Genomic DNA, 57,671 nt, shown 5'->3' with positions numbered 1-57,671 from the left:
AAGGTCATCGACGACGACCTGCTCGAAGAGATCGAGACCCGCCTGCTGACCGCCGACGTCGGCGTCGAGGCCACCTCGGTGATCGTGCAGAGCCTCACCCAGAAGGTCGCACGCAAGCAGCTGGCCGATGCCGATGCCCTGTACAAGTCGCTGCAGGGCGAGCTGACCGACCTGCTCAAGCCGGTCGAACAGCCGCTGAAGGTGCATGCCGCGAACAAGCCGTTCGTGATCCTGGTGGTCGGCGTCAACGGCGCCGGCAAGACCACCACCATCGGCAAGCTGGCGAAAAAGCTCCAGCTCGAAGGCAAGAAGGTCATGCTGGCCGCCGGCGATACCTTCCGTGCTGCCGCGGTGGAGCAGCTGCAGGTATGGGGCGAGCGCAACCAGATCCCGGTGATCGCCCAGCACACCGGCGCCGACTCCGCTTCGGTGATCTTCGACGCGGTGCAGGCGGCCAAGGCGCGCAACATCGACGTGCTGATCGCCGACACCGCCGGTCGCCTGCACACCAAAGACAACCTGATGGAAGAGCTGAAGAAGGTTCGCCGCGTGATCGGCAAGCTGGACGCCGACGCGCCGCACGAGGTGCTGCTGGTGCTGGACGCCGGCACCGGGCAGAACGCCATCAACCAGGCCAAGCACTTCAACCAGAGCGTGGAGCTCACCGGCCTGGCGCTGACCAAGCTCGACGGCACCGCCAAGGGCGGGGTGATCTTCGCCCTGGCCAAGCAGTTCGGCCTGCCGATCCGCTACATTGGTGTGGGCGAAGGCATCGATGACCTGCGCACCTTCGAAGCCGAGCCCTTCGTACAAGCCTTGTTTGCCGAGCGGGAGCCTTCATGATCCGATTCGAACAGGTCGCCAAGCGTTACCCTAACGGTCACGTTGGCCTGCATGAATTGAGTTTTCGGGTGCGTCGGGGCGAGTTCCTGTTCGTCACCGGCCATTCCGGCGCGGGCAAGAGCACCTTGCTGCGCCTGCTGCTGGCCATGGAGCGTCCGACCAGCGGCAAGCTGCTGCTGGCCGGCCAGGACCTGGGTCAGATCAGCAACGCGCAGATCCCGTTCCTGCGTCGCCAGATCGGCGTGGTGTTCCAGAACCACCAGCTGCTGTTCGACCGTACCGTGTTCAACAACGTCGCCCTGCCGCTGCAGATCCTGGGCCTGTCCAAGGTCGAGGTGGCCAAGCGTGTGGACGCGGCGCTGGAGCGTGTGGCCCTGTCGGACAAGGCCCAGCTGTTCCCCGGCGACCTGTCCACCGGCCAGCAGCAACGGGTGGGCATTGCGCGTGCCATCGTGCACCGTCCGGCCCTGTTGCTGGCGGATGAACCCACCGGCAACCTCGACCCGCGCCTGGCGGCCGAGATCATGGGTGTTTTCGAAGATATCAACCGCCTGGGCACCAGCGTGCTGATCGCCAGCCACGACCTGGCGCTGATCGCGCGCATGCGCCATCGCATGCTGACCCTGCAGCGCGGCCGCTTGATCGGCGATGGGGAGGCCGGGCAATGAGTGCAACACGTAGTCCCAAGGTGTCCGAGCGGGTGGCCCCTGCGGCAGCCGAGCCAAGCCCTCAGAAACAGAAAAAGCGCCGTGATGATGACGATGACGGCCCGGATTTCAGCACGCTGCTGCACGCCTGGCTGGAAAGCCATCGCTCCAGCCTGCTCGACAGCCTGCGTCGCCTGGGCAAGCAGCCGATCGGCAGCTTCTTCACCTGCCTGGTGATGGCCGTGGCCCTGAGCCTGCCGATGGGGTTGTCGCTGCTGCTGAGCAATGTCGAGCGCCTGGGCGGCTCGTGGCAGCGTGCAGCGCAGATTTCGCTGTACCTCAAACTTGACGCCAGCGTGAGCGAAGGCGAAGCCCTGCGTACCCAGATCAAGGGCATGCCGGGGGTGGCCGATGCCGAGTATGTCAGCCGTGAACAGGCCCTCGACGAGTTCCAGCAGCAGTCCGGGCTGGGCGAGGCCTTGCGCGAGCTGCCGGAGAACCCCTTGCCTGGCGTGGTCGTGGTGACCCCGGCCGAAGTCGACAAGCCAGCGCTGGAGGCCCTGCGCCAACGCCTGGCCGAACTGCCCAAGGTGGAGCTGGCCCAGCTCGACCTGGTGTGGGTGGAGCGGCTGGCGGCGATCCTCAAGCTGGGTGATCGCTTTGTCTTCGGCCTGACCGTGCTGCTGGTGTCGGCGCTGCTGCTGGTCATCGGCAACACCATTCGCCTGCATATCGAGAACCGCCGTACCGAAATCGAGGTCATCAAGCTGGTGGGCGGTACCGATGCCTACGTGCGCCGGCCGTTCCTGTACATGGGCGCGTTGTATGGCCTGGGGGCAGGCGTACTGTCCTGGGGGGTGCTGGCGTTCGGCCTCAACTGGCTGGATGACGCGGTCGTCGGGCTATCGGGTCTGTACGGCAGCGATTTCTCGCTGGCCGGGGTGCCGCCTGCCGATGGTCTGTCGCTCTTGCTTGGGGCGGTGCTGTTAGGGTATATCGGTGCTTGGATTGCGGTCGCTCGGCATCTGCGTGAGCTTGCACCGCGATAGTGTCTTCCAGCCGTCATTGACTATCGTGTATTTCGGGAACTTGTTTCGCGGTTCCCGGTCAATGGTGGCAGTGCCTGATGGCACAATTCAGTGAGTCGGAGGTTTTTTCGTATGACCACTTCGTTGCAACCTGCCTATGCCTTGGTCCCGGGTGCGAACCTGGAGGCCTATGTGCACACGGTCAACAGCATTCCATTGCTGACGCCCGAGCAGGAGCGTGAACTGGCCGAGAGTCTCTACTATGAGCAGGATCTGGGGGCGGCTCGGCAGATGGTGCTCGCCCACCTGCGTTTTGTCGTACATATCGCGCGTAGCTATTCGGGCTACGGGCTGGCCCAGGCCGACCTGATTCAGGAAGGCAACGTTGGCCTGATGAAAGCGGTCAAGCGTTTCAACCCCGAGATGGGTGTGCGCCTGGTGTCCTTTGCCGTGCACTGGATCAAGGCCGAAATTCACGAATTCATCCTGCGCAACTGGCGCATCGTCAAGGTCGCGACCACCAAGGCGCAGCGCAAGCTGTTCTTCAACCTGCGCAGCCAGAAGAAGCGTCTGGCCTGGCTGAACAACGATGAAGTGCATCGTGTGGCCGAAAGCCTGGGTGTGGAGCCGCGTGAAGTGCGCGAGATGGAAAGCCGCCTGACCGGTCAGGACATGGCCTTCGACCCGGCCAGCGAGGCGGACGACGACAGCGCGTTCCAGTCGCCGGCCAACTACCTCGAAGACCACCGTTACGACCCGGCACGTCAGCTGGAGGATGCGGACTGGAGCGACAGCTCCTCGAACAACCTGCACGAGGCGCTGCAAGGCCTGGACGACCGTAGCCGCGACATCCTGTACCAGCGCTGGCTGGCCGAAGAGAAGGCCACGCTGCATGACCTGGCGGCCAAGTACAGCGTGTCGGCCGAGCGTATCCGGCAGCTGGAGAAGAATGCGATGAACAAGGTCAAAGCCCTGATCGCTGCCTGATCTGCGGGACCCTGAGGGCCCCTTCACCGGCAAGGCCGGCTCCTACAACAATCCCTGTAGGAGCCGGCCTTGCCGGTGAAGGGGCCCTCTTTGTTTCAGTTGGCCCAGGGCGCCTTGCGCGGCTCATCCAGTTGCACCAGGTAGCCGCTGCCGCCCAGCTGGCTCATCTGCTGACGGATCCACGCCGCCCGTCGCGCCACATAGCTGCTGGGCCGGCTTGCGCTCCAGTTGCGCGGGCTGGGCAGCACCGCCGCCAGAAGGCTGGCCTGCTGGCGCGTCAGCTTGCTCGCATCGGTACCGAAGTGATGGCGCGCCGCTGCCTGGGCGCCGAACACGCCGTCATCCCACTCGGCGCTGTTGAGGTACACCTCCAGAATGCGCTCCTTGGACCACAGCAGCTCGATCAGTGCGGTAAACCATGCCTCCAGCCCTTTGCGCAGCCAACTGCGGCCGGCCCACAGGAACTGGTTCTTGGCCACCTGCTGACTCAGTGTGCTGGCGCCGCGAAGCGTGCCGCCACGCTCGTTGTGTGCCAGTGCGGCCTGGATGGCATTGAAGTCGAAACCCCAGTGCCCGGCGAACTTCTGGTCCTCGCCGGCAATCACCGCCACCTTCAGTTCATCGGAAATCTCGCCCCATGGGCGCCAGTCGCGTTGCAGGTCGATGGGCTGGCCGTCGACCCACGATTCCACCTTGCGCTCGACCATCAGCATGGTGCCCGGCGGCGGTACCCAGCGAAACAGCAGCACCAGCAACACGCTGGCAACGGCGAACCAGAGCAGGGCGCGGGTGAGGCGGCGGATCAGGGATGAAAGCATAGAGATGGCTTGGCCGAACCGAATGAGCGGGCCATTATACAGACCCTGTGCCCCCAAGGAGTCTTGCGCATGCTTCGCAGCTTTCTGTTGCTCGCCGCCTTTTTCGGCTTTACCGGCGTGGCCCTCGGTGCCTTCGCCGCCCATGGCCTCAAGGGCCGCCTGAGCCAGGAGTACCTGGCGATCTTCCATACCGGCGTCACCTACCAGCTGGTGCACGCCCTGGCCCTGCTGGGCGTGGCAGTGCTCTGGGCGCACCTGCCCGGGCGACTCACGGCCTGGGCCGGTGGTCTGTTCTGCCTGGGCATCGTGCTGTTTTCCGGTAGCCTGTACCTGTTGACCCTGAGTGGCATCGGCAAGCTCGGCATCATCACCCCTTTTGGCGGCCTGGCCTTCCTCGGCGGCTGGCTGTGCCTGGGCCTGGCGGCCTGGCGCCTGGGTTGACCCGCGGGTCCGGATCGAGACGAATGGCGCCGCTTGGCCTTGGGTTCAGCCCCGGATAGGGGCTAGAATGCGGGCCCCTAAAAACAATGGCGGCCGTGCGCATGCGCATTCAACTGAACGGTGAACCTTTCGAATTGCCCGACGGCGAAAGCGTCGCGGCCCTGCTAACCCGGCTCGACCTCGCAGGTCGCCGGGTGGCGGTGGAGCTGAACCTGGACATCGTGCCGCGCAGCCAGCACGACGCCACCGCCCTGCGCGAAGGCGACCAGGTCGAGGTGGTTCACGCCATCGGCGGCGGCTAGGCCCACGCGCTTCACCTGCAAGTCCCTCAACCTTCAAGAGGATTACCGATGAGCAATGTTCGTAGCGACAAGCCCTTCACGCTGGCCGGTCGTACCTTCCAGTCGCGCCTGCTGGTCGGTACCGGCAAGTACCGCGACATGGAAGAAACCCGCCTGGCCATCGAGGCCTCGGGTGCCGAGATCGTCACCGTCGCCGTGCGCCGCACCAACCTGGGCCAGAACCCGGGCGAGCCGAACCTGCTCGACGTGCTGCCACCGGACCGCTACACCATCCTGCCGAACACTGCCGGCTGCTACGACGCGGTCGAGGCCGTGCGCACCTGCCGCCTGGCCCGCGAACTGCTCGACGGGCACAACCTGGTCAAGCTCGAAGTGCTGGCCGACCAGAAGACGCTGTTCCCCAACGTGATCGAAACCATCAAGGCCGCCGAAGTGCTGGTCAAGGACGGTTTCGACGTGATGGTCTACACCAGCGACGACCCGATCATCGCGCGTCAGCTGGCCGAAATCGGCTGCATCGCGGTCATGCCGCTGGCAGGCCTGATCGGTACGGGCCTGGGCATCTGCAACCCGTACAACCTGCGCATCATTCTCGAGGAATCGAAAGTGCCGGTGCTGGTCGATGCCGGTGTGGGTACCGCGTCGGACGCCACCATTGCCATGGAAATGGGCTGCGAGGCAGTGCTGATGAACTCCGCCATCGCCCATGCCGAACAACCGGTGATGATGGCCGAAGCCATGAAGCACGCCATCGTGGCGGGCCGCCTGGCCTACCTGGCCGGCCGCATGCCGAAAAAACTCTATGCCAGCGCCTCGTCGCCGCTGGATGGTCTGATCAAGTAAGAGCCCCTGATGACTGAATCGCAAGAATCGCCGATCACCGCCGAAGGCGAAGAACGCCAACACCGCCGCATCAAGAGTTTCGTGATGCGTGCCGGGCGCATGACCGAAGGCCAGCAGCGCGGCCTGGACCAGGGCGCGCCGCTGTTCGTGCTGCCACTGGCCGACAGCCCGGTGGATTACGACCAGGTGTTCGGCCGTTCGGCGCCGCGCACCCTGGAGATCGGCTTCGGCATGGGCCATTCCCTGCTGGAGATGGCTGCCGCCGCGCCCGAGCAGGACTTCATCGGTGTCGAAGTGCACCGCCCGGGCGTGGGCGCGCTGCTCAATGGCGTGCTGACCCAGGGCCTGCAGAACCTGCGGGTGTATGACTGCGATGCCATCGAAGTGCTGAACAAGTGCGTGGCCGACAACAGCCTGGACCGCCTGATGCTGTTCTTCCCGGACCCGTGGCACAAGAGCCGTCACCACAAGCGTCGCATCGTGCAGCCGGAATTTGCCGAGCTGGTGCGCAGCAAGCTGAAAGTGGGCGGCGTGTTCCACATGGCGACCGACTGGGAACCGTACGCCGAGTACATGCTGGAAGTGATGAATGTCGCGCCGGGGTACAGGAACCTGGCCGAAGACGGCAAGTGCGTACCTCGCCCTGCCGAGCGTCCGATCACCAAGTTCGAACGCCGTGGCGAGCGCCTGGGGCATGGGGTGTGGGATCTGAAGTTCGAAAAACTGGCCTGATTGCCGGCGAGCGCTGCGCGCTCGAATCGCGGGTCAAGCCCGCTCCCACAGGTACAGCGCTGACCTCGAAATCAGCGTAGTACCTGTGGGAGCGGGCTTGACCCGCGATGCTTCTAGCGGCGGTCTGCGACCACGCCAAGCAACACCAGCACCACCAGCAGCACCGGCGCCAGTGCATAGTTGTTGAACTGGCTCAGCCCGCGTACCACCCACGGCGTGGCATAGATCAACGCCGCACCACTGCCGATCAGCACCAGCAGGGCCATGAACGGCACGCGCAACGCACCTGCCAGCCCGCCCAGGCGCTGTTCGACCCAGCCCTTGATGTCGGTGCCGAACAACACCAGCAAACAGCCTACAAGCGCCAGAGAGATCTCCGACAGGTTACTGCGGCTCCAGCGGGAGACGGTCGAGAGCAGGTCGAGTACCAGGTCCATTCGCTATCCTTAGGTCAAGAAATACTGCAGCAGGTCGTTGAGAAACAGCTGGCCCCGCGGTGTCGCCACCAGCCGCGTCGGTTCGACCTGCAAAAGGCCCTTTTGTTCGGCTTCACGGCGCGCAGCCGCCAGTTGTTCCAGCGGCAGGCCGGTACGCTGCGCGAACAGCGCGGCCTCCACGCCCTCGGTCAGGCGCAGGGCGTTCATCAGGAACTCGAACGGCAGTTCGTCCACCGCCAGCAGCTTGTCGCCCGCCTTGAACGCCTTGGCCGGGTTCAGGTAGTCCTTGGGCAGCCGGGTCTTCCAGGTGCGCACGATGCGCCCGTCCGGGTGGCTGAGCTTGCCGTGGGCACCGGCGCCGATGCCGATGAAGTCGCCAAAGCTCCAGTAGTTGAGGTTGTGCCGCGCCGGGCGCCCGGGCTGGGCGTAGGCCGACACTTCGTACTGGCGGTAGCCGTGCTCGGCCATCAGCGCCTGCCCGGCCTCCTGGATATCCCACAGGATGTCGTCCTCGGGCAGCAGCGGCGGCTGGTTCCAGAACACCGTGTTCGGCTCCAGGGTCAACTGGTACCACGACAGGTGGGCAGGGTTGAGCGCGATGGCCTGGCGCAGGTCGCCCAGCGCATCGTCCAGCGACTGTTCGGGCAGGCCGTGCATCAGGTCCAGGTTGAAGTTGTCGAACCCCGCCGCACGCGCCATGCCGGCCGCACGAACCGCCTCGTCACCGTTGTGGATGCGCCCCAGCGCCTGGAGCTTGGCCTGCTGGAAGCTCTGCACGCCGATCGACAGGCGATTGATGCCCAGTTGCCGGTAGGCCTTGAACTTCTCCTGCTCGAAGGTCCCGGGGTTGGCCTCCAGGGTGATCTCGATGTCGGCGGCGAACGGGATGCGTTGCTCCACGCCCGCCAGCAGGCGGCCCAGCGCACGGGCACTGAACAGGCTCGGGGTACCGCCGCCAAAGAAGATCGAGCTGATCGGTCGCCCGTACACCGCGCCCAGCTCCTGGTCGAGGTCGGCGAGCAGGGCGTCGACGTAGGCCTCTTCCGGCAGCTGCGGGGTGGCGGCATGGGAGTTGAAGTCGCAGTACGGGCATTTGCGCACGCACCACGGGATATGGATGTACAGCGACAGCGGCGGCAGATGCGCGAGTGCCGCCCGTGGTGCGTTGGAGCTGAAGCCAGCCTCGCCCAGATGCAGTGGCTGTGCCGGCGTGCGGTCGGTCATTGCAGGCCCAGGCGCTGACGCAGCAGGCTCATGGCGCGGGCGCGGTGGCTGATCTGGTTCTTGTCGGCGGGGCTCAGCTCGGCGCTGGAGCAGTCGCGCTCCGGTACCCAGAACAGCGGGTCGTAGCCAAAGCCGTGGGCACCGCTGGCCTGGTGCAGGATGCGCCCATGCCACAGGCCCTCGCACAGGATCGGCAGCGGGTCGTCGGCATGGCGTACCAGCGCCAGCACGCACACGAACTGCGCGCCGCGCTCGGCGTCCGGCACGTCCTTGAGTACCTCGAGCAACTTGGCGTTGTTCGCCGCGTCGCCCTGGCCATCGGCGTAGCGCGCCGAGTAAATGCCCGGCGCACCACCGAGAAAGTCCACCGCCAGGCCCGAGTCGTCGGCCAGGGCCGGCAGCCCGGAGATACGTGCGGCATTGCGCGCCTTGAGGATGGCGTTCTCGACGAACGACAGGCCGGTTTCCTCCGGCTCGACGCTGCTGAATTCGCCAATCGAACGCAGTTGCACGGTGTCACCGAGCATGGCCTGCAGTTCCTTGAGCTTGCCGGCGTTGTGGCTGGCCAATACGAGTTGCTGGATGTTCATCATTCGCCTGGGAAGAGCTCTTGGTTGAAACTGATGGTCTCGGTCTTGCCACCAATTGCAACATTGATCGTGAAGGTGCGGGTTTCCTGCTGCTCCACCGGGAACTGGGCGATGTAGTAGATCGCGCCCTGTTCGGTGATCTGCTTGAAGCTGAGCGGCACCGTGCGGCTGCTCAGGTCCTTGACGCTGCCGCTGACCTGGGTCACCTGCGGCTTGCCGGCCTTGATCACCGACACGTTGATCACGCCCTGGTTCTTGCTGCGCACCAGTTGCGCCGCCTTGGCGATGTCCGGCTGCAGGAAGGTGGAGATGAAGGTGCTGTAGTGCACCGTGGTGTCACCGAAGACTTCCTTGCGCTCGCCCTTGATCGCATCGGCAGCAAGCGCCGTCGTGCTCAGGCAGGCAACCAGTAAAAAGCTCAACAAGCGACCCATGATCTGTCTCCTCCAGTGTGGGTTGTTCAAACCGCGACCTTGTGTTCCTGCAGGCCCGGGCTGCTGACACGGTAAATGCCGATCTCCCCTAGAAGATTAGGCCATAGCTTGCTCGCCCACCCATGCCGGTGCATATGGTCGACCGCCAGGCGGTCGAGCACCTGGGCGCGACGTTCGCTGCACAGCGCCTCGAAATCCTCGAAGGTGCAGAAGTGGATGTTCGGCGTGTTGTACCAGGTATACGGCATGAAGTCCGACACTGGCATGCGACCCTTGGTCGCCAGGTACCAGCGGCAGCGCCAGTGGCCGAAGTTGGGGAAGGTGATGATGCACTGGCGGCCCACGCGCAGCATTTCGTCGAGGATCCGGTCGGGGTACTCCACGGCCTGCAGGGCCTGGGTCATGACCACCACGTCGAAGCTGTTGCTGGCGAAGTTGCCCAGGCCCTTGTCCAGGTCCTGCTCGATGACGTTGACGCCCTTGGCCACGCACTGGGCGATGTTGTCGGGGTCGATTTCCAGGCCGTAGCCAGCCACCTGCTTGGTGTCACGCAGCGAGGCGAGCAGCTCGCCAGTACCGCAACCGAGGTCGAGTACCCGGCTGCCGGCGGGGATCCAGTCTTGGATGATTTCCAGGTCGGCTCTCATGGGGTCCTCAGCAGACGATGCGGTTCATGTAGTTCGTGAATCCCGTGATGTAGCGCGGGGTCGGGATCAGGAAGGCATCGTGGCCATACGGCGAGTCGATATCCAGGTAGCACACGTTCTTGCGCGCGGCGATCAGCGCATCGACGATCTCCCGCGAGCGCGCCGGCGAGAAACGCCAGTCGGTGGTGAACGACATCACGCAGTAGTCGGCGGTGACGTGGGCCAGGGTCGCGGCCAGGTCGCCGCCGTGGCTGGCGGCGGGGTCGAAGTAGTCCAGCGCCTTGGTCATCAGCAGGTAGGTGTTGGCATCGAAACGCCCGGAGAACTCCTCGCCCTGGTAGCGCAGGTAGCTTTCGACCTGGAACTCGACGCTGTGAAAGTCGTAGTTGAGCTTGTCGCTCTTGAGCTCGCGGCCGAATTTCTCGCCCATCGAGTCATCCGACAGGTAGGTGATGTGCCCGACCATGCGCGCCAGCATCAGCCCGCGCTTGGGGATCACGCCTTCGGCCTGGAACGAGCCGCCGTGGAACTCGGGGTCGGTGAGGATGGCCTGGCGCGCCACTTCGTTGAAGGCGATGTTCTGCGCCGACAGCTTGGGTGCCGAGGCGATGTCCAGGCAGTGGCGCACGCGGTCGGGGTAGGTGATGGTCCATTGCAGCGCCTGCATGCCGCCCAGGCTGCCGCCCACCACGGCGGCCCACTGGCCGATGCCCAGGCGATCGGCCAGGCGCGCCTGGCTGTGCACCCAGTCTTCCACGGTGAGTACCGGGAAGTCGGCGCCGTAGGGCTGGCCGGTGGCCGGGTTGACGCTGCTGGGGCCGGTGCTGCCGTTGCAGCCGCCGAGATTGTTCAGGCTGACCACGAAGAAGCGGTTGGTATCGATCGGCTTGCCCGGCCCGATGCAGCTGTCCCACCAGCCCGGCTTGCGGTCGTCGGGGCTGTGGTAGCCGGCGGCATGGTGATGCCCGGACAGGGCATGGCAGATCAGCACGGCATTGCTGGCCGCGCTGTTGAGGGTACCGTAGGTTTCAAAGACCAGCTCGTAGCTGGCCAGCGAGCGACCGCAGGCCAGGGCCAGGGGCTCATCGAATCGCGCCAGTTGCGGTACTACCAGACCGACCGAATCTTCGGGAAAGACAGTGGACATCGACCCTGCTCACGCTTGAATGAGGCGTAAGTCTAAAGACCGCCACCCCCAGCGGCAAGCAACATGGCGCGGCTTGCGGCCGGGGGTGGTGCGGGTCAGATCATGCGGAACAGTTCCTGCGGCATTCCGGCGTAGGCGGCCAGCGGCGGCATCACGAACGACTGGATCACCTGGATCGCCAGGAAGGCGAAGATCGGCGAAATATCCAGGCCTCCGAGGTTGGGCACCAGCTTGCGAAACGGTGCCAGCACCGGCTCGCTGATCTGGTAGGCCAGCTCGGCGGCGGGGTTGTGGCTGCCGGGGGCGATCCACGACACGATCACCATCACGATCATCGCGACCCAGAAGATCTTCAGGAACAGCGAGGTGACGCCGATGACGGCCCACATCAGCAGGTGCGGGATGTCGCCGAAGGTGCCGTAGGTGACCATCAGCACGAACGCCATCAGCAGCGCCTGGATCACGATCGACAGGATCAGCGACGAGGTGTCCAGCCCGAACACGCTGGGGATGATGCGCCGGATCGGCTTGAGCAGCGGCTGGGTGGCGCGCACCGCGAACTGGCTGAGCGGGTTGTAGAAGTTGGCCTTTACCAGCTGCAGCACGAAGCGCAGCAGCACGATGACCAGGTACAGGCTGACCAGTGTTTGCACCACGAAGATCGCGGCGCCCGAAAGTGCATTCATGCAGAGCTCCTTAGTTGCCCAGTTGTTCGGCCATTTCGGCCGAGCGGTGCGCCGCGGCGCCCAGTGCTTTTTCTACCAGCGCCTCGAACCCGTTGGCCTGGAACGACTTGATCGCCGCCTCGGTGGTGCCATTGGGGGAGGTGACGCGCCGGCGCAGTTCGCTGGCCTCGACATCGCTGGCCACGGCCATGTGCGCCGCGCCCAGGGCGGTTTGCAGGGTCAGCCGGGAGGCGACGTCGCGGGGCAGGCCGAGTTTTTCGCCGGCTGCGGTCATCGCCTCGATCAGCAGGAAGAAATACGCCGGGCCGCTACCGGAGACCGCGGTCACTGCATCCAGTTGCTGTTCGCTGTCGACCCACAGGGCCACGCCCACTGCCGAGAGCAGTTGCTCGGCTTCGGCGCGTTGTTCGGCCGATACCTGCTCGGTGGCGTACAGACCGCTGACGCCCTGGCGCAGCAGCGCCGGGGTGTTGGGCATGCAGCGTACCAGCGGTTGCTCGCCCAGCCAGTTGCGCAGGCTGGCGCAGGTGATGCCGGCGGCAATCGACACCACCAGCTGGTTGGGCTTGAGGCTTGGCTTGAGCGCCTGGCACACCGCCTTCATGGCTTGCGGCTTGACCGCGATCAGCACCACGTCGGCGCCATCGACGGCCTGGGCGTTGTCTTCGAACAGCTGGATGCCGTGTTCGGCGTGCACCCTGGCGCGCGTCTCGGCACCCGGGTCGCTGGCGCGGATCTGCGCGGCGTCCACACCCTGGGCGCGCAAGCCGCCGATCAGGCTGGCGGCCATGTTGCCGGCGCCGATGAAGGCAATTCGAGTCTTGCTCATGTCAGGTCCTTGGTTGAAGAAGGTGAACGATGCATGGGTCAGGCCTGGTCGTAGTCGCGGGCACCGAACAGGGCGGTGCCGATGCGCACCCAGGTCGCGCCCTGGGCAATCGCTGCTTCCAGGTCGTGGCTCATGCCCATCGACAGGGTGTCCAGGCCCAGGTTCAGGCTGTCCTGCAATTGGCGTACACGGGCGAATGCGGCCGCCTGGGCGGCCGGGTCGTCGGTGGGTTCGGGAATCGCCATCAGGCCGCGCAGCTTCAGGTGCGGCAGCGCCGCGATGGCCTGGGCCAGCGCCGGCAGCTCGTCGGGGTTGCAGCCCGATTTGCTGGCCTCGCCGCTGACGTTGACCTGCACGCACACATTCAGTGCGGGCAGCCCGGCAGGGCGTTGTTCGCTGAGGCGTTGTGCGATTTTCAGTCGGTCCACCGAATGTACCCAGTCGAAGTGCTCGGCGATTGCTCGCGTCTTGTTCGATTGAATGGGGCCGATGAAGTGCCAGGTCAAGGGCAGGTCGGTCAATTCGAGCTGCTTGGCCAGGGCTTCCTGCAAGTAGTTTTCGCCCACGTCGCGCACGCCGGCCGCATACACTTCGCGTATCGCGGCAGCCGGCTTGGTCTTGCTCACGGCCAGCAGGCGGACCTGCCCGGGGTCACGCCCGGCGGCCTGTGCAGCGCTGCGGATGCGGTCGGCAAGCGTGGAAAGGTTGTCTGCTATGGTGGACATGGATCAACGCCAGCGGCTGTTCGGGTCTGCGGCATTCTACCTGCTTGGCGATGTTTGGGGAGTGTTATGGACATGACCGGGCTGATGGCCCTGGCGCTCAGGGAAGGCGCCTCCGATCTGCACCTGGCGGCCGGCAGTGCGCCGATGATCCGCCGTGACGGGCAGATGCAGCCGCTGGGGCCGGCGGCGTTGAGCAGCGACAACCTGCATGCCCTGCTGGCGCAGCTCATGAGCCCACAGCAGCAGGAGGACTTCGCCAGGCTGCAGGACCTGGACTTTGCCGTGGCCGTGCCCGGGCTGGGGCGCTTTCGGGTCAACGCCTTCGTGCAGGTGCGCGGGCCGGCGGCGGTACTGCGCCTGATACCCGACCAGGTGCCGACGCTGGCGAGCCTGCAGCTGCCGGAGGTGTTTCGTCGCATTGCCGAGTCGCCGGCCGGGCTGGTGCTGGTGACCGGCCCCACCGGCTCAGGCAAGTCGTCCACCCTGGCGGCGCTGGTCGATCACCTCAACCGCGAGCGCGCCGTGCATATCCTGACCCTGGAAGACCCGCTCGAATTTATCCACAGCCCGCTGCGCAGCCAGCTCAGCCAGCGTGAGATGGGGCGTCACAGCCAGGGGTTCGCCCAGGCGCTGCGGGCTGCGCTGCGCCAGGACCCGGACGTGATCATGCTTGGCGAGCTGCGCGACCTGGAGACGATCCGCCTGGCCCTGACCGCCGCCGAAACCGGCCACCTGGTGCTGGCGACCCTGCACACCGCCTCGGCGGCCAAGGCCATTGACCGGCTGGTGGACGTGTTTGCCGCGCAGGAGAAGGCCCTGGTGCGCACGATGCTCGCCGACGCCTTGCAGGCGGTGGTGGCCCAGGTGCTGGTGCCCAGGGTGCAAGGCGGACGAGTGGCCGCGCACGAGGTCCTGCTGGCCACGCCGGCGGTGCGCAACCTGATTCGCGAGGGGAAGGTGGCGCAGCTGTATTCGGCCATGCAGACCGGCGCGGCGTTGGGCATGCAGACCCTGGACAGCAGCCTGCAGGGCCTGGTGAGGCGGGGAATCGTCAGCCTGGAAACGGCCAGGGCGAACGCGCGTTCGCCCGATCAGGTCTAGCGTTTGGCCAGGCGCAGCTGGGTTTGCGGCTGCTCCTTGGGCAGTACGCGCTTGGCGACCACGTAGTGGCTCTGCCAGTAGGGCTTGTTCAGGGTATCGATGCTGACCCGCTTGCCGCGCCGTGGCGCGTGGATGAAGCGGTCGTTGCCCAGGTAGATGGCCACGTGGTTGACGCGGCGACTCTTGATGTTGAAGAACAGCAGGTCGCCGGGCTTGAGATCCTTGCGGTCGACTTTCACGCCGTGGCCGCTGGCCATGGCGTTGGAGGTACGCGGCAGGTCGACCTCGTCGATGTCGTTGAAGGCGTACTTGACCAGCCCGCTGCAGTCGAAGCCCTTGCTCGGGCTGCTGCCGCCCCAGCGGTACGGAGTGCCCAGCACGTTCACCGCGCGGCTGAGCACATCGCTGCTCTGCTTGGCCGGCATCGAGGCGACCTGGCGGGTGGTCTTGGCGACCTTGGAAGAGGCGGCGGACGAGGTGACCTTGGCGTGGGCGCCCTTGGTCGAGCGTACGGCTGCAGTGCTGGTGGTGTGCACGTTGAAGCCGTTGGGAAGACGTTGCTCACGGTTGGTGGCGTGGGCGGCCAGTGGCAATAAAAGGCAAACAGTCAGCCATGTCTTGAAAAAAGGTCGCATGGGCAGGGCTCTTGTTGGTTAAGCGCGCAACTTTATAACAGCTTTTTGATCGAATTCTGGTCCGTTGGTCGATTGCAGAGGCGCCATACGTCGGCTGAGCACGTAAAAGTCACATTTTTTCTTAGAAAATTTCTCTCTAAACCGTGGAGGCTATGAATGAACAGTTATCAGCAACAGGCGCAGCCCCAGGACACCCACAGCAAGGTCCTCGGCTACTTGCTGTGGATCTTCGGTTTTACCGGGTCGCACCGTTTCTACTACGGCAGGCCGGTGACCGGCACCATCTGGTTCTGCACCCTGGGCCTGCTCGGTATCGGCTGGCTGATCGACCTGTTCCTGATCCCGAAGATGGACAGCGAGGCCGACCTGCGCTTTCACGCCGGCCCGCTGGACTACAGCCTGGCCTGGATCCTGCTGACCTTCCTGGGGATATTCGGCGTGCACCGCATGTACCAGGGCAAGTGGATCAGCGGCGTGATCTATGCCTTTACCGGCGGGCTGTTTCTGCTGGGGGTGCTGTACGACTTCTGGACGCTGAACACCCAGGTATCGCTCAAGAACGTGCAGGCGCGGGCCTGAAAGCAGGCGGCCCGCTGCTGCGGGCCGCCGAACATCGGGGTTACTGGCGTATCTGGCGCTGTTGCAGCAGCAGGTTGTTGAAGCCGCTGCCGGCCAGTTGCTTCTGCGCCACGGTCAGCTGTTCGCGATTGCTGAACGGGCCGACCAGCACGCGGTACCAGGTCTCTTCCTTCACCGTACCGGACTCTACCTTCACCGCCTGGCCGAGCAGGATGATCTGCGCACGCACCTTGTCGGCATCGGCCTCTTTGCGGAACGAGCCCGCCTGCAGGTAGAACTGCGTGGTAGCGGCCGGCTTGATCACCGGCGGTGCCGGTGGCGGGGTCTGCCCCAGCAGCGCGGCCTGGGCGCGGGCGGTGTCGATCTTGGCCGCCTCGGCCGGGGTCACCGGTGGCTGCGCCGGTACCGGCGGGGTTTTCTCCGGCACGGCTTCGGGCGGCACGATCACTTCCGACTCGGGCAGCAGTGTGTAGAAGTCGTACTTGGGCTTGACCGGCTGCTGCGGGCTCGGCGCGGTCTTGTTCGCCTCGGCGATCTTCTCGGCCTTCTGCTGGGCTTCAGGCTTGGTGCGCTTGACCTCGTCGCGGCTGGGCTCGAGTTTCATCAGGAACACGATGAACGCACCGACCGTGAGGCCGATGGCCAGCCACATCCAGCCCGGTATCGGTTGCTTGGCCGGGGCCTGATAGCGGCTGGCGCCGCGCTTGGGAGCAGGTTTTTTCTTGGCAGCCAACTTACATGCGCTCCAGGGTTTCCAGGCCAAGCAGTTCCAGGCCCTGCTTGAGGGTGCGACCGGTCAGGGCGGCCAGGCGCAGGCGGCTCTGCTGCTGTTCGGGTGTTTCTGCGGCGAGGATCGGGCAGTTCTCGTAGAAGCTGGAGAACAGGCCGGCCACGTCGTAGAGGTAGCTGCACAGTACGTGCGGGGTACCTTTTTCGGCGACGTTGTTCAGGATTTCGCCGAACTGCGCCAGGCGCGCGGCCAGGTCCTGTTCCTGCGGTGCCTGCAAGCGGATCTCGCCTTCGACCTGGTCGAAGCCCTTGCCCAGCTTGCGGAACACGCCGGCCACGCGGGTGTAGGCGTACAGCAGGTACGGCGCGGTGTTGCCTTCGAAGTTGAGCATCAGCTCGAAGTTGAAGCTGTAGTCGCTGGTACGGTGCTTGGACAGGTCGGCGTACTTGACCGCGCCGATGCCCACCACCTTGGCGATGGCGCGCAGTTCTTCTTCAGGCAGCTGCGGGTTTTTCTCCTTGACCAGGGCGTAGGCACGCTCCTTGGCTTCGTTGAGCAGGTCGATCAGCTTCACGGTGCCGCCGTCGCGGGTCTTGAACGGGCGGCCGTCGGCGCCGTTCATGGTGCCGAAGCCCATGTGCTCCATGTCCATCGGGTGGGTCACGAAGCCGGCCTTGCGGGCCACCGCGAACACCTGCTGGAAGTGCAGGGCCTGGCGCTGGTCGACGAAGTACAGGGCGCGGTCGGCCTTGAGCACGCCGCTGCGGTAGCGCACGGCGGCCAGGTCGGTGGTGGCGTACAGGTAGCCGCCGTCGGCCTTGACGATGATCACCGGCAGCGGCTCGCCCTCGGCGTTCTTGAACTCGTCGAGGAACACGCACTGGGCGCCGTTGCTTTCCACCAGCATGCCCTTGGCCTTGAGGTCTTCGACCACATTGGCCAGGTCGTCGTTGTAGGCGCTTTCGCCCATCACGTCGGCCATGGTCAGCTTGACGTTGAGCAGCTCGTAGGTCTTCTGGCAGTGCGACAGCGAGATGTCCTTGAAGCGGGTCCACAGCTTCAGGCACTCGGGGTCGCCGGCCTGCAGCTTGACCACCAGGCCACGGGCGCGGTCGGCGAACTCGCTGGACTCGTCGAACCGCTTCTTGGCGGCGCGGTAGAAGTTCTCCAGGTCCGACAGCTCTTCGCTGGTGATCGGGTTCTCTTCCAGGTACGCCATCAGCATGCCGAACTGGGTGCCCCAGTCGCCCACGTGGTTCTGGCGTACCACATCGTCACCGAGAAACTCCAGCACACGGGCCACGGCGTCGCCGATGATGGTCGAGCGCAGGTGGCCGACGTGCATTTCCTTGGCCAGGTTGGGCGCCGACATGTCGATCACGACCTTCTGCGTGGCGCCGGCCTTGTGCACGCCGAGCCTGGCGTCGGCCAGTGCGGCATCCAGGCGCGAGGCCAGGGCCTGGGTGTTCTGGAAGAAGTTGAGGAAGCCCGGGCCTGCGATCTCCACCTTGCTGACCTGCGGGTCGGCGGGCAGGGCGGCGATGAGTTTCTCGGCCAGGTCGCGCGGCTTGAGGCCGGCGGGCTTGGCCAGCATCATCGCGATGTTGCTGGCGAAATCGCCGTGGGTCTTGTCCCGGGCGTTTTCCACCTGGATCGCCGGCGTCAGCCCGTCAGGCAGCACACCGTCGTTGACGAGTTGGGTGAGGGCTTGCTGGATCAGCTGGCGAATGGTGTCTTTCATGGGCTTCTCTTTCGACCGCAAGCGCGGCGGCGCCTGGATGCGCAGGTGGAAAAACTGGGTATTATCCGTTGCCGGGGCGAGGTTGCCAACCTTTAGGGCCCTTTGGCCAACAATGCAGGCTCTGCAGAGGGCCAGGGCTCATCAAACCTGTAGGAGCCGGCGTTGCCGGCGAAGCGGTCAGTACAGGTCGACCGGGTCCACATCCAGCGACCAGCGCACCTGTCGCCCGCTCGGCATCTGCTCCAACACTAACAGCCAGGCGCTCATCAGACGATGCAAGGATGCCCTTGCATTGGCCTGCAACAACAATTGCGCACGAAAACGTCCCGCCCGTCGCTCCATCGGCGCCGGCACCGGGCCCAGCAGCTCGATGCCGTGCAGGTCGTGCTCTGCCAGCAACTGCTCGGCGGCGCTGCAGGCCTCGTCGAGAAAGCTCTCGGCCTGCCCCGGCTTGTGCGCCTCGGCGCGCAGCAGCGCCAGGTGCGCGAAGGGCGGCAGGCCGGCGGCGCGGCGCTCGCTCAGGGCCTGTTCGGCAAACGCGAAATAGCCCTGCTCGGTAAGCTGTACCAATAGAGGATGGTCGGCCAGGTGCGTCTGGATGATCACCTTGCCTGGCTCCTCTGCACGCCCGGCACGCCCTGCCACCTGCACGATCAGTTGGGCCATGCGCTCGCTGGCGCGAAAATCCCCGGAGAACAGCCCGCCATCGGCATCCAGGATCGCCACCAGGGTGACCCGCGGAAAGTGGTGCCCCTTGGCCAGCATCTGGGTGCCGACCAGGATGCACGGCTCGCCGCGCTGCACTGTGGCGAACAGCTGGTTCATCGCGTCCTTGCGCGAGGTGCTGTCGCGGTCCACGCGTAGCACCGGTACATCCGGAAACAGAATGCTCAGGCGCTCTTCGGCGCGCTCGGTGCCTGCACCTACCGGGCGCAGGTCCACATGGTTGCACTGCGGGCACTGGCGCGGTACGCGTTCGTCATAGCCGCAGTGGTGGCAGCGCAGTTCGCCGGAGCGCTGATGCACGGTCATGCGCGCATCGCAGCGCGGGCATTCCGACAGCCAGCCGCAGTCGTGGCACAGCAGCGTGGGGGCAAAGCCGCGACGGTTGAGGAACACCAGCACCTGCTGGCCTGCGGCCAGGGTCTGGCCGATGGCCTGTTGCATCGGCCCGCTGATGCCGCTGTCCAGGGGCCGGCTCTTGACGTCCAGGCGCAGGAAGCGCGGCGCCTTGGCGCCGCCGGCGCGGTGGTTCATGCGCAGCAGGCCGTAACGGCCGGAGTAGGCGTTGTGCAGGCTTTCCAGCGATGGCGTGGCCGAGCCCAGCAGGATCGGGATGTGCTCCTGGTGCGCGCGCACCAGGGCCAGGTCGCGGGCGTGATAGCGCAGGCCTTCCTGCTGCTTGTAGGAGCCGTCGTGCTCCTCGTCGATGATGATCAGGCCCGGGTTCTTCATGGGCGTGAACAGCGCCGAGCGGGTACCGATGATGATGTCGGCCTCGCCATCACGGGCTGCCAGCCAGGCTTTGAGGCGTTCGCGGTCGTTGACTGCCGAATGCAGCAGGGCAATGCGCGCATTGAAGCGCTGCTCGAAGCGCGCCAGGGTCTGCGGCCCGAGGTTGATCTCCGGAATCAGGATCAGCGCCTGCTTGCCGGCCTCCAGGGTCTCGCGGATCAGTTGCAGGTAGACCTCGGTCTTGCCGCTGCCGGTGACCCCGGCCAACAGAAAGGCATGGAAGCTGCCGAACCCTGCCTGCACCGCATGAAACGCCGCCTTCTGTTCATCGTTGAGCGGCAGTTCGGGCTGTGCCAGCCAGTGTTCGTGGCGCGCCGGCGGGGCATGCCGGCGTACCTCCACCTGCACCAGCTCCTTGGCCAGCAGCAGGTCGAGGCTGTCCTTGCTCAATTTGAGCTTGCTCAGCAGGCCGTGGGCCACGCCGTGCGGATGCTGCGCGAGGGTGGCCAGGGCATCGCGCTGGCGCGGTGCGCGGGCGATGCGCGGGTCGTCGTGGCGCGCCCCCGGGGCCACCTGCCAGAAGCGTTCCTGGTGCGCTTCGGCCGGCTCGCCCTGGCGCAGCAGCACCGGCAGCGCCCAGCTCAGGGTGTCACCCAGGCTGTGCTGATAGTACTGCGCGGTCCACACGCACAGCTTGAACAGGGCTGGCGGTATCGGCGATACCGGGTCAAGCAGGGCGATGGCGGGCTTGAGTTTGTCGGCGGGCACCTCGCTGTGCTCGCACACCTCCACCAGGATGCCGATCATCTCGCGGCGCCCGAACGGCACGCGCAGGCGCATGCCGGGGGTGAATGCGGTGTGCGCCATGCTTGCCGGGGCCCTGTAGTCGAACAACCGCCGCAGGGGCGAGGGCAAGGCAAGGCGAAGGATGACGTCGGACACGCGCAGGGTCTCTGAAGGGCAATTCGGTAGCCGCCGAGCCTAGCAGACGACAGTCGGTACAAGCGACAACTTGCGCTGATGGCATGCTCTGGTATTATTCGCCGCCTAATTACGTGCGGTATTCAACAATGGTGTTGGGTGGCGGCACGCAGTCGAGGAAGTGACCATGAAACCAGAAATTCATCCGAATTATGAAGCAGTCGCAGTCACCTGCAGCTGCGGCAATGTGTTCCAGACCCGTTCGACCCTGTGCGCCCCACTGGCCACCGACGTCTGCAACGAGTGCCACCCGTTCTACACCGGTAAGCAGAAAGTGCTGGACACCGGCGGCCGCGTACAGAAGTTCGCCGACCGTTTCGGCATGTTCGGTGCCAAGAAGTAAGACGGCGCGAAGCTGGCCCCATGGGCTTGGCAATGCTGTTGAAGAAGGCGTCCCTGGTGGGCGCCTTTTTTGTGGCCGCGATCTGGCAGTTGCCGGCGCAGGCGCTGTGTACGCTGCCGGCCGACCTCCAGGGCGGGGTGCAGAGCGTTGCGGTACGCCAGGTGATCGACGGCGATACCTTGCGTCTGAAGGATGGGCGCAATGTGCGCCTGATCGGCATCAATGCTCCCGAGATCGGGCGCAAGGGGCGGCCCAGCGAGCCCTATGCGGTGGCCGCGCGCCAGCGTTTGCAGGCCCTGGTCAAGGCCAGTGGCGGGCGGGTCGAGCTGCTGCCGGGTACAGAGCCGCGCGACAAATACAAGCGCACCCTGGCCCATGTGTTCGACCGCTCTGGTCACAATCTGGAAGAACAACTGCTGGGCGAGGGTCTGGGTTATCGCATCGCGGTAGCGCCCAACATCGCCCTGCGCGACTGCCATCAACAGGCTGAACAGGCCGCCCGCAGCGCCCGCGCGGGGCTGTGGGGCCAGCCGCCGGTGATTGCGCCGGGGCACCTGCGCCAGGCCGGTTTTGCGCTGGTCGCTGGCCAGGTTCAGTCGGTCGAGCACAGCGGTGGCGCCATCTGGATCGAGTTGGGCCATTCGCTGGTGCTTCAGGTGCCGGCCAGGTTGTCGCGCAACTTTGCGCCTGATTTCACCGACGGCCTCGAAGGCCGACGCGTCGAAGCCCGCGGTTGGGTGCTGGATCGTTCCCGCAAGGGCGGGCTCAGGCCGGGTCAGGCGCGCTGGATGCTGCCACTCACCGACCCGACGATGCTGGAAAGACAATAAAGATAATAAATTGTGAACATTTTAAAAATGGATTGTACACACTGAAAGCCTTGCGGGCTGCGGCTCTTGGCTTAAAGTCGTAGGCTAAAGGCCTTGACACAAGTGACCGGGCAGTCTTGTCGGCCCATTGCTCTTTGCGTATCCTCGGCGGTCCGTCAGAACAGTAAAAGCGGAATGCCCATCATGTCAGATTTGAAAACTGCCGCTCTCGAATACCATGCTCAGCCTCGTCCGGGGAAACTGAGCGTAGAGCTCACCAAACCGACCGCGACTGCTCGCGACCTGGCGCTGGCCTACAGCCCGGGTGTTGCCGAGCCAGTACGTGAAATCGCCCGTGACCCGGAGCTGGCCTACCAGTACACCGGCAAGGGCAACCTGGTAGCAGTCATTTCCGACGGCACCGCCATCCTCGGCCTGGGCAACCTGGGCCCACTGGCGTCCAAGCCGGTGATGGAAGGCAAGGGTGTTCTGTTCAAGCGTTTCGCCGGTATCGACGTGTTCGACATCGAAGTCGATGCCGAAAGCCCGCAGGCCTTCATCGACACCGTCAAGCGCATCTCGATCACCTTCGGCGGCATCAACCTGGAAGACATCAAGGCACCCGAGTGCTTCGAGATCGAGCGCGCGCTGATCGAGCAGTGCGACATCCCGGTGTTCCACGATGACCAGCACGGCACCGCGATCGTGACCGCGGCCGGCATGATCAACGCCCTGGAAATCGCGGGCAAGACCCTCGCCGATGCCAAGATCGTCTGCCTGGGCGCCGGTGCTGCGGCCATCTCCTGCATGAAGCTGCTGGTGAGCATGGGCGCGAAGATCGAAAACATCTTCATGGTCGACCGTACCGGCGTGATCCACGCTGGCCGTGACGACCTGAACCAGTACAAGGCGGTGTTCGCCCACGCTACCGACAAGCGCAGCCTGGCCGATGCCCTGGAAGGCGCTGACGTGTTCGTCGGCCTGTCCGGTCCGAACCTGCTGAGCCCTGAAGGCCTCAAGTCGATGGCACCGAACCCGATCGTGTTCGCCTGCTCGAACCCGGACCCGGAAATCTCGCCGGAGCTGGCCCACGCCACCCGCAGCGACGTGATCATGGCCACCGGTCGTTCCGACTACCCGAACCAGGTCAACAACGTGCTGGGCTTCCCGTTCATCTTCCGTGGTGCCCTGGACGTTCGCGCCAAGCGCATCAACGAAGAGATGAAGATCGCTGCCGCCAACGCCCTGAAGGACCTGGCCAAGCTGCCGGTGCCCAAGGAAGTCTGCGCTGCCTACGGCGTCGACGCGCTGGAATTCGGTCGTGAGTACATCATTCCGAAGCCGATGGACGCACGCCTGATCACCGTGGTTTCCGATGCCGTGGCCAAGGCTGCGATCGAAAGCGGTGTGGCGACCCTGCCGTATCCGAAGAACTACCCGCTCAAGAGCGTGGATGACGTGTTCAACGGCTGAGCCGTTGTAGCGTTGCAGCAAAAAGCCCCGGCTCGCGAGAGTCGGGGCTTTTTGTTTGGGGCTGGTAATTGTGCTGGCGAATGGGCTGCAGGGCAGCCCCCGGGTTACCCCATCAGAACAGATCGATCGGCGCCGACTCGTCCGCCGGCAGCGGGCTGCCTGGCGCACTGCCACCCAGCTCGTTGACCGACGGCGGGGTGTCTTCGGCCTTGAACAGCTCGAAGTACGCATCAGGCGTGCTCGGCGTGGCCGCACGGCCGCTCACCGGGTCCACCCGCAGGCTGAGGATGCCTTCAGGCTGCGGCAGCGTGTGCATCGGCTTGTCCTTGAGCGCGGCGCCCATGAAGCTCATCCAGATCGGCAGCGCCACGGTACCGCCATACTCGCGACGGCCCAGGGTCTCGGGCTGGTCGAAGCCGCTCCATACGGTGGTCACGTAGTCGGCGTTGTAGCCGGAGAACCACGCATCCTTGGACTCGTTGGTGGTACCGGTCTTGCCCGCCAGGTCGGTGCGCCCCAGCGCCAGGGCACGTCGTCCGGTGCCACGCTTGATCACGTCCTGCAGCATGCTGGTGAGGATGTAGCTGGTACGCCCGTCGATGATCTGCTCGGCCACCGCCGGCACCTGCGGCGCCACCGCACTCACGTCGGCGCCCAGTGCCGCATCGGTGACGATCGGCGTTTCGGCGGCGCCAATCCCGGCCTCGTCCTGATGCCCCCGAGGCACGCTGGGCGGGTTGGCGGTGAACAGCGTCTCGCCATTGCGGCTTTCGATGCGGTCGATCAGGTACGGGGTGATCTTGTAGCCGCCGTTGGCAAACGCGCTCCAGCCGGTGGCGATCTCCATCGGCGTGAGGGTCGCGGTGCCCAGCGCCAGCGACAGGTTGCGCGGCAGGTCCTGCTTGTTGAAGCCGAAACGGGCGATGTAGTCGATGGTCTTGTCCACGCCCATGGCCTGCAGCAGGCGGATCGATACCAGGTTGCGCGACTTGTACAGCGCCTCGCGCATGCGGATCGGGCCAAGGAAGGTGTTGGTGTCGTTCTTGGGTCGCCACACCTTGTCCAGGTACTCGTCGACGAACACGATAGGGGCGTCGTTGACCAGGCTGGCGGCGGTGTAGCCGTTGTCCAGCGCCGCGCTGTAGACGAACGGCTTGAAGCTCGAGCCCGGCTGGCGCTTGGCCTGCATGGCGCGGTTGTAGTTGCTCTGCTCGAACGAGAAGCCGCCCACCAGAGCACGGATGGCGCCGTTGTTCGGGTCCAGGGTCACCAGTGCGCTCTGGGCGCCCGGCACCTGGCTGAACTTCAGTTCGCCCTCGCCGGTGCGTTGCACGCGGATCACGTCGCCGACCTGGGCCACATCGCCAGGCTGCTGCGGGGCGCGGCCCTGGCTGTTGGTGTTGAGGAATGGGCGGGCCCATTTCATGGTGTCCCAGGCCACGGTCTCGGTCTGGCCCGACTTGGTCAGCACCTGCAGGCCGGTCTTGTCGACCTGGGTGACGATGGCCGGTTCCAGCCCGCCCAGTGGGCGCAGCTTGGTCAGCTCCTGCAGCCAGGCGGCCTGGGTCTTGCCCGGCAGGCGCGACTCGGGGCCGCGGTAGCCGTGGCGGTGGTCGTAGGCGCTGAGGCCATCGAGCACGGCGCTGTTGGCCATTTCCTGCAGGTCGCTCGGCACCGTGGTGGTCACGCGGAAACCTTCGGTGTAGGCGTCGCTGCCGTAGCGGCCGACCATCTCGGCGCGGGCCATCTCGGCGATGTACGGGGCATTCACCTCGGGCGTCGGCACGTGGTAGCTGGCGTTGATCGGTTCGGCCAGGGCAGCCTGGTAGCTGGCTTCGTCGATCTTGCCCAGCTTGTACATGCGCCCCAGGATCCAGTCGCGGCGTTCCTTGGCGCGCGTCGGGTTGGCCAGCGGGTTGAAGCGCGACGGTGCCTTGGGCAGGCCGGCGATCATCGCCATCTGCGCCAGGCTCACGTCACGGATCGACTTGCCGTAGTACACCTGCGCTGCGGCTTCGATGCCGTAGGCACGGTTGCCCAGGTAGATCTTGTTCACGTACAGCTCGAGGATCTCGTCCTTGGTCAGCTCGCGCTCGATCTGCAGGGCCAGCAGGATCTCGTTGGTCTTGCGCGAGAAGCTGCGTTCGCTGCTGAGGAAGAAGTTCTTCGCCACCTGCATGGTGATGGTGCTGCCGCCGGTCTGGATGTGCCCGGACTTGAGCAATTGTGTTGCAGCGCGCATCAGGCTGCTGGGGTCGACCCCATAGTGATTGGCGAAGTTGTCGTCTTCGGCGGACAGCAAAGCCTGGATGAAATGCGGGGGAATGTCTGCGAAACGGATGGGAGAACGCCGCATCTCGCCGAACTCGGCAATCAGCTTTCCATCGCTGCTGTATACCCGCAAAGGGATCTGCAACTGGATGCTTCTCAGGGCCTCTACCGAGGGCAGGCTGGGGCTAAGATACAGAAACGCGCCGCTCAGACCGAGCACGACGGCACAGATGACTGCGACGAAAGACCACCAGAAGAACTTCAGCAGGCGTATCAAGGCTTTGGGGTGTCCAGTTTGAAATATGGATTGAGCGCAGGGCTGATCGCGAGAAAAAACGCTGGGCATTATAAGCAATTTTCACTGTGCCGCGTGGGTTGCGCGGTGCACGGGCTGACCGGTGCCCTGTCTGGGGGCCGGTCGAAGCAGGCGGATGCCAGGGAAAGCCAATGTTTGGACGTTTCGGCAAGGATGCCGGTTCACTGCTGGGTATCGATATTTCATGTTGCGCGGTGCGATTGCTGCAGCTGCGGCAGGTGGCAGGGGCCTTCGAGGTGCGTGCGCAGGCCGTGCAGACGCTGGCGGCGGGCGTGCTGCAGGACGGCCGGGTGGCCGACCCGGCACAGTTGGCGCAGGTGCTGGGCGATGCCCTGGCCCGCAGCGGTGCCACCTTGCGCGAGGCGGCGCTGGCGATTCCGGCCACGGCCGTGCTGAGCAAGACCGTGCAGGTGCCGGCGGGGCTGGCAGAGGATGCCCTGATTGCCCGCCTGTGCCATGAGGCCGAACCTTTCATACCCTTTGCCCTGGACGAGGCGGCCTTTGATTTCGAGTGCCGCGGCTCGGTCGCGCACGACCCGTGCTACGAGGCGGTGGGGGTGTATGCCTGTCATCAGGGCTGGCTCGACGGGCTGGAGGCGGCACTGGAGCTGGCAGGCCTGCGTGCGCGGGTGGTCGAGACCGACAGCCTGGCGTTGTTGCGCGCGGTCGGGGCGGACGATCACGCGGTCGCCGTGGTGCGGGTCGAGCCAGGGCACTGGGCGCTGCATGCACAGCACCAGGCATGGCGTGCCGACGCGGGTGCAGCGGCCGATGTGCCGCAGGCGTTGGCTGCCTGCATCGAACGCTGGTTGCAGGCCCTGGAGGGCCCGGCACCGGCGCGGCTGGTACTGACCGGGGCGGCTGCCGATTCGGCCCAGGCGCTGGAAGTGCAGCGTCGGCTGGGTATCGAAACCACGGTGTTCGATGCCGCCGAGCCCGCCCTGGCGCTGGCCTATGGGCTGGCGATGAGGCGTGCACCGTGAGGCGCGATATCAACCTGCTGCCGTGGCGGGCCTGGCAACGCCAGCGCAGTGTGCGGCAGTTGCAGGGGTTGATGCTGGTGGCTCTGCTGCTGGGGGTCGCCATCGTGGTGCTGCTGGACCGGCATGGCGCCTATCGCCTGGCGCAGCAGGGGCAGGCCAATGCGGCCCTGCGCGATGCCATCGCACGGCTTGAGGGCCCGCTGGCGGAACTGGCCGACCTGACCGCCCGGGGCGATGCGCTGCAGGAGCGCATCCAGGGGCTGGATGCCGTGCTGCGCGCCGCATCCCCAGGTGGTCAGGTGCTTGCACCGCTGGCCACGCGGGTGCCACAAGGGCTGCAACTGACTGCACTGGCGCTCGAGGGCAGCGCGCTGCGCCTGGAGGGGGTGGCACAGGGGCGGGCGTCGGTCACTCAACTGCTGCGCAATCTGGATCAGGCCCCTGGCCTGGGCGCTGTGCAGTTGCAGGAGATCAAGGCCACCGCCGCCGGCGAGGTGTTCCACCTCCGTGCGCAGGTGCAGCCATGAGCTCGGCTCTCGACTGGTACCTGATGGCAGCGTGGCCTCGGCGGTACAAGGCGCTGTTGCTGGCGGCTTGCCTGCTGCTGGCGCTCGGTAGCGGTTATGGGCTGCACCTGCGCGGGGCGAACGCTTCGCTTGAGCGGGCGCTGGCGCGTGGAGCCGAGTTGCAGCAGGCCTGGCAGGCGCAGGCAGAGCAGGTCGCCCGGCTGGACGAGCAGCAGGCCCGCTTGCTCGGCCTGGAGCAACGCCTGCGGGAGGCCCAGGCCCGGCTGCTGCCAGCGGGCGGCATGCCCGGCCTGCTGCAGGCTGTCGCCCGGGCCGGGCGGGGCCTGGTGTTCGAGCAGGTGAAAGTGTTGCCGGCGCAGCCGCAGGCCCTGCATGCCGAAATGCCGGTGCACCTGCAGGTGGTGGGCGACTTCGCCGCGCTGGCCGGTTTTGTCGACGCCCTGGCCACGCTGCCTGAGCGCGTGACCCTGCATGACCTTCACCTGGCGCCGCTGGCGGGGCGTGGGCAACTGCGTCTGCAGATGCACCTCAAGGCCTATGCGTCCGGCCTGCCGGTCGACCCCGTGGCGCAGCCGGCGCCGGTGCTGGCGGAGGCGCGCGATCCCTTTGCCGCGCCGCCGCCCGCAGCGCTCGAATTTGCGCTGGAACACGTGCCGCTGGAACAGATGGAACTGGTCGGGCACCTGGCCGACCGTCGCGGCGGGGTCGCGTTGATCCGTGTTGCGGGGGCGCTGTACCCGTTGCGCGAAGGTGACCGGCTGGGGCCGGACAAGGGGCGGGTGGTGCGCATCGATGCGCAGCAGGTCGAGCTCGAGGAGCAGGTATGGGTCGAGGGCGCCGGCTGGGTGGAGCGCTCGCAGGTGATCGAAGCCAATGGGGTGGCTCGACACGTCGTCAACTGACCAGGGAGGTCGTGGATGAACAGGATGTTCAGCCTGTGTGCGGTACTGATGGTGGCGCTGCCGGTAGCAGGTGCAGGCCTTGGGGCCGAGGGGGCAGGGTATGGCGGCGAGCCGCTGTCGTTGAGTTTCCAGGATGTCGAGGTGCGTTCGGTGCTCAAGGTGCTGGCCGACTTCACCGGGGTCAACCTGGTGGCCAGTGATGCAGTACAGGGCAAGGTGACCCTGCGTCTGCACGAGGTGCCCTGGGAACAGGCACTGGACCTGGTGCTGCGCAGCAAGGGCCTGGGTCGGCGTCAGGAGGGCAACGTGCTGCTGGTGGCGCCTTTGGCCGAACTGGCCGGGCACGATACCCAGGCCCGTGCGGCGCAGGCCTCGCCAACGCTGGTGCGCGAACTGCTCACGGTCAGCCATGCGCGGGCCGGGGACATCGTGCAGCTGTTCCAGGCCATGGTCGAGGACGACGACCCCGGCGCTATCACGGTCGACGAGCGCACCAACACCATCATTGCCAGCCAGCCGTCGGCACGCCTGGCCGACCTGCGGCGGCTGCTCGCGCAGCTCGATGTACCGGTTCGCCAGGTGATGATCGAGGCGCGCATCGTCGAGGCCAATGTCGATTACGAAAAAAGCCTGGGGGTGCGCTGGGGCGGGGCGGTGCAACTGGGCGGCGGCCTGCGCGCAGGCGGGTTGGCCGCCGACGGGCTGCCGTTCGTCGACCTGGGGGTGGAACGGGCCACCTCGGGTATCGGCCTGGGGTTGGTGCGCGACAGTGTGCTGCTCGACCTGGAGCTCAGCGCGATGGAAAAGACCGGCAATGGCGAAATCATCTCCCAGCCCAAGGTGGTCACCGCCGACAAGGAAACCGCGCGCATTCTCAAGGGTACCGAGGTGCCGTATCAGGAGTCGGGCGCCAACGGCACTACGTCCACCACCTTTCGCGAGGCCTCGCTGTCGCTGGAGGTGACCCCGCAGATCACGGTCGACAACCGGGTGATCATGACGGTCAAGGTCACCAAGGACGAGCCGGACTACCTCAATGCCCTCAACAGCGTGCCGCCGATCCGCAAGAACGAGGTGAATGCCAAGGTTCAGGTGGGGGATGGCGAGACCATCGTGATCGGCGGGGTGTATGCCACCGTGCAAAGTAATGTTGTCGACAAGGTGCCATTTTTCGGCGATGTGCCGTATGTTGGGCGGCTGTTTCGTCGCGCTGTCATCCAAGAGAAAAAATCCGAGCTGCTGGTCTTCCTGACTCCGCGTATCATGAGTGACCGGGCGATTGCTGTGAGTCGTTGATTCTGTGCGAAATTTGATACTTGTAGGGCCGATGGGTGCCGGTAAGAGCACCATCGGTCGCTTGCTGGCCAAAGAGCTGCGCCTGCCGTTCAAGGATTCCGACAAGGAAATTGAGCTGCGCACGGGCGCCAACATCCCGTGGATCTTCGACAAGGAAGGCGAGCCCGGCTTTCGTGATCGCGAGCAGGCGATGATCGCCGAGCTGTGCGAGGCCGACGGCGTGGTGCTGGCCACCGGCGGCGGCGCGGTGATGCGCGATGCCAACCGTGCGGCGCTGCATGCCGGGGGGCGCGTGATCTACCTGCACGCCTCGGTGGAGCAGCAGGTGGGGCGTACCGCCCGCGACCGCAACCGGCCGCTGCTGCGCACGGCCAACCCGGAGGCCACGCTGCGTGCCTTGCTCGAGTTGCGCGACCCGCTTTATCGGGAAATCGCCGACCTGGTGGTGGAAACCGACGAGCGGCCGCCGCGCATGGTGGTTCTGGATATTCTGGAGCGCTTGCAGAAGTTGCCGCCCCGTTAAGGCTTGACTATCCTCGGCGGCCAGTCATGCCCTGGCAGGGCACTTCGTTATTGCGCGGGTCGGGTCTTCGATGCCGCGCCTTTGTTCTTTGTGGGGACACATGCAGACACTTAAGGTCGAACTGGGCGAACGCAGCTACCCGATCTACATCGGCGAAGGCCTGCTGGATCAGCCTGAACTGCTGGCGCCGCACATTGCCGGCAAGCAGGTCGCCATCGTATCCAACGAGACTGTCGCGCCCCTTTACCTGCAACGCCTCACCCACAGCCTGGGGGCCTATTCGGTACTGCCGGTGGTGCTGCCCGATGGCGAGGCCTTCAAGAACTGGGAAACCCTGCAACTGATCTTCGACGCCCTGCTGACGGCGCGCCACGACCGTCGCACCACCGTGATCGCCCTGGGCGGCGGGGTGATCGGCGACATGGCCGGCTTTGCCGCCGCCTGCTACCAGCGCGGCGTGGACTTCATCCAGGTGCCCACCACGCTGCTGTCCCAGGTGGACTCGTCGGTGGGCGGCAAGACCGGCATCAACCACCCGCTGGGCAAGAACATGGTCGGTGCCTTCTATCAGCCCAACGCGGTGCTGATCGATACCGCCAGCCTCAAGAGCCTGCCGCCGCGCGAGCTGTCGGCGGGCCTGGCCGAGGTGATCAAGTACGGTCTGATCTGCGACGAGCCGTTTCTGGGCTGGCTCGAAGACAATGTCGATGCGCTGCGTGCGCTCGACCAGGCTGCACTGACCCGCGCCATCCAGCGCTCCTGCGAGGCCAAGGCGGCCGTGGTGGGGGCTGACGAGCGCGAGTCGGGCGTGCGTGCCACGCTCAATCTCGGTCACACCTTTGGCCACGCCATCGAAACCCACATGGGCTATGGTGTGTGGCTGCACGGTGAAGCCGTGGCGGCTGGCACGGTAATGGCCCTGGAAATGTCCATGCGCCTGGGCTGGATCAGCCAGGCGCAGCGCGACCGCGGCATTCGCCTGTTCCAGCGCGCCGGCCTGCCGGTGGTGCCTCCGGCCGAAATGACCCCGGCCCACTTCATGGAACACATGGCGGTCGATAAAAAGGTGCTCGACGGTCGTCTGCGCCTGGTCCTGCTGCGCCATATGGGCGAAGCCGTGGTGACCGACGACTATCCGCAAGAGATTCTTCAGGCCACGCTGGCGGCGGATTACCGCGCAATCGTGGCCCAGCTTTGAGGTTGACGAGAGTTCGATGACTAGTTTGCATGCCGACGAGGCCTTTCTCGGCCATTACCAGTTGAACCATGACCCCTTCGCTGCGCGGGTGCCTGGCTTCAAGTTCTTCCCTGCCCAGCGCAAGCCGGTGCTGGGCCAGTTGCATCACCTGGCCCGCTACAGCCAGTTGCTGCTGGTGGTCACAGGCCCTCTGGGCAGCGGCAAGACCCTGCTGCGCCAGGCCCTGGTGGCCAGCACCAACAAGCAGTCGGTGCTCAGCGTGGTGGTTTCGGCGCGTGGCGCCGGCGATGCAGCCGGCCTGCTGGCCCAGGTAGCGCAGTCGCTGAACGTGGCCAAGGCGCAAGTCACCGAGATCCTCGCCCAGATCGTGCAGCTGGCGCTGACCGGTCAGGAAGTCTACTTGCTGGTGGACGATGCGGAACAACTTGGCGAGTCGGCACTCCAAGCCTTGCTGGAACTGGCGGCGGGCACACCGGAAGGTCGCCCGCACGTGTTCCTGTTCGGCGAGCCGTCACTGATCGCAGCCCTGGATGAACTCAATGCCGAGCAGGAGCGTTTCCACGTCATCGAGTTGCAGCCCTACACCGAGGACGAAACCCGGGAATACCTGGAGCAGCGTCTGGAAGGTGCCGGGCGTGGCATCGAGGTGTTCACCAGCGAGCAGATCGCCGAGATTCACGAAAACTCGGACGGCTGGCCTGGAGCAATCAACCAGGTGGCCCGCGATACCATGATCGAAGCCATGCTCGCCACCCGCTCGCCGGTGAAGCGACCATCAATGGGGTTCAATATGCCGAAGAAACACGTGCTGGCGTTGTCTGCCGTGGTAGTGGTTGCCGTGGCGGCAGCCGTGCTGATGCCCAAGAAGGGCGACCAGGCGCCGGCCACTGCGCCTGCCGAGCAGGCGCAACTGCCCCTGGGCCAGGGCAAGCCGGGCAATGCCCAGTCGAACAACGGTGGCCCGGCCATCGAGTTCGCCGGTTCTTCGCAGCCGATGCCGCTGCCACTGGTGGGCCAGTCCCAGCCGGTGATGCGCGGCCCGCTGGCCGAGGCGGCCGGCATGGGTGATGGCGAGGAATCCGGCCCGGCTGGCGACACTGCACTGCAGCCGCCTACCGTTACCACCACTGCACCGCCCGCCGGTGTCACTGCAGGCCCGGCGCCTACGATGGCCCAGCCGGTTGTACCGGCGCAGCAGCCTGCCGCGCCAGTGGCCAGCAAGCCGGTTGCACCTGCCGCCAAGCCCGCCCCTGCACCCGTGCAGGTGGCCACGGCCAAGCCAGCACCCAAACCTGCAGAAAAACCCGCTGCCAAGCCCGCTGCGGGCGGTAGCTGGTACAGCGGCCAGGCGCCAGGCAACTACGTGGTGCAGATCCTGGGCACCAGTTCCGAGGCATCGGCCCAGGCGTTCGTCAAGGCCGAGGGTGGCGACTATCGCTACTTCAAGAAAACCCTGCAGGGCAAACCCCTGTACGTGATCACCTACGGCAACTTCTCCAGCCGCGATGCAGCCGTCGCTGCAATCAAAACCTTGCCAGCCAAGGTCCAGGCTGGTAAACCTTGGCCTCGTACCGTTGCCAGCGTCCAACAAGAACTGGCTGCGACCCGCTGATACATGGTCGGGTGGCACTACCCCCGCCACCTGCTGAGCGACTCCTGAACCCCGGTCTAGCCTGCTGCGTAACACGCGGCAGGCTTTTCTGTCCCAGACTGCCGGCCACAAGCCCCTGTTGCAGTCCAGGCTGAAACGCTTCAGACTCAAGCAATTCCGTTACCACGGATTCTTGTATAAAAACATTCAAAAATGCGACATGGATTTTCACTGATGCGTCAGTAAATTTGTGGGCTTCACTGTCGCTGTGCAACAATGGCATCCGTATTGCCCCCGCAAAGCTGACGTTCGTTCGGCGTGGATGGTAAGTGGTTGTATTAAAAAGAGATTTGCCTTGGTGAGAGGCGAACCTGGTGAGAAAGTGTCTATGAAAACAGGTCTGTACCATCCCGAAGAATTCAAGGATAACTGTGGTTTCGGCCTGATCGCCCATATGACGGGCGAACCCAGCCACCACCTTTTGCAAACGGCTATCCAGGCCCTGACCTGCATGACCCACCGTGGTGGGATCAACGCCGACGGCAAGACCGGCGACGGCTGCGGGCTGCTGATGCAGAAGCCCGATCGGTTCCTGCGGGCCGTGGCCCTGGAACAGTTCGGCAGCGAGCTGCCCCGCCAGTACGCGGTCGGCATGGTGTTCTTCAACCAGGACACCGCCAAGGCCGAAGCCGCGCGCGACAACATGAACCGCGAGATCCTCGCTGCAGGCCTGAGCCTGGTGGGCTGGCGCAAGGTGCCGATCGACACCAGCGTGCTCGGTCGCCTGGCGCTGGAGCGCCTGCCGCAGATCGAGCAGGTGTTCGTCGGTGGCGAAGGCCTGAGCGATCAGGAGTTCGCGATCAAGCTGTTCAGCGCCCGGCGTCGCTCGTCGGTGGCCAACGCCGCCGATGCCGAACACTACATCTGCAGCTTTTCGCACAAGACCATCATCTACAAAGGCCTGATGATGCCGGCGGACCTCACCGCCTTCTATCCGGACCTGAGCGACGAGCGCCTGCAGACGGCGATCTGCGTGTTCCACCAGCGCTTCTCCACCAATACCCTGCCCAAATGGCCGCTGGCCCAGCCATTTCGCTTCCTCGCCCACAACGGCGAGATCAATACCATCACCGGCAACCGCAACTGGGCCCAGGCGCGGCGTACCAAGTTCGCCAACGACCTGATCCCGGATCTGGAAGAGCTCGGCCCGCTGGTCAACCGCGTGGGCTCCGACTCCTCGTCGATGGACAACATGCTCGAGCTGATGGTCACCGGTGGCATCGACCTGTTCCGTGGCGTGCGCATGCTGGTACCGCCGGCCTGGCAGAACGTCGAGACCATGGACCCCGACCTGCGCGCGTTCTATGAATACAACTCCATGCACATGGAAGCCTGGGACGGCCCGGCGGGCATCGTGCTCACCGAAGGCCGCCATGCCGTGTGCCTGCTCGACCGCAACGGCCTGCGCCCGGCGCGCTGGGTCACCACCAAGAACGGCTATATCACCCTGGCGTCGGAAATCGGCGTGTGGGACTACAAGCCCGAAGACGTCATCGCCAAGGGCCGCGTGGGCCCGGGGCAGATTTTCGCGGTCGACACCGAGACCGGCCAGATCCTCGACACCGATGCGATCGACAACCGCCTCAAGTCGCGCCACCCGTACAAGCGCTGGTTGCGCCAGAATGCCCTGCGCATCCAGGCCGACCTGAGCGACGACCAGGGCGTGGCCAGCTACGACGGCGACCAGCTCAAGCAGTACATGAAGATGTTCCAGGTCACCTTCGAGGAGCGTGACCAGGTGCTGCGCCCCTTGGGTGAGCAGGGCCAGGAAGCCGTGGGCTCGATGGGCGACGACACGCCGATGGCGATCCTGTCGCAACGCGTGCGTTCCACCTACGACTACTTCCGCCAGCAGTTCGCGCAGGTCACCAACCCGCCGATCGACCCGCTGCGCGAAGCCATCGTGATGTCGCTGGAGATCTGCCTGGGTGCCGAGCGCAACATCTTCCAGGAGTCCCCCGAGCACGCCTCGCGGGTGATTCTCAGCTCGCCGGTGATTTCGCCGGCCAAGTGGCGCTCGCTGATGAACCTCGACCGCCCGGGCTTCGAACGCCAGGTGATCGACCTCAACTACGAGGAAAGCATCGGCCTGGAAGCGGCCGTGCGCAACATCACCGAACAGGCCGAAGAAGCCGTGCGCAGCGGCAAGACCCAGCTGGTGCTGAGCGACCGTCATATCGCACCCGGCAAGCTGCCGGTGCATGCGTCGCTGGCCGTGGGCGCCGTGCACCATCGCCTGACCGAACTGGGCCTGCGCTGCGACAGCAACATCCTGGTCGAGACCGCCACCGCCCGCGATCCACACCACTACGCGGTGCTGATCGGGTTCGGCGCCTCGGCGGTGTACCCGTATCTTGCCTACGAAGTGCTGGCCGACCTGATCCGCACCGGCGAAGTGCTCGGTGACCTGGACGAAGTGTTCAAGTACTACCGCAAGGGCATCTCCAAGGGCCTGCTCAAGATCCTCTCCAAGATGGGCATCTCGACCATCGGTTCCTACCGGGGCGCGCAGCTGTTCGAAGCCGTGGGCCTGTCCGAGGAAGTGGTCAACCTCAGCTTCCGTGGCGTGGCCAGCCGCCTCAAGGGCGCGCGCTTCGTCGACATCGAGAACGAGCAGAAGCTGCTGGCCGCCGAAGCCTGGAGCCCGCGCAAGCCGATCCAGCAGGGCGGCCTGCTCAAGTTCGTGCACGGTGGCGAATACCACGCCTACAACCCGGACGTGGTCAATACCCTGCAAGCTGCCGTGCAGCAGGGCGACTACGCCAAGTTCAAGGAATACACCGCACTGGTCGACAAGCGTCCGGTGTCGATGATCCGCGACCTGCTCAAGGTGAAAACCCTGGAGCAGCCGCTGGACCTGAGCGAAGTCGAGCCGCTGGAGGCCATCCTCAAGCGCTTCGACTCGGCGGGTATTTCCCTGGGCGCGCTGTCGCCTGAGGCCCACGAAGCCCTGGCCGAGGCGATGAACCGCCTGGGCGCGCGCTCCAACTCCGGCGAGGGCGGCGAAGACCCGGCCCGCTACGGCACCATCCGCAGTTCCAAGATCAAGCAGGTGGCCACCGGCCGCTTCGGCGTCACTCCCGAATACCTGGTCAACGCCGAAGTGCTGCAGATCAAGGTGGCCCAGGGCGCCAAGCCGGGCGAGGGCGGCCAGCTGCCGGGCGGCAAGGTCAACGGCCTGATCGCCAGGCTGCGCTATGCGGTGCCGGGCGTGACCCTGATCTCGCCACCGCCGCACCATGACATCTACTCGATCGAAGACCTCTCGCAGCTGATCTTCGACCTGAAGCAGGTCAACCCGCAGGCGCTGGTCTCGGTCAAGCTGGTGGCCGAAGCCGGGGTAGGCACCATCGCCGCCGGCGTGGCCAAGGCCTATGCCGACCTGATCACCATCTCCGGCTACGACGGTGGTACCGGCGCCTCGCCGCTGACCTCCATCAAGTATGCCGGTGCACCGTGGGAACTGGGCCTGGCCGAAACCCACCAGACCCTGCGCGGCAACGACCTGCGCGGCAAGGTGCGGGTACAGACCGATGGCGGCCTGAAAACCGGCCTGGACGTGGTCAAGGCCGCGATCCTCGGCGCCGAGAGCTTCGGCTTCGGCACCGCACCGATGATCGCCCTGGGCTGCAAGTACCTGCGCATCTGCCACCTGAACAACTGCGCCACCGGCGTGGCCACGCAGAACGAAAAACTGCGCAAGGACCACTACATCGGCACCGTCGACATGGTGGTCAACTTCTTCACCTACGTGGCCGAGGAAACCCGTGAATGGCTGGCCAGGCTGGGCGTGCGCAGCCTGGGCGAGCTGATCGGGCGGACCGACCTGCTGGAAATGCTCCCCGGTGAAACCGAGAAGCAGAAGCACCTGGACCTCAGCCCGTTGCTGGGCAGCCCGCACGTTCCGGCCGACAAGCCGCAGTTCTGCGAAGTGGACCGCAACCCGCCGTTCGACAAGGGCGTGCTGGCCGAGAAGATGGTGCAGATCGCCCTGCCGGCGATCCGTGACCTGGCCGGCGGCGAGTTCGAGCTGGATATCTGCAACTGCGACCGCTCCATCGGCGCGCGGATCTCCGGTGAAATTGCCCGCCTGCACGGCAACCAGGGCATGGCCAAGGCGCCGCTGACCTTCCGCTTCAAGGGCACTGCCGGGCAGAGCTTCGGGGTGTGGAACGCCGGTGGCCTGAACATGTACCTCGAAGGTGATGCCAACGACTATGTCGGCAAGGGCATGACCGGCGGCAAACTGGTGATCGTGCCGCCAGCGGGCAGCCCGTTCGAAACCCAGCACAGCGCCATCGTCGGCAACACCTGTCTGTACGGCGCCACGGGCGGCAAGCTGTTCGCCGCCGGTACCGCGGGTGAGCGCTTCGCGGTGCGCAACTCCGGTGCCCACGCCATCGTCGAGGGCACGGGCGATCACTGCTGTGAATACATGACCGGGGGCTTTGTCTGCGTATTGGGCAAGACCGGTTACAACTTCGGTTCCGGGATGACCGGTGGTTTTGCCTACGTGCTCGACCAGGACAATAGCTTCGTCGACAAGGTCAACCACGAACTGGTGGAGATCCAGCGTATCAGCGGCGAGGCGATGGAGGCTTATCGCAGCCACCTGCAGCGCGTGCTGGGTGAATACGTCGAAGAAACCAACAGCGAATGGGGTCGTGAGCTCTGGGAAAACCTGGATGACTACGTGCGTCGCTTCTGGCTGGTCAAGCCGAAGGCGGCCAACCTGAAGAACCTGCTGTCCAGCACCCGTGCCAACCCGCAGTGATATGCGCCTGAAGAGTTTGATGAGGTTTTGAACATGGCTGAACGTCTGAGTAATGACTTCCAGTTCATCGAGGTCGGGCGCAAGGATCCGAAGAAGAAACTGTTGCGTCAACGCAAGAAAGAGTTCGTGGAAATCTACGAGCCCTTCAAACCCCAGCAGTCGGCCGAACAGGCCCACCGCTGCCTGGGCTGTGGCAACCCGTACTGCGAATGGAAGTGCCCGGTGCACAACTTCATTCCCAACTGGCTCAAGCTGGTGTCGGAGGGCAACATCCTCGCCGCTGCGGAGCTGTCGCACCAGACCAACACCCTGCCCGAAGTGTGCGGCCGGGTGTGCCCGCAGGATCGCCTGTGCGAGGGTGCCTGTACCCTCAACGACGGCTTCGGCGCGGTGACCATCGGCTCGGTGGAGAAGTACATCACCGACACCGCCTTCGCCATGGGCTGGCGCCCGGACATGTCCAAGGTGGTGCCCACCGGCAAGCGCGTCGCGGTGATCGGTGCCGGCCCGGCGGGCCTGGGTTGTGCCGACGTGCTGGTGCGCGGCGGGGTAACCCCGGTGGTGTTCGACAAGAACCCCGAGATCGGCGGCCTGCTGACCTTCGGCATCCCCGAGTTCAAGCTGGAAAAGACCGTGCTCAGCAACCGCCGCGAAGTCTTCACCGGCATGGGCATCGAGTTCCGCCTGAACACCGAGGTGGGCAAGGACGTCACCATGGACCAGTTGCTCGAGGAGTTCGATGCGGTGTTCATGGGCATGGGCACCTACACCTACATGAAGGGTGGCTTCCCTGGCGAAGACCTGCCGGGTGTGCACGACGCGCTGGATTTTCTGATCGCCAACGTCAACCGCAACCTGGGCTTTGAAAAGTCCCCGCAAGACTTCGTCGACATGAAGGACAAGAAGGTCGTGGTGCTGGGCGGCGGCGACACCGCGATGGACTGCAACCGTACCTCCATTCGCCAGGGCGCCAAGGCCGTGACCTGTGCCTACCGGCGTGACGAGGCGAACATGCCCGGCTCGCGCAAGGAGGTGAAGAACGCCAAGGAGGAGGGCGTGAAGTTCCTCTACAACCGCCAGCCGATCGCGATCGTGGGTGAAGACAAGGTCGAGGGCGTGAAGGTGGTCGAGACCCGTCTCGGCGAGCCGGATGCCCGTGGCCGTCGCAGCCCGGAGCCGATTCCGGGTTCCGAAGAGATCATCCCGGCGGACGCTGTGGTCATCGCCTTCGGTTTCCGCCCCAGCCCTGCGCCGTGGTTCGAGCAGTTCAGCATCCAGACCGACAGCCAGGGCCGTGTGGTGGCGCCGGAGCAGAACCGCTTCAAGCACCAGACCAGCAACCCCAAGGTGTTTGCCGGTGGCGACATGGTGCGCGGTTCGGACCTGGTGGTGACGGCTATCTTCGAGGGGCGCAATGCCGCCGAGGGGATTCTGGACTACCTGGAGGTCTGATCGGGCCTCTTCGCCGGCAAGGCTGGCTCCTGCCAAACCTGTAGGAGCCGGCCTTGCCGGCGAAGCTTTTAACTAAATCTATTGACCTACCACAGGTCGATAGACAAAAGGCACGGTTCATACCGTGCCTTTTACGTTGGTGTCTGAGAAAATGCCCCCACTTTTTTTCCGGATGCCGACATGACTGCCTTGAAGAACGATCGTTTTCTGCGCGCCCTGCTCAAGCAACCCGTAGACGTCACCCCGGTGTGGATGATGCGCCAGGCCGGCCGCTACCTGCCGGAGTACCGCGCCAGCCGCGCCAAGGCCGGTGACTTCATGAGCCTGTGCATGAACCCGCAGTTCGCCTGCGAGGTCACGATGCAGCCGCTGGACCGCTACCCGCTGGACGCCGCGATCCTGTTCTCGGACATCCTGACCATCCCTGATGCCATGGGCCAGGGCCTGTATTTCGAAACCGGCGAAGGCCCGCGCTTCAAGAAAGTCATCAGCACCCTGGCCGACATCGAGGCGCTGCCGATCCCCGACCCGCAAAAGGACCTGGGCTACGTGATGGATGCGGTCAGCACCATCCGCCGCGAGCTCAACGGCCGTGTGCCGCTGATCGGCTTCTCCGGCAGCCCGTGGACCCTGGCCACCTACATGGTCGAAGGCGGCTCGTCCAAGGACTTTCGCAAGACCAAGGCCATGCTCTACGACAACCCGCAGGCCATGCACCTGCTGCTCGACAAGCTCGCCCAGTCGGTGGTCAGCTACCTCAACGGGCAGATCCTGGCCGGCGCACAGGCCGTGCAGATCTTCGACACCTGGGGTGGCAACCTGTCGGCGGCGGCGTACCAGGAGTTCTCCCTGGCCTACATGCGCAAGATCGTCAGCGGCCTGATCCGCGAGCACGAAGGGCGCAAGGTGCCGGTGATCCTGTTCACCAAGAACGGCGGCCTGTGGCTGGAAAGCATTGCTGATGCCGGCGCCGACGCGCTGGGCCTGGACTGGACCTGCGACATCGGTGAGGCGCGCCAGCGCGTGGGCAGCAAGGTGGCCCTGCAGGGCAACATGGACCCGACCGTGCTCTACGCCAAGCCCGAGGCCATCCGCGCCGAAGTCGGGCGTATCCTGGCCAGCTATGGCCACGGTACCGGCCACGTGTTCAACCTGGGCCATGGCATCACCCCGGAAGTCGATCCGGAACATGCCGGTGCCTTCATCCACGCCGTGCACGAACTGTCGGCGCAGTACCACCAGTAACGGGCAACTGCCTGGCGGGTGCCGCGTATCGCGGCCCCGCCACTGACTTTTCACGCTCCCCCGCCGATCCGTCCTACTGCCCGTCCAAGCCCCCTCCCTTACCATTCCGACCTCGATGCACAGCCGTGCCATTCAAGGAAGGAACCCGTGCCCAAGGATACCCGCGCAGTACAGCATCCCCTGCTGGCGGCAACCTGCCAACGGCTTGCCGAGCACGGTGACAACCAGCAACTGACGCGTCAGGGCATCCGCCTGGCGTTGCTGTGTCCGGCGATCCTGATGTGCGCCGTGCTGGCCATCTTCGCGTTCCTGCTGGGTGTCGTGATCCCTGATGTCGTGCAGATATTCGCCCATCACCAGCAGGCGTTGCCGGCCACGATCCGCATTTCGATGGCGCTGAACGAGAGCGGGCAGCGCTTTGCGCTGCCGTTTGCCGGTGTGCTGGTCGCCGCCGGCGTGTTCGCACGGCTCGCGTTGCACGCACTGCGGCGTCGACTGAGGTGGCACGGTTTGCTGTCGGACGTAAGGGTTGAACGAGCCCTGGGCCTGTTTGAGCCATTGATGCTGGCGATGACGGGCGGTGTGATGCTGTTCATCGGGCTGGCCATCCTTATGCCGATTCTGAGCCTCACCGCGTTGCTGGCCTGATCGGGTTTCCCACCATCGCGCATTAAGCTTCAGTTCAGGCGTGGGGATTAACCTGAGCGCATCCCCACTTGAAACGGAATGCCCACCATGAAAACTCGTTACCTGGCTCTGCTGCTTGCCCCGCTGTTCACCACTGGCGCGATGGCCGCCGGCTACACCGGCCCTGGCGCCCAGCCGGTCACCACGGTCGCGGCAGCCAACGACGCCGCCGACGATACCCCGGTGGTACTGCAGGGCTTTGTGGTCAAGAAGCTCAACAACGACGACAAGTACGAATTCAAGGATGCCAGCGGCACCATCACCGTCGAGATCGACAACGAAGACTTGCCGGCGGTGGCCTTCAACGACAAGACCAAGGTCAAGCTGACCGGTGAGGTCGAGAAGAACCTGATGTCCCGCGAGATCGATGTCGACCTGGTCGAAATCATCAACTGAACAGCTTCGCCGGCAAGGCCGGCTCCTACAGAGATCTGCGTAGGAGCTGGCCTTGCCGGCGAAGGGGCCCGTCAGGGTTTCACATTCCCCGGCAGCGCCGGCAGCTTGCTCAGGTGCAACGCCACCAGCAGTGCGATCACCAGCAGGCTGCCGATGAACAGCCCGATGCCGTTCCACCCACCGTAATGCCAGAACACCCCGCCTGCCGTGCCCGCCACGCTCGACCCCGCGTAATAGCTGAACAGATACAGCGAAGAGGCCTGCCCTTTGGCCGTGAGCGCACGCCGGCCGATCCAGCTGCTGGCCACCGAATGCGCGCCAAAGAAGCCGAAGGTGAACACCAGCATGCCGACGATCACCAGCACCAGGGGCGAGAACAGCGTCAGCAGCAACCCACCGAACATCAGCAGGATGCTCATCCAGAACACCTTGCGCCGCCCCAGCTTGTCCGACAGTGCGCCGATCTGCGCCGAGCTGTAGATGCCGGCCAGGTACACCACCGACAGCAGCCCCACCAGCGCCTGGCTCATGTGGTACGGCTCGGCGAGCAGCCGGTAGCCGATGTAGTTGAACAGCGTGACGAAGGCGCCCATCAGCAGAAACGCTTCCAGAAACAGCCACGGCAGCCCGGCGTCGCGAAAGTGCTGGGTGAAGCCGTTCAGCAGGCTGCGCGGGTTCATCGAGCGTGCACTGAAGTTGCGCGACTCGGGCAGGATCCTCCAGAACACTGCCGCCGCGACCAGCGCCAGGCCGCCGATCACCAGCATCGCGGTGTGCCAGCTGACGAAGTCGATCAGTACCCCGGTGATCAGGCGCCCGCTCATGCCGCCGATGGCGTTGCCGCCGATGTACAGCCCCATGGCCAGGCCGATGTGCTGCGGATGAATCTCTTCGCTCAGGTAGGTCATGGCCACCGCCGCCAGCCCGCTCAGCGACAGGCCCACCAGGGCACGCATGGCCAGCACGCCGTGCCAGCTGGGCATCAATGCGCTGGCGATGGTGCACAGCGCGGCGCAGAACAGGGCGAACACCATCACCGGCTTGCGCCCGACGCGGTCGGAAATCGGCCCGGTTACCAGCAGCCCGAACGCCAGCAGGCCGGTCGACACCGACAGCACCAGGCTGCTCTGGGCGGCATTGATGGAGAACTCGTGGGACAGCAGCGGCATCATCGGCTGCACGCAGTACAGCAGGGCGAAGGTGGCAAAGCCGCCACAGAACAACGCCAGCACCGTGCGCATGAACGCAGGGGTGCCTTTCTCGATCCAGCTTTCGTTCAGGGGGGCGGCGGTGCTCGCCGGGGCAGGGGGCAGCTCATGGGCAACAGCAGTTTTCACGGGGACCTCGAAAGGGGCACGGCCTCGCAGGCAGTGAAAAAAGCATATAGCTGGCTATTGATCTTTTCCAATATATTGTTCGACCTGTTTAAGAGGTTTTACGACCTATTGGAGTTGCCATGGAACTGCGCCACCTTCGCTACTTCATCGCCGTGGCCGAAGAGCTGCATTTTGGCCGTGCCGCACAACAACTGGGCATCTCTCAACCGCCGCTGAGCCAGCAGATCCAGGCCCTGGAGCAGGAGCTGGGTGCACGCCTGTTCGAGCGTACCAACCGACGGGTGGCGCTCAGCGAAGCCGGCCGGCTGTTTCTCGACGAGGCGCGCCAGGTGCTGGCGCAGGTCGACAAGGCCGCCGACGTGGCGCGGCGTGCCCAGCTCGGCGAGCTGGGTGAGATGAAGATCGGCTTCACCTCCTCGGCGCCGTTCAACTCCAGCATCCCCAAGGCCATCAATGCGTTTCGCCAGCGCTTCCCGGCGGTGCACCTGAACCTCAAGGAAATGAGCAGCCGCGAAGTGGTGGATGCTTTGCTCGACGAGTCCATCGAGGTCGGCCTGATGCGCCCGATGAGCGTGCCCGATGGCGTGGTGATCACCGAACTGTTCCGCGAGCCGTTGGTGGCGGTGCTCAATGCCGCGCACCCGCTGGCCCAGGGCAACGAGCAGGGCCTGCCGCTGGCGGCCCTGGCCCAGGAGCCGTTCGTGTTCTTCCCGCGCAGCTACGGCAGCGGCCTGCACGCGCAGTTGCTCAGCCTGGCGCGCTCGGCCGGCTTCAGCCCGCACTTTGCCCAGGAGGCAGGCGAGGCCATGACCATCATCGGCCTGGTATCGGCGGGGCTTGGGGTGTCGGTGCTGCCGGCGTCGTTCAAGCGCATGCGCATCGACGGGGTGGTGTACCGCACCTTGCTCGACGCCGACGCGGTGACAGCGGTATGGCTGGCGCAGCGGCGCGAGGACGTGTCGGCGATGGCCCGGGCGTTCACCGAACTGTTGATCCGCCAGGCCCAGACGCAGGGCTGAAAGGCACTGGCTAAACCGGCGCAACCCTCACATACTCGGTAGTTCCTTTCACATGGAGGTCTGTTCATGCGGCGCGTGGTGTTCAATCAGAAAGGTGGCGTGGGCAAGTCGAGCATTGCCTGCAACCTGGCGGCCGTCAGTGCCAACGAAGGCTATCGAACCCTGTTGATCGACCTGGACGCCCAGGCCAACTCGACCCAGTACCTCACCGGCCTGACCGGGGAGGACATTCCCATGGGCATTGCCGACTTCTTCAAGCAGACCCTGTCCTCGGGGCCCTTCGCCAAGAAGAACAAGGTCGACATCTATGAAACCCCGTTCGACAACCTGCATGTGGTGACCGCCACGGCAGAGCTGGCCGACCTGCAGCCCAAGCTCGAGGCCAAGCACAAGATCAACAAACTGCGAAAGCTGCTGGACGAGCTCTCCGACGATTACGACCGCATCTACCTGGACACCCCGCCTGCGCTGAACTTCTATGCGGTTTCAGCGTTGATCGCCGCTGATCGCGTATTGATCCCCTTCGACTGCGACAGCTTCTCGCGTCAGGCGCTGTACGGCCTGCTGGCCGAGATCGAAGAGCTCAAGGAAGACCACAACGAGGGCCTGGAAGTCGAGGGCATCGTGGTCAACCAGTTCCAGGCGCGCGCCAGCCTGCCGCAGCAGATGCTCGACGAACTGATTGCCGAAGGCTTGCCGGTGCTGCCGGTGTACCTCAACAGCTCGGTGAAGATGCGCGAGTCCCACCAGGCCAGCCTGCCGCTGATTCACCTGGAACCGCGGCACAAGCTGACCCAGCAGTTCGTCGAACTGCATACGCTGCTGGAAAACGCCTAGACCCCCTGGCTGCGCAGCCATTCCAGCAGTTGCTGGAGTGGGAAGGCGCCGCTCTGGCGCGCCACTTCGCGGCCATTCTTGAACAGGATCAGGCTGGGAATGGAGCGTATGCCCAGTTGCCCGGCCAGTTGCTGATTGGCTTCGCTGTCGAGCTTGGCCAGGCGGCAGCGTCCGGCCAGTTGGCCGGCGGCCTGTTCGAAGACCGGGCCGAACGCCTTGCAGGGCCCGCACCAGTCGGCCCACACATCGATCAGCAATGGCAGGTCGCCCTTGATCTGGCTGGCGTAGTCGCCCTGTTTCAATTCGAATGGCTTGTGCAACAGCACCTCACCCTTGCAGCGCCCGCACTTGGGTGCGTCCCTCAGGCGTGCGGCGGGGATGCGGTTGAGGCCGTTGCAGTGGGGGCAGGGGATGTGGAGGGGGTCGGTCATGGTGGGAGTCCGGATGCGTCAGGTGATGTTGGGTATCTGGAGGTGATGAGGGTGGATTGCAAGATGCCATAGCCTGCCAGATAAGCCAGCGATGCTGGCGAAGAGGCTGTAATGGTTTAGCATGCGGCCTTTCTGAACAGGCCAGGGACAGACCGATGGATTGCCAGCATTCACCGCACATTCGTGTATTCGTCGACAGAAAGAAGAACGGCGAGCCGGTGTTCGAAAGCGTGCCGGTGCGCGAAGTGGGCGAACATACCTATGAACTGCTGTCGTCGCCGGGGCTGGCGCTGAACATGGCGCGCGGCGACATCATCTGCACGGCCATCCCCGATCAGCATGTCGAGGTGGTGCGCCGGGGTGGCAATTTTTGCATCCATGTCTACGCCGACGATCTGCCCCAGGATGCCGTCGACACGCTGGAAAGCGAGGTGCAGACGTTGCTGGGCGGCACGCTGGACGGTCGCTACAAAGGCAACCTGACGCTGGCAGTGCCGGCGAGCAATGGGTTCGAGGCGATTCGCCCGGTGTTCGACCGGTTTCGGGAGGCGACGGGGGTGCAGTGGTATTACGCCAACATCTACCAGAACCTCGATGACGACGAGGATGAGACGTTGCTGAACTGGTGGGTCGACAACTGAAGCTGCGAGCGCTGCGCGCTCTATCGCGGGTCAAGCTCGCTCCCACAAGAACACCGCAGTACCTGTGGGAGCGGGCTTGACCCGCGAAGCAGGCGCTGCGATCTCAGGATGAACAACTGATCTCCAGATGCTTGCCCCACTCGGGCGGGCGTTCGGCATAGGCCTGCATCCCCGGCTGTTCCTCGAACGGCCGTGTCAGCACCTGGTGCAGGCGTCGCACTTCCTCGTAATCCCCGCCTTCAGCCGCCTCGATGGCACGCTGCGCCAGGTAGTTGCGCAGAATGTACAGCGGGTTCACCGCGTGCATCCGCGCGCGTCGGCCTTCGGCATTGCCCGGCTCCTGGTCAAGGCGCGCCAGGTACTCCACCGCCCAGGCATCGAACCCGGCCAGGTCGACGAAATCGTCGCGCACCACCCGCACGGCCTGCGCCGCCGGCTGATCACCCAGCTTGCGGAAGAACAGCGTGTAGTCCACAGCGCCCTTGTTCATCAGCCCCAGCAAGCGCTCGACCAGCGCCGAATCGTCATCGCGCGCCTCGGTCAGCCCCAGGCGTCGACGCATCAGGTCCAGGTAATGGGCCTGGTACAACGGCAGGAACAGCCCCAGCGTTTCCTTCAGCGCCTCGACGCTGATGAACGGCGTCAGCGCCTGGGCCAGCGCGCTCAGGTTCCAGTGTGCGATCGGCACCTGGTTGCTGAAGCTGTAGCGCCCCTGGTCGTCGGAATGGTTGCAGATGAAGCCGGCATCGAAGTCGTCGAGGAAGGCAAACGGCCCGAAGTCGAAGGTGATGCCCAGAATCGACATGTTGTCGGTGTTCATCACCCCGTGGCAGAAGCCATAGGCCTGCCAGCGCGCAATCAGCTCGGCATTGCGTTCGACGATGGTACGGAACATCGCCAGGTACGGCTCGGGCTGCTCGCGGCACTCGGCAAAGTGCAGGTTGAGCACGTGCTCGGCCAGCTCGCGCTGCTGCTCGGGTTGGCGGGTGTAGTAGAAGTATTCGAAGTGGCCAAAGCGCACATGGCTGGGCGCCAGGCGCAGCACCATCGCCGCGCGCTCCTGGGTTTCGCGCCACACCGGCGTGCTCGAGCCGATCACGCACAGCGCGCGGCTGCTGGGGATGCCCAGCGCGTGCAGGGCCTCGGAGGCGAGGAACTCGCGGATCGACGAGCGCAGCACCGCACGGCCATCGCCCATGCGTGAATACGGCGTCTGCCCGGCACCCTTGAGGTGCAGGTCCCAGTGCTCGCCGGCATCGTTGTACACCTCGCCCAGCAACAGCCCGCGACCGTCACCCAGGCGCGGATTGTACGAACCGAACTGATGCCCCGAATACACCATCGCCCGCGGCTCGGCCTCGGCCCACAGCTTGTGTCCGCTGAACAGCTCGGCGAACACCGGGGAATGCGCCTCGGTAGGGTCCAGGTCGAGCAGTGCCATGGCCGCGTCGCTGGCCACGACCAGGCGCGGCTCGGCAATCGGCTCGGGCAGCACGTGGGTGGAGAACGCATCGCCCAGGCGGGCGAAGCGGTTGTCGAAGGTCAGTTCGTCGAGGGATTTCAACGGCCATCTCCTGGCGCATCGGTGGGGGGCTCGGGCAGCACGGTCTTGTTCGGCGCTTCGACCGGTACCATCTTGTACTCCTGGCCCTGCATGTTCTTCAGGTACACCTCCATCTGGCGGAACGAGATGTTGATGTGCTGGCGCTTGAATTCCTTGTTGATGTAGCGGTTGATCTCGTCCAATACCGGGTTGCGGTCACCCAGGTCACGCACGTGCATGCGCAGTTCGTGGTCCAGGGTACTCTCGCCGAAGTTCAGGAAGTACACGATCGGTGCTGGTTCCTTGAGCACCCGCGGGTTCTCGTTGGCTGCCTGCAGCAGCAGGGTGCGTACCAGGTCCAGGTCCGAGCCGTAGTCCACGCCCAGCTTGAGGGTGACGCGGGTGATGGTGTCGGTCAGCGACCAGTTGATCAACTGGCCGGTGATGAAGGTCTTGTTGGGGACGATGATGTCCTTGCGGTCGAAGTCGGTGATGGTGGTGGCGCGGATGCGGATCTTGCTCACCGTGCCCGACAGGTTGCCGATGGTGATGGTGTCGCCGATGCGCACCGGGCGCTCGAACAGGATCATGATGCCGGAGATGAAGTTGGCGAAGATCTCCTGCATGCCGAAGCCCAGGCCCACCGACAGCGCCGCCACCAGCCATTGCAGCTTGTCCCAGCTGACGCCGAGGGTCGACAGCGTGGTGACGAAGCCCACCCCGGCAATCACGTACGACAGCAACGTGGTGGTCGCATACGCGCTGCCCTGGGCCAGGTTCAGGCGTGACAGCACCAGCACCTCCAGCAGCCCCGGCAGGTTGCCGGCCAGGGCGAAGGTGATGCCGATGATCACCAGTGCCCCGAGCAGGTCGCCCAGGCTGATCGGCACCATGCTCATGGCCGCGCCGGTGCCGCTGGTGTACTCGTACAGGGTGATGTTGTCGAGGTAGGCGAACACGCTGATCAGGTCGGCCCACACCCAGTACAGCGCGGCGATGAAGCCGCCCAGCAGGGCCAGGCGGATCAGGCGCAGCGACTGCTGGTTGACCTGCTCGATGTCCAGGGTCGGCTCCTCGACGATCACCTCGCCATCGAGCCCTTCCTTGGTCGCCTGGCGCTTGCTCAGTGCGCGCTGGTAGGCCAGGCGCCGGGCGGCCACGGCCAGGCCGCGCACGAAGGCGGCCTCGATCACCAGCCAGAACATCAGCAGGTACAGGGTGTCGATCAGGCGGTCGGTGAGCTTGAGTGCGGTGTAGTAGTAGCCAAAGCACACGGCAATGAACAGCGCCACCGGAAGCGCCGTGAACGCCACGCCCACGGCCTTGCGAAACAGCGAGGTATTGCGGTGCGCGGGGCTGCTCAGCAGCAGGCGGCTGAGCAGCCAGGCCATCAGTGCGTAACAGGTCAGTACCACACCGATGCCGAGCACGTCGTCGGCCAGCGCCGAGGGCTGGTGCTCGGCCACCGCCACCACGCCGACCAGCGCCAGTACCACGCTGCCCAGGCGGCGGATCCAGCCGCGCAGGAACTCGACCTGGGCCTTCTCCCAGCGAAAGTGCAGCTCGGCCACGCCGCCGGGCGCCAGAATCCGGTAGGCGGTGTAGAACACCAGCCAGGCCTGGGCGATCTGCCACAGCGCGGCGCCCAGGTTGGCGTTCTGGCCGCGGGCGTCGATCTGCAGCGCATAGCCGCACAGCGCCAGGCCCAGGCTCAGCGGCATCGCCAGCAGGATATTGATCAGAATGGCCTGGGGCGTGTGCCACTGGCTGTCACGCTTGAAGTGGCCCACATCCTGGTGAACCTTGTTCAGCCGCGCATACAGGTACTTGCGCCGCCACAGCAGGGCGCCGATCAGCAACAGCAGCGGCAGGAACAGCAGCGGGCGCTGCGTCAGGCCGTCGGCCAGTTCGTTGATGCCCGACCCCCACGGCAGGCTCACCACCTGCTTTTGCAGGCGTTCGGGCACGCTGCGCAGCCATTCGAAGTCCAGCGGCTTGTTGCTGGGGATCCAGAACATCTGTTCGTCGAGGGTGCCGCGCAGGTTCTGTGCGGTGCTCAGCAGCTGCTTCTGGTTCAGTTGCAGGGTGATGGATTCGTTGAGCAGGGCGCTCAGCTCGCGGTTGAGCCGCTCCAGCAAATCGCTGCGGGTGATCGCCACCTCCAGCAGGGCCTTGCGCAACTGCGGGGTGACGCTGTCGGGCGGCTGGGTGGCCAGCAGCTTGTCGACGTAGCTGCTGGGGCTGCTGATCTGCTCGCGCTGCTGGTTGACCTCGAACTGGTACAGGCGAATGTCGGCGATCTGGTCGGCCAGGTCGCGATCGACCTTCAGGTGCGGCAGGGCCTGCTTCTGCTTGTAGAGGATCTTGGACAGCAACAGGCTGCCCTTGAGCACGCTGATCTGTTCGTCCAGTGCCTGGTCGGCCTGGGTCAGGCTGTCGAGCTGCTGCTTGGTCTGCAGGTTCTGCTGGGTCAGCTCGTTGAGGCGGTCGGTGCTGCGCAGCAGGTAGTCGGACAGCTTCAGGTTGGTGGCGCTTTCGGTGGCCAGCACGCTGCTGCCGCCGGCCTTCTGTGCCTCGATGGACTGTTCGGTGACGGTCTGCTGCGACTGCGCCAGGCGCTTCTGGTTGATCAGCGTCTGCAGGTCCTGGATCTCCTGCTCAAGGCGTGTGGCGCGCTCGATCAGCAGGTCGTGCTGGCTGTTGCCCAGGTCTTGCAGCAGGCTGTTGCCGGCCAGTTCCTGGCGGCGCAGCAGGGTCAGCGCGTTGAGCGAGGCGAGTTCGGCATTGAGCTGGTTGCGCTGGTCGGCCGAGAGGCTCTTGCCGTTGTCCTTGCCCAGCTTGAGGATGCTGTTGATCTGCTGGGTGCGGGTCTGGTTGCTGCTGATCTCGGCCTGGGCGCGCTCGGGGCGGGTCTGGGAGTTGATGATCAGGCTGTTGGCTTCGGACAGCGCCTTCTGCAGCTCGCCCTGCTGGGTGGTGCGCTCGGACAGCAACTGCTCCAGCTGCGGCACGCCCATGCTGGCGTAGCGCTGCGCCACGGGCAGGGTCTTGGTGTCCTTGAGCCGGGTCAGCTCGCGCTGGTTTTCGCTGGTCTGGCGCGGGGCGTCGGCCAGTTGCTGCTTGAGCGCGGCCAGGCGCTTGTCGTAGTCGTCGCGCGAGGCCAGCAGGCCAAGGGTCTGCTCCAGCACTTGCTGCAGGGCCTTCTGGTCGGCCTCCGGCAGCTTGCGCTCGGCGATCTTGTCCAGGCTGTGCTGGACGCTTGCCGTGGTGGGGGGTTCCGCCGCCTGGGCGAAAGAGAGGGACAGGCACAGCCCGAGCAGGGCTGCGCTAACAACAGTGCGCAGGGACATAGGCAGACGTCGTAGAACCGGGCAGAGAATCGAAGTTTAAAGGAACAACCCGGGGCCGGGTCGAGAACCTTCGGGGAATTTGATACCCACTTTGAGGATCTTGTTCCCTTCCATCAGCGCAACGGTCCACAGGGTGTTGTTCCATTCGATCTGGTCGCCCACCACCGGTGCGCCGCCGACCTTCTGCTCGATGAAGTGCGCCAGCGGCTGGTGCGGGTCCTGGCCGTCGAGCTGCAAACCGTACAACGCCGCTACAGCCCCCAGTTCTGCGTCACCTTCGAGCACGAAGTCGCCGAAGAAACGCAGGTCCAGGCCGCGTTGCGGCGCCTGGCTGAACAGCTTGCCCAGCGCCGGCAGGTTGTGTTCGTGGCCGATCACGCACAGCAGGTCGCCGACTTCGAGGGTGGTACTTCCCGACGGATGGAGCAGTTGCTGGCCGCGAAACAGGGCAGCGATACGCGTGCCTTCGGGCATTTTCAGCTCGCGCAGGGCGGCACCGATGCACCACTTCTCCGCACCCAGGCGATACACGAACAGCTCCCACTCGCTGGTGATGTGCACTTCCAGGGCCGAGCGCGAGATCGGCGCCGGGTCGGGCGGCACGGTCACCTTGAGCAGGCGCGCCACCCACGGCAGGCTGGTGCCTTGCACCAGCAGCGACACCAGTACGATGAAGAAGGCCAGGTTGAAGTACAGCTGGGCATGCGGCAGCCCGGCCATCAGCGGGAACACCGCAAGGATGATCGGCACCGCGCCGCGCAGGCCGACCCACGAGATGAACACCTTTTCGCGGCCATGGAAGGCCTTGAATGGCAGCAGGCCGATCATCACCGACAGCGGCCGCGCGAACAGGATCATCCACAGCGCCAGGCCCAGGGCCGGCAGCGCGATGGGTAGCAGGTCGTGGGGCGTGACCAGCAGGCCCAGCACCAGGAACATGCCGATCTGGGCCAGCCAGGCCATGCCGTCGAGCATGTGCAGGATGCCGTGGCGGCTGCGGATCGGCCGGTTGCCCAGTACCAGGCCACACAGGTACACGGCCAGGAAGCCGCTGCCGTGCAGGGCGTTGGTGAGCGCGAACACCACCAGGCCGCCGCTGATCACCAGGATCGGGTACAGGCCGCCGGCCAGGTTCATGCGGTTGACCAGCTGCAGCATCAGCCAGCCGCCGCCCAGGCCCAGCAGGCTGCCGATGCCGAATTCGCGCACCAGGTGGCCGAGCAGGCCCCAGTGCAGGCCGTTCTGGCCGCTGGCGATCATCTCGATCAGGGTCACGGTGAGGAACACCGCCATCGGGTCGTTGCTGCCCGACTCGATTTCCAGGGTGGCCGTCACCCGCTCGTTGAGGCCCTTGCCGCCCAGCAGCGAGAACACCGCGGCGGCGTCGGTGGAGCCGACGATGGCGCCGATCAGCAGGCCCTGCATCAGGCTCAGGTCGAACAGCCAGGCGGCGGCCAGGCCGGTGAGGCCGGTGGTGATCATCACCCCCACCGTGGCCAGCGAGAGTGCCGGCCACAGGGCCACGCGGAAACTCGAGACGCGGGTGCGCAGGCCGCCGTCGAGCAGGATCACGGCCAGTGCCAGGTTGCCCACCAGGTAGGCGGTCGGGTAGTTGTTGAAGATGATGCCGCCGCCGTCGACGCCGGCAACCATGCCCACTGCCAGGATGATCACCAGGATCGGGATGCCCAGGCGCGAGGAGAGTGAACTGACCAGGATACTTGCACCTACCAGCAATGCGCCGATCAAGAACAGGCTATTGATGGTGGACGCATCCAAAGGCAGTACTCCAGGGGGGATTGCAGAAAGAGGCGCGACTTGCTTTTTGCCTGACTTCAGCTAGCAGGTCGCGTGCCAAGGATTCTAACCTGTGAGGTTGGCGGGCTGTAAAGCGATTATCGCGGGCACAAAAAAAGCACCGCAGGGGTGCTTGATCTGCTGTGAATGTAACGCCCCCATCGCGGGTCAAGCCCGCTCCCACAAGGATCACATTGGTCTCTGTGGGAGCGGGCTTGACCCGCGATGGGGGTAGCAGGGTCTTAAGCCTGCGGCACCTCACGCATCGGCTTGCCCTTCACCGGTGCACCATTGGCCACATAGTACTTGGCCGTGCTGCGCGGCAATGGCTGGCGGCCACGGATCTTGTCGGCGATCTTCTCGGCCATCATGATCGTCGGCGCGTTCAGGTTGCCGGTGGTGATGATCGGCATGATCGAGGCATCCACCACGCGCAGGCCCTGCATGCCATGCACGCGGCCCTGGCCGTCGACCACCGCCATCTCGTCGATGCCCATCTTGCACGAGCACGATGGGTGGAACGCGGTCTCGGCGTGCTCGCGGATGAATGTGTCCAGCTGCTCGTCGGTCTGCACGTCGGCACCGGGGCTGATCTCGCGGCCACGGTAGGCGTCCAGCGCCGGCTGCGCCATGATCTCGCGGGTCAGGCGGATACCGTCACGGAACTCCTGCCAGTCCTGCTCGGTGGCCATGTAGTTGAACAGGATGCTCGGGTGCTGGCGCGGGTCCTTGGACTTGAGCTGGATACGCCCGCGGCTAGGCGAACGCATCGAGCCCATGTGCGCCTGGAAGCCGTGTTCCTGCACGCCGTTGCTGCCGTTGTAATTGATCGCCACCGGCAGGAAGTGGTACTGGATGTTCGGCCATTCGAATTCCGGGCGCGAGCGAATGAAGCCGCCGGCCTCGAACTGGTTGCTGGCGCCGATGCCGGTGCCCGCGAACAGCCACTGTGCACCGATGGCCGGCTGGTTGTACCAGAGCAGCGACGGGTACAGCGACACCGGCTGGGTGCAGGCGTACTGCAGGTACAGTTCGAGGTGATCCTGCAGGTTCTCGCCCACGCCCGGCAGGTCGTGCACCACAGGGATGTTCAGGCTTTCGAGCAGGGCCGCCGGGCCCACGCCGGAGCGCTGCAGCAACTGTGGCGAGGCAATGGCGCCGCTGCACACGATGACTTCCTTGCGGGCACGGGCTTCGACGCGCTCCTCGCTGGCGCCCACCAGGTAGGTCACGCCCACGGCGCGCTTGCCTTCGAACAGCACGCGGTCGCTCAGGGCATGGGTGACGATGGTCAGGGTCGAGCGTTTTTTGGCGGTGTCCAGGTAGCCGCGGGCGGTGCTGGCGCGACGGCCCTTGGGCGTCACGGTGCGGTCCATCGGGCCGAAGCCTTCCTGCTGGTAGCCGTTCAGGTCTTCGGTGCGCGGGTAACCGGCCTGCACGCCGGCTTCGACCATGGCGTGGAACAGGGGGTTGTTGCCGGCTTTTGGCGTGGTGACGCTCACCGGGCCTTCGCCGCCATGGTAGTCGTTGGGGCCGATGTCACGGGTTTCGGCCTTGCGGAAGTACGGCAGGCAGTCCAGGTAAGACCAGTCTTCCAGGCCTGGCAGCTTGGCCCAGCCGTCGTAGTCCATGGCGTTGCCGCGGATGTAGCACATGCCGTTGATCAGCGAGGAGCCGCCCAGGCCCTTGCCGCGGCCACATTCCATGCGGCGGCCGTCCATGTGCGGCTCCGGGTCGGTCTCGTAGGCCCAGTTGTAGCGTCGGCCCTGCAACGGGAAGGCCAGTGCGGCCGGCATCTGGGTGCGGAAGTCGAAGCGGTAGTCCGGGCCGCCGGCTTCCAGCAGCAATACGGTGACGCCTTCGTCTTCGGTCAGGCGGGTCGCCAGGGTGTTACCGGCCGAGCCGGCCCCGACGATGATGTAGTCAAAAACGTGGGACATGTTGCGTACCCTCATAGGCAGTGAGCAGGGGAGCGGGGGAGACGCCCGGACCTGGCGGCCCGGGCGCGGCTACACGGGTGCTTAGAACACCGAGGCGTAGTTGCCCAGCTCGACCTGTACCGACTTGATCCGCGTGTACTGGGCCAGCGAGCTGACACCGTTTTCACGGCCGACACCGGATTGCTTGTAGCCACCGACCGGCATCTCGGCCGGCGATTCGCCCCAGGCGTTGATCCAGCAGATGCCCGCTTCCAGCTGATGGATGATGCGGTGCGCGCGGCTGATGTCGTTGGTGCAGACACCGGCGGCCAGGCCGTAGTCGGTGTCGTTGGCGCGACGGATGACTTCTTCTTCGGTCTCGTAGGAGAGGATGCTCATCACCGGGCCGAAGATCTCTTCCTTGACGATGGTCATGTCGTCACGGCAGTCGGTGAAGACGGTCGGGGCCACGAAGGCGCCCTTGGCGAACTCGCCGTAGGTCAGGCGCTCGCCGCCACACAGTACGCGGGCACCTTCTTGCTTGCCCTTGGCGATGTAGCCCAGCACGCTTTCCATGTGGGCGAAGCTGACCAGCGGGCCGAAGTTGGTGTTCTCGTCCTGCGGGTTGCCGATGCGGATGCGCGCCACGCGCTCGGCGATCTTGGCTTCGAAGGCGGCTTTGAGCGAGGCCGGGATGAACACGCGGGTGCCGTTGGTGCACACCTGGCCCGAGCTGTAGAAGTTGGCCATCATCGCGATGTCGGCGGCGCGGTCCAGGTCGGCGTCTTCACAGATGATCAGCGGCGACTTGCCGCCCAGCTCCATGGTGACTTCCTTGAGCGAGGAGCTCGAGGCGCTGGCCATGACCTTCTTGCCGGTGGCGGTGCCGCCGGTGAACGAGACCTTCTCGATGCGCGGGTGTTCGGTGAGGTAGGTGCCGACGTCGCGGCCGCTGCCGGTCAGTACGTTGAACACGCCGTCCGGCAGGCCGGCCTCGGTGTAGATCTCGGCCAGTTTCAGGGTGGTCAGCGAAGTGACTTCCGAGGGCTTGAAGATCATCGCGTTGCCGGCGGCCAGGGCCGGGGCGGATTTCCACAGGGCGATCTGGATCGGGTAGTTCCAGGCGCCGATACCCACGGTCACGCCCAGCGGCTCGCGACGGGTGTACACGAACGAGCTGTCGCGCAGCGGGATCTGCTCGCCTTCGATGGCCGGCACCAGGCCTGCGTAGTATTCGAGCACGTCGGCACCGGTGACGATGTCGACGTAGCGGGTTTCGGAGTAGGACTTGCCGGTGTCCAGGGTTTCCAGTGCAGCCAGCTCGTCGTTGCGCTCGCGCAGGATGTCGACGGCGCGGCGCAGGATGCGCGAACGCTGCATGGCGGTCATGGCCGCCCAGACTTTCTGGCCACGCTCGGCGCTTTCCACTGCGCGCTCCACGTCGGCCTGGTTGGCACGTTGCACCTGGGCGAGGACTTCGCCGTTGGCCGGGTTGATGGCGTCGAAGGTGGCGCCGCTGGAAGCGTCGACATAACCACCGTCAATGTAGAGTTTTTGCGTTTCGAAACGGGCCATAGTGTCCTCGCAAGTGCAGTGTGTGTCGGCTATCCGCGCTGTGCTCCTGCTTGTTTGGCACTCGCGACGCGCAGTGGTTCAGAGGCCGGGTCCTGTAGAGCCGGGCTGCTCTGTTTAGCCAGTTGTGAATCCATGTATTCGTAAGCGATCTGCTGCGCCTGGTCGGTATCGAAGGCATCTCCCGACAGCGCGCCGCGCAGCCACAGCCCGTCGATCAGGGCAGCCAGCCCGCGGGCCGCGCTGCGGGCTTCGGGCAGCGGCAACACACGGCGGAACTGGCAGCACAGGTTGGAATACAAGCGGTGATCGTTGATCCGCTGCAACCGGTGCAAAGACGGCTGGTGCATGCTGGCGGCCCAGAAGGCCAACCAGGTTTTCATTGCCGGGCCGTTGACCTGACTGGCGTCGAAGTTGCCCTCGACGATCACCTTCAGGTGGGCGCGCGGGGTGTCCTCCGTGAGCGCCTGGCGACGTGCCGCGACGTTGTCGATCAGCACGTTCATCAAGTACCGCATGGTCGCTGCGATCAGGCCGTTCTTGTCCTGGAAGTAGTGACTGATGATGCCGTTCGACACACCGGCCAAACGGGCGATCAGCGCAATGCTGGCGTCCCCCATGCCGACCTGGTCTACCGCCATCAACGTGGCTTCGATCAACTGCTGGCGGCGAATGGGTTGCATACCGACCTTGGGCATCTGGCAAATCTCCTCAGGCCTTCGGGCAGACGACAGGCGGCTGACTCGGCGAAGACCAGTCTATTTTGTTTTGATTGAACGTTCAATCAACAAAGAATAAGCTCTGCGACAATTCGCGCCATTGACAGGTTTTTGTGGCCCGTCACTGACGCCGATTGGCACCCTAAAAAGACGTGTAACCCCCGTAATGCAAGGCGTGCACGGGTTTAAACGAAACGTTGATCAGAATTGCCCAGCGGTGTCGCACCGTTCGGCGGGCCCTCGGATCGGGACCCTTTTTCTGTTTTTTTCAACGCAATCGGTTTGGGATCACGGTTTTTCAAGGTGCTTTTATAACACCTGACGCAGTGGGGCTATTGCACCAATTGCGCGGGTGACGGGTCGTTTCGTGTTTTCTCTCGCACTGCCTGGAGCATCTGTGCAATGAGTTCTGCCTCCCTGATAAAGACCCCTGCCGAGAGGGTCCGGGTCAACAGCGTGGTGTTCTACACCACGGCGCTGCTGATCCTGTTGTTGACTGCCTTGCTGATCGCCGCCCCGGACACGGCCGGTCAAATTCTCGGCCAGGCCCAAGCCTGGCTGTCGCGCAGCTTCGGCTGGTACTACATGCTGGTGATCGGCGGCTACCTGCTGTTCGTCATCGGGCTAGCGTTTTCCTCCTACGGCAAGCTCAAGCTTGGCGGCAAGGACGACAAGCCCGACTTCAGCTACGGTGCCTGGGCCGGCATGCTGTTCTCCTCCGGTATCGGTATCTCGCTGCTGTACTTTGGCGCGTCCGAACCGCTGGACCACTACTTCAACCCGCCTGCCGGTGCGCCGGCCAGCCTGGAGGCCGCACGCCAGGGCATGCAGTTGACCTTCCTGCACTGGGGCCTGCACGGTTGGGCGATCTATGCGCTGGTGGGCCTGGCCGTGGCCTACTTCGCCTACCGCCACAACCAGCCACTGGCCTTGCGTTCGGCGCTGTACCCGCTGGTGGGTGAGCGCTGGGTCAAGGGGGCTGCCGGGCACACCGTGGACATCTTCGGCATGTTCGTGACCCTGCTGGGCCTGGTGACCAACCTGGGCATCGGTGCGATGCAGGTGTCCTCGGGGCTGG

The 57,671-nt window shown here is 65.0% G+C and carries 51 protein-coding genes and 1 pseudogene (2 of these 52 only partly in view); 29 read left to right on the top strand and 23 right to left on the bottom strand.

From position 1 onward, the window contains the following. The 4 genes from ftsY to rpoH form a co-directional block, all read left to right on the top strand. Nucleotides 1-843: the 3' portion of a signal recognition particle-docking protein FtsY gene (ftsY, locus tag FW760_RS06045; RefSeq protein ID WP_123753417.1), read on the top strand. It extends 657 nt beyond the left edge of the window; only the last 843 of its 1,500 coding nucleotides appear in the window; its start codon lies off the left edge, out of view; the stop codon is at nt 841-843. Next, the gene (ftsE, locus tag FW760_RS06040; RefSeq protein ID WP_043860122.1) at nt 840-1,511 is read left to right on the top strand and encodes a cell division ATP-binding protein FtsE; all 672 of its coding nucleotides are present in this window, start codon (nt 840-842) and stop codon (nt 1,509-1,511) included. The genes ftsY and ftsE overlap by 4 nt, the downstream gene beginning before the upstream one ends. Beyond that, on the top strand, nt 1,508-2,539 hold the full coding sequence (gene ftsX, locus FW760_RS06035; RefSeq protein ID WP_043860123.1) for a permease-like cell division protein FtsX: 1,032 nt from the start codon (nt 1,508-1,510) through the stop codon (nt 2,537-2,539). Before ftsE ends, ftsX begins: the two co-directional genes overlap by 4 nt. 111 nt (nt 2,540-2,650) lie before the next feature. Then, the gene (rpoH, locus tag FW760_RS06030) at nt 2,651-3,505 is read left to right on the top strand and encodes an RNA polymerase sigma factor RpoH (protein ID WP_043860124.1); all 855 of its coding nucleotides are present in this window, start codon (nt 2,651-2,653) and stop codon (nt 3,503-3,505) included. 95 nt (nt 3,506-3,600) lie between these two features. Here the strand turns inward: rpoH and mtgA are convergent. After that, a pseudogene (gene mtgA, locus FW760_RS06025) lies at nt 3,601-4,358 on the bottom strand (monofunctional biosynthetic peptidoglycan transglycosylase). 34 nt (nt 4,359-4,392) lie between these two features. Between mtgA and FW760_RS06020 the strand changes: the two are divergent. The 4 genes from FW760_RS06020 to trmB all read left to right on the top strand — a co-directional run bounded on the left by FW760_RS06020 (nt 4,393) and on the right by trmB (nt 6,641). Then, nucleotides 4,393-4,764, top strand: a complete 372-nt coding sequence (locus FW760_RS06020; RefSeq protein ID WP_043860126.1) for a DUF423 domain-containing protein — start codon at nt 4,393-4,395, stop codon at nt 4,762-4,764. 101 nt (nt 4,765-4,865) lie between these two features. Then, nucleotides 4,866-5,066: a sulfur carrier protein ThiS gene (thiS, locus tag FW760_RS06015; protein WP_043860147.1), complete on the top strand. Its 201-nt coding sequence runs from the start codon at nt 4,866-4,868 to the stop codon at nt 5,064-5,066. A gap of 48 nt (nt 5,067-5,114) precedes the next feature. Further along, nucleotides 5,115-5,909 (top strand): thiazole synthase, encoded by a 795-nt coding sequence (locus FW760_RS06010; protein WP_043860127.1) that lies wholly within the window; start codon nt 5,115-5,117, stop codon nt 5,907-5,909. Nucleotides 5,910-5,918: 9 nt separating this feature from the next. Next, complete coding sequence (trmB, locus tag FW760_RS06005; protein WP_043860128.1) at nt 5,919-6,641, top strand: tRNA (guanosine(46)-N7)-methyltransferase TrmB; 723 nt, start codon at nt 5,919-5,921, stop codon at nt 6,639-6,641. A 113-nt stretch (nt 6,642-6,754) separates the two neighbouring features. Here trmB and FW760_RS06000 read toward each other — a convergent pair whose 3' ends face one another. The 9 genes from FW760_RS06000 to FW760_RS05960 form a co-directional block, all read right to left on the bottom strand. Then, entirely contained in the window at nt 6,755-7,078 is a 324-nt protein-coding gene (locus FW760_RS06000; RefSeq protein ID WP_043860129.1) for a DUF3392 family protein, read from the bottom strand. A 9-nt stretch (nt 7,079-7,087) separates the two neighbouring features. Further along, entirely contained in the window at nt 7,088-8,302 is a 1,215-nt protein-coding gene (gene hemW, locus FW760_RS05995) for a radical SAM family heme chaperone HemW (protein ID WP_446443697.1), read from the bottom strand. After that, a complete protein-coding gene (rdgB, locus tag FW760_RS05990; RefSeq protein WP_043860131.1) occupies nt 8,299-8,895 on the bottom strand; it encodes an RdgB/HAM1 family non-canonical purine NTP pyrophosphatase in 597 nt (198 codons plus the stop codon). The genes hemW and rdgB overlap by 4 nt, the downstream gene beginning before the upstream one ends. Further along, the gene (locus FW760_RS05985; RefSeq protein ID WP_043860132.1) at nt 8,892-9,326 is read right to left on the bottom strand and encodes a DUF4426 domain-containing protein; all 435 of its coding nucleotides are present in this window, start codon (nt 9,324-9,326) and stop codon (nt 8,892-8,894) included. The genes rdgB and FW760_RS05985 overlap by 4 nt, the downstream gene beginning before the upstream one ends. A gap of 26 nt (nt 9,327-9,352) precedes the next feature. Continuing rightward, nucleotides 9,353-9,973, bottom strand: coding sequence for a methionine biosynthesis protein MetW (gene metW / locus FW760_RS05980; RefSeq protein WP_043860133.1), 621 nt, complete (start codon nt 9,971-9,973; stop codon nt 9,353-9,355). A 7-nt stretch (nt 9,974-9,980) separates the two neighbouring features. Next, nucleotides 9,981-11,120, bottom strand: coding sequence for a homoserine O-succinyltransferase MetX (gene metX, locus FW760_RS05975; RefSeq protein WP_043860134.1), 1,140 nt, complete (start codon nt 11,118-11,120; stop codon nt 9,981-9,983). 95 nt (nt 11,121-11,215) lie between these two features. Next, entirely contained in the window at nt 11,216-11,806 is a 591-nt protein-coding gene (locus tag FW760_RS05970; RefSeq protein ID WP_043860135.1) for a YggT family protein, read from the bottom strand. Between the two features lie 10 nt (nt 11,807-11,816). Beyond that, nucleotides 11,817-12,635, bottom strand: a complete 819-nt coding sequence (proC, locus tag FW760_RS05965; protein WP_043860136.1) for a pyrroline-5-carboxylate reductase — start codon at nt 12,633-12,635, stop codon at nt 11,817-11,819. Between the two features lie 38 nt (nt 12,636-12,673). After that, entirely contained in the window at nt 12,674-13,360 is a 687-nt protein-coding gene (locus FW760_RS05960) for a YggS family pyridoxal phosphate-dependent enzyme (RefSeq protein ID WP_426428906.1), read from the bottom strand. A 66-nt stretch (nt 13,361-13,426) separates the two neighbouring features. On the opposite strand from FW760_RS05960, the gene FW760_RS05955 reads away from it, so the two are divergent. Further along, a complete protein-coding gene (locus FW760_RS05955) occupies nt 13,427-14,461 on the top strand; it encodes a type IV pilus twitching motility protein PilT (protein WP_100634292.1) in 1,035 nt (344 codons plus the stop codon). Here the strand turns inward: FW760_RS05955 and FW760_RS05950 are convergent. Then, the gene (locus FW760_RS05950; protein ID WP_043860139.1) at nt 14,458-15,096 is read right to left on the bottom strand and encodes a C40 family peptidase; all 639 of its coding nucleotides are present in this window, start codon (nt 15,094-15,096) and stop codon (nt 14,458-14,460) included. The genes FW760_RS05955 and FW760_RS05950 overlap by 4 nt on opposite strands. Nucleotides 15,097-15,252: 156 nt before the next feature. Between FW760_RS05950 and FW760_RS05945 the strand changes: the two genes are divergently transcribed. Then, nucleotides 15,253-15,675 carry an NINE protein gene (locus FW760_RS05945; protein ID WP_043860140.1) on the top strand — a complete coding sequence of 141 codons (423 nt, stop codon included), beginning with the start codon at nt 15,253-15,255 and terminating at the stop codon, nt 15,673-15,675. 40 nt (nt 15,676-15,715) lie between these two features. On the opposite strand, the gene FW760_RS05940 is transcribed toward FW760_RS05945, so the two are convergent. The 3 genes from FW760_RS05940 to FW760_RS05930 form a co-directional block, all read right to left on the bottom strand. Then, nucleotides 15,716-16,408: an SPOR domain-containing protein gene (locus tag FW760_RS05940; RefSeq protein ID WP_043860141.1), complete on the bottom strand. Its 693-nt coding sequence runs from the start codon at nt 16,406-16,408 to the stop codon at nt 15,716-15,718. Nucleotide 16,409: 1 nt separating this feature from the next. Continuing rightward, a complete protein-coding gene (argS, locus tag FW760_RS05935) occupies nt 16,410-18,146 on the bottom strand; it encodes an arginine--tRNA ligase (protein WP_043860142.1) in 1,737 nt (578 codons plus the stop codon). A gap of 177 nt (nt 18,147-18,323) precedes the next feature. After that, entirely contained in the window at nt 18,324-20,543 is a 2,220-nt protein-coding gene (locus FW760_RS05930) for a primosomal protein N' (protein ID WP_078481693.1), read from the bottom strand. A gap of 166 nt (nt 20,544-20,709) precedes the next feature. Here FW760_RS05930 and rpmE point away from each other — a divergent pair, with 166 nt between their 5' ends. The 3 genes from rpmE to FW760_RS05915 all read left to right on the top strand — a co-directional run bounded on the left by rpmE (nt 20,710) and on the right by FW760_RS05915 (nt 23,207). Then, on the top strand, nt 20,710-20,925 hold the full coding sequence (gene rpmE / locus FW760_RS05925) for a 50S ribosomal protein L31 (RefSeq protein WP_043860144.1): 216 nt from the start codon (nt 20,710-20,712) through the stop codon (nt 20,923-20,925). A 32-nt stretch (nt 20,926-20,957) separates the two neighbouring features. Further along, on the top strand, nt 20,958-21,755 hold the full coding sequence (locus FW760_RS05920; protein WP_256589725.1) for a thermonuclease family protein: 798 nt from the start codon (nt 20,958-20,960) through the stop codon (nt 21,753-21,755). A 183-nt stretch (nt 21,756-21,938) separates the two neighbouring features. Next, complete coding sequence (locus FW760_RS05915) at nt 21,939-23,207, top strand: malic enzyme-like NAD(P)-binding protein (RefSeq protein ID WP_043860148.1); 1,269 nt, start codon at nt 21,939-21,941, stop codon at nt 23,205-23,207. Between the two features lie 112 nt (nt 23,208-23,319). On the opposite strand, the gene FW760_RS05910 is transcribed toward FW760_RS05915, so the two are convergent. Then, nucleotides 23,320-25,752 (bottom strand): penicillin-binding protein 1A, encoded by a 2,433-nt coding sequence (locus tag FW760_RS05910; RefSeq protein ID WP_173925097.1) that lies wholly within the window; start codon nt 25,750-25,752, stop codon nt 23,320-23,322. 173 nt (nt 25,753-25,925) lie between these two features. Here FW760_RS05910 and pilM point away from each other — a divergent pair, with 173 nt between their 5' ends. From pilM to FW760_RS05850, 12 genes are all read left to right on the top strand, one after another. Beyond that, nucleotides 25,926-26,777, top strand: a complete 852-nt coding sequence (gene pilM, locus FW760_RS05905) for a type IV pilus biogenesis protein PilM (protein WP_446443696.1) — start codon at nt 25,926-25,928, stop codon at nt 26,775-26,777. After that, nucleotides 26,774-27,304, top strand: a complete 531-nt coding sequence (locus FW760_RS05900) for a PilN domain-containing protein (RefSeq protein ID WP_213606462.1) — start codon at nt 26,774-26,776, stop codon at nt 27,302-27,304. Before pilM ends, FW760_RS05900 begins: the two co-directional genes overlap by 4 nt. Further along, a complete protein-coding gene (locus FW760_RS05895) occupies nt 27,301-28,206 on the top strand; it encodes a pilus assembly protein PilP (RefSeq protein ID WP_078481688.1) in 906 nt (301 codons plus the stop codon). Before FW760_RS05900 ends, FW760_RS05895 begins: the two co-directional genes overlap by 4 nt. A 24-nt stretch (nt 28,207-28,230) precedes the next feature. Next, a complete protein-coding gene (locus FW760_RS05890) occupies nt 28,231-29,502 on the top strand; it encodes a type IV pilus secretin PilQ (RefSeq protein WP_446443718.1) in 1,272 nt (423 codons plus the stop codon). A 4-nt stretch (nt 29,503-29,506) separates the two neighbouring features. Next, on the top strand, nt 29,507-30,025 hold the full coding sequence (gene aroK / locus FW760_RS05885; RefSeq protein WP_043859939.1) for a shikimate kinase AroK: 519 nt from the start codon (nt 29,507-29,509) through the stop codon (nt 30,023-30,025). 100 nt (nt 30,026-30,125) lie between these two features. Next, the gene (gene aroB, locus FW760_RS05880) at nt 30,126-31,223 is read left to right on the top strand and encodes a 3-dehydroquinate synthase (protein WP_043859938.1); all 1,098 of its coding nucleotides are present in this window, start codon (nt 30,126-30,128) and stop codon (nt 31,221-31,223) included. Nucleotides 31,224-31,239: 16 nt separating this feature from the next. Beyond that, nucleotides 31,240-32,835, top strand: a complete 1,596-nt coding sequence (locus tag FW760_RS05875; RefSeq protein ID WP_043859937.1) for an AAA family ATPase — start codon at nt 31,240-31,242, stop codon at nt 32,833-32,835. A gap of 367 nt (nt 32,836-33,202) precedes the next feature. Next, a complete protein-coding gene (gene gltB / locus FW760_RS05870) occupies nt 33,203-37,648 on the top strand; it encodes a glutamate synthase large subunit (RefSeq protein ID WP_275729362.1) in 4,446 nt (1,481 codons plus the stop codon). 33 nt (nt 37,649-37,681) lie between these two features. Next, nucleotides 37,682-39,100 carry an FAD-dependent oxidoreductase gene (locus FW760_RS05865; RefSeq protein ID WP_043859935.1) on the top strand — a complete coding sequence of 473 codons (1,419 nt, stop codon included), beginning with the start codon at nt 37,682-37,684 and terminating at the stop codon, nt 39,098-39,100. A gap of 180 nt (nt 39,101-39,280) precedes the next feature. Beyond that, nucleotides 39,281-40,345, top strand: a complete 1,065-nt coding sequence (gene hemE, locus FW760_RS05860) for a uroporphyrinogen decarboxylase (protein ID WP_043859934.1) — start codon at nt 39,281-39,283, stop codon at nt 40,343-40,345. A 147-nt stretch (nt 40,346-40,492) separates the two neighbouring features. Beyond that, nucleotides 40,493-40,993 (top strand): hypothetical protein, encoded by a 501-nt coding sequence (locus tag FW760_RS05855; protein WP_116052377.1) that lies wholly within the window; start codon nt 40,493-40,495, stop codon nt 40,991-40,993. Between the two features lie 87 nt (nt 40,994-41,080). Then, entirely contained in the window at nt 41,081-41,428 is a 348-nt protein-coding gene (locus FW760_RS05850; protein ID WP_043859932.1) for a YgiW/YdeI family stress tolerance OB fold protein, read from the top strand. A 71-nt stretch (nt 41,429-41,499) separates the two neighbouring features. On the opposite strand, the gene FW760_RS05845 is transcribed toward FW760_RS05850, so the two are convergent. After that, nucleotides 41,500-42,741: an MFS transporter gene (locus FW760_RS05845; RefSeq protein WP_446443717.1), complete on the bottom strand. Its 1,242-nt coding sequence runs from the start codon at nt 42,739-42,741 to the stop codon at nt 41,500-41,502. A 143-nt stretch (nt 42,742-42,884) separates the two neighbouring features. Here FW760_RS05845 and FW760_RS05840 point away from each other — a divergent pair, with 143 nt between their 5' ends. Both FW760_RS05840 and FW760_RS05835 read left to right on the top strand, forming a co-directional pair. Beyond that, the gene (locus FW760_RS05840; protein WP_446443695.1) at nt 42,885-43,784 is read left to right on the top strand and encodes a LysR substrate-binding domain-containing protein; all 900 of its coding nucleotides are present in this window, start codon (nt 42,885-42,887) and stop codon (nt 43,782-43,784) included. Between the two features lie 66 nt (nt 43,785-43,850). Then, nucleotides 43,851-44,621 (top strand): ParA family protein, encoded by a 771-nt coding sequence (locus tag FW760_RS05835; RefSeq protein ID WP_043859929.1) that lies wholly within the window; start codon nt 43,851-43,853, stop codon nt 44,619-44,621. Here the strand turns inward: FW760_RS05835 and trxC are convergent. Further along, nucleotides 44,618-45,052, bottom strand: coding sequence for a thioredoxin TrxC (trxC, locus tag FW760_RS05830; protein WP_054915555.1), 435 nt, complete (start codon nt 45,050-45,052; stop codon nt 44,618-44,620). The two genes, FW760_RS05835 and trxC, sit on opposite strands and share 4 nt — an antisense overlap. Before the next feature lie 155 nt (nt 45,053-45,207). On the opposite strand from trxC, the gene FW760_RS05825 reads away from it, so the two are divergent. Next, nucleotides 45,208-45,693 (top strand): DUF4265 domain-containing protein, encoded by a 486-nt coding sequence (locus FW760_RS05825; protein ID WP_058541795.1) that lies wholly within the window; start codon nt 45,208-45,210, stop codon nt 45,691-45,693. 103 nt (nt 45,694-45,796) lie between these two features. Here FW760_RS05825 and selO read toward each other — a convergent pair whose 3' ends face one another. From selO to betI, 6 genes are all read right to left on the bottom strand, one after another. Continuing rightward, nucleotides 45,797-47,257, bottom strand: a complete 1,461-nt coding sequence (gene selO, locus FW760_RS05820) for a protein adenylyltransferase SelO (protein WP_078481683.1) — start codon at nt 47,255-47,257, stop codon at nt 45,797-45,799. Beyond that, nucleotides 47,254-50,586, bottom strand: coding sequence for a mechanosensitive channel MscK (gene mscK / locus FW760_RS05815; protein WP_043860373.1), 3,333 nt, complete (start codon nt 50,584-50,586; stop codon nt 47,254-47,256). The genes selO and mscK overlap by 4 nt, the downstream gene beginning before the upstream one ends. A 36-nt stretch (nt 50,587-50,622) precedes the next feature. Further along, complete coding sequence (locus FW760_RS05810) at nt 50,623-52,365, bottom strand: potassium/proton antiporter (RefSeq protein ID WP_043860372.1); 1,743 nt, start codon at nt 52,363-52,365, stop codon at nt 50,623-50,625. A gap of 260 nt (nt 52,366-52,625) precedes the next feature. Then, a complete protein-coding gene (betA, locus tag FW760_RS05805; RefSeq protein WP_043860371.1) occupies nt 52,626-54,323 on the bottom strand; it encodes a choline dehydrogenase in 1,698 nt (565 codons plus the stop codon). A gap of 81 nt (nt 54,324-54,404) precedes the next feature. After that, nucleotides 54,405-55,877 (bottom strand): betaine-aldehyde dehydrogenase, encoded by a 1,473-nt coding sequence (gene betB / locus FW760_RS05800; protein ID WP_446443694.1) that lies wholly within the window; start codon nt 55,875-55,877, stop codon nt 54,405-54,407. Between the two features lie 29 nt (nt 55,878-55,906). Continuing rightward, complete coding sequence (betI, locus tag FW760_RS05795) at nt 55,907-56,572, bottom strand: transcriptional regulator BetI (protein ID WP_043860369.1); 666 nt, start codon at nt 56,570-56,572, stop codon at nt 55,907-55,909. Nucleotides 56,573-56,995: 423 nt separating this feature from the next. Between betI and betT the strand changes: the two genes are divergently transcribed. Then, on the top strand, nt 56,996-57,671 hold the beginning of the coding sequence (betT, locus tag FW760_RS05790) for a choline BCCT transporter BetT (RefSeq protein ID WP_446443693.1). The gene runs 1,328 nt beyond the window's last position; the window shows 676 of its 2,004 coding nt (coding positions 1-676); its start codon is at nt 56,996-56,998; the stop codon falls past the right edge of the window.

This window comes from Pseudomonas sp. 1176_21, assembly GCF_052850635.1.
Note: the sequence above shows the minus strand (reverse complement) of the source record. Positions and strands in the feature narration are given on the sequence as shown.

Coding starts and splice junctions, on each gene's coding strand:
- ftsE (WP_043860122.1), top strand. CDS start 840: ATGATCCGATTCGAACAGGTCGCCAAGCGTTACCCTAACGGTCACGTT.
- ftsX (WP_043860123.1), top strand. CDS start 1,508: ATGAGTGCAACACGTAGTCCCAAGGTGTCCGAGCGGGTGGCCCCTGCG.
- rpoH (WP_043860124.1), top strand. CDS start 2,651: ATGACCACTTCGTTGCAACCTGCCTATGCCTTGGTCCCGGGTGCGAAC.
- FW760_RS06020 (WP_043860126.1), top strand. CDS start 4,393: ATGCTTCGCAGCTTTCTGTTGCTCGCCGCCTTTTTCGGCTTTACCGGC.
- thiS (WP_043860147.1), top strand. CDS start 4,866: ATGCGCATTCAACTGAACGGTGAACCTTTCGAATTGCCCGACGGCGAA.
- FW760_RS06010 (WP_043860127.1), top strand. CDS start 5,115: ATGAGCAATGTTCGTAGCGACAAGCCCTTCACGCTGGCCGGTCGTACC.
- trmB (WP_043860128.1), top strand. CDS start 5,919: ATGACTGAATCGCAAGAATCGCCGATCACCGCCGAAGGCGAAGAACGC.
- FW760_RS06000 (WP_043860129.1), bottom strand. CDS start 7,078: ATGGACCTGGTACTCGACCTGCTCTCGACCGTCTCCCGCTGGAGCCGC.
- hemW (WP_446443697.1), bottom strand. CDS start 8,302: ATGACCGACCGCACGCCGGCACAGCCACTGCATCTGGGCGAGGCTGGC.
- rdgB (WP_043860131.1), bottom strand. CDS start 8,895: ATGATGAACATCCAGCAACTCGTATTGGCCAGCCACAACGCCGGCAAG.
- FW760_RS05985 (WP_043860132.1), bottom strand. CDS start 9,326: ATGGGTCGCTTGTTGAGCTTTTTACTGGTTGCCTGCCTGAGCACGACG.
- metW (WP_043860133.1), bottom strand. CDS start 9,973: ATGAGAGCCGACCTGGAAATCATCCAAGACTGGATCCCCGCCGGCAGC.
- metX (WP_043860134.1), bottom strand. CDS start 11,120: ATGTCCACTGTCTTTCCCGAAGATTCGGTCGGTCTGGTAGTACCGCAA.
- FW760_RS05970 (WP_043860135.1), bottom strand. CDS start 11,806: ATGAATGCACTTTCGGGCGCCGCGATCTTCGTGGTGCAAACACTGGTC.
- proC (WP_043860136.1), bottom strand. CDS start 12,635: ATGAGCAAGACTCGAATTGCCTTCATCGGCGCCGGCAACATGGCCGCC.
- FW760_RS05960 (WP_426428906.1), bottom strand. CDS start 13,360: ATGTCCACCATAGCAGACAACCTTTCCACGCTTGCCGACCGCATCCGC.
- FW760_RS05955 (WP_100634292.1), top strand. CDS start 13,427: ATGGACATGACCGGGCTGATGGCCCTGGCGCTCAGGGAAGGCGCCTCC.
- FW760_RS05950 (WP_043860139.1), bottom strand. CDS start 15,096: ATGCGACCTTTTTTCAAGACATGGCTGACTGTTTGCCTTTTATTGCCA.
- FW760_RS05945 (WP_043860140.1), top strand. CDS start 15,253: ATGAACAGTTATCAGCAACAGGCGCAGCCCCAGGACACCCACAGCAAG.
- argS (WP_043860142.1), bottom strand. CDS start 18,146: ATGAAAGACACCATTCGCCAGCTGATCCAGCAAGCCCTCACCCAACTC.
- rpmE (WP_043860144.1), top strand. CDS start 20,710: ATGAAACCAGAAATTCATCCGAATTATGAAGCAGTCGCAGTCACCTGC.
- FW760_RS05920 (WP_256589725.1), top strand. CDS start 20,958: ATGCTGTTGAAGAAGGCGTCCCTGGTGGGCGCCTTTTTTGTGGCCGCG.
- FW760_RS05915 (WP_043860148.1), top strand. CDS start 21,939: ATGTCAGATTTGAAAACTGCCGCTCTCGAATACCATGCTCAGCCTCGT.
- pilM (WP_446443696.1), top strand. CDS start 25,926: ATGTTTGGACGTTTCGGCAAGGATGCCGGTTCACTGCTGGGTATCGAT.
- FW760_RS05895 (WP_078481688.1), top strand. CDS start 27,301: ATGAGCTCGGCTCTCGACTGGTACCTGATGGCAGCGTGGCCTCGGCGG.
- FW760_RS05890 (WP_446443718.1), top strand. CDS start 28,231: ATGTTCAGCCTGTGTGCGGTACTGATGGTGGCGCTGCCGGTAGCAGGT.
- aroB (WP_043859938.1), top strand. CDS start 30,126: ATGCAGACACTTAAGGTCGAACTGGGCGAACGCAGCTACCCGATCTAC.
- FW760_RS05875 (WP_043859937.1), top strand. CDS start 31,240: ATGACTAGTTTGCATGCCGACGAGGCCTTTCTCGGCCATTACCAGTTG.
- gltB (WP_275729362.1), top strand. CDS start 33,203: ATGAAAACAGGTCTGTACCATCCCGAAGAATTCAAGGATAACTGTGGT.
- FW760_RS05865 (WP_043859935.1), top strand. CDS start 37,682: ATGGCTGAACGTCTGAGTAATGACTTCCAGTTCATCGAGGTCGGGCGC.
- hemE (WP_043859934.1), top strand. CDS start 39,281: ATGACTGCCTTGAAGAACGATCGTTTTCTGCGCGCCCTGCTCAAGCAA.
- FW760_RS05850 (WP_043859932.1), top strand. CDS start 41,081: ATGAAAACTCGTTACCTGGCTCTGCTGCTTGCCCCGCTGTTCACCACT.
- FW760_RS05840 (WP_446443695.1), top strand. CDS start 42,885: ATGGAACTGCGCCACCTTCGCTACTTCATCGCCGTGGCCGAAGAGCTG.
- FW760_RS05835 (WP_043859929.1), top strand. CDS start 43,851: ATGCGGCGCGTGGTGTTCAATCAGAAAGGTGGCGTGGGCAAGTCGAGC.
- trxC (WP_054915555.1), bottom strand. CDS start 45,052: ATGACCGACCCCCTCCACATCCCCTGCCCCCACTGCAACGGCCTCAAC.
- FW760_RS05825 (WP_058541795.1), top strand. CDS start 45,208: ATGGATTGCCAGCATTCACCGCACATTCGTGTATTCGTCGACAGAAAG.
- mscK (WP_043860373.1), bottom strand. CDS start 50,586: ATGTCCCTGCGCACTGTTGTTAGCGCAGCCCTGCTCGGGCTGTGCCTG.
- betA (WP_043860371.1), bottom strand. CDS start 54,323: ATGTCCCACGTTTTTGACTACATCATCGTCGGGGCCGGCTCGGCCGGT.
- betB (WP_446443694.1), bottom strand. CDS start 55,877: ATGGCCCGTTTCGAAACGCAAAAACTCTACATTGACGGTGGTTATGTC.
- betI (WP_043860369.1), bottom strand. CDS start 56,572: ATGCCCAAGGTCGGTATGCAACCCATTCGCCGCCAGCAGTTGATCGAA.